Consider the following 56,217-nt stretch of genomic DNA (forward strand, 5'->3'; position numbering starts at 1 on the left):
AGCCGGCGGCCAGCGCCGGCGAGGCCTTGCGAGTGATCATCGCGATCGGGAAGTTCCAGGGCGTGATCCCGGCGGTGACGCCGATCGGCTCCTTCGTGACCACGATGCGGCTGTCGGCCTTGTGCTGCGGGATGACGTCGCCGTAGACGCGCTTGCCCTCCTCGCCGAACCACTCGACGAACGAGGCGCCGTAGGCGACCTCCCCCATCGATTCCTGCAAGGGCTTGCCCTGCTCCAGCGTCATGATCATGGCCAGATCGCGCTGGTTCTCCATGATCAGGTCGAAGAACTTGCGCATGATCTGCGCGCGCTCCTTGGCCGTCTTGGCGCGCCAGGCGGGCCAGGCCTCCGCGGCGGCGTCGATCGCGCGGCGCGTCTCGACCTGGCCGCAGCGCGCGACCTTGGCGATGGTCTCGCCGTTTGACGGGTTGACGACGGGGAAGGTCGCGCCGCTGTCGGCGCTCACCCATTCGCCCCCGATATAGGCCTGTTCGCGGAAAAGTTTCTGATTGCTGAGCTGCACGGGCTTCGCCTCCCTTGGCGTCGTTGCGGCGGCCGGCGGTTGGAACGGAAGTCGCCCGACGGACGAGCGGGCCGGCCTTGGATTCGGTCTTCGCGGTCGCCGCTGGTCAAGCGCGCCCGCCCCGCCTACATAAGCCGGGCCGGCCGGTTCCGCAATCGGGCCGCCGGGAAAGGGATCGGCGCCCGTCGATCACGAATGCCCCCGCCACCCTGTCCAGAATGAGGCTTGTCCATGGACCGAGACGCCGCAGAAACCGTCGCCCTGCAAGCGATGCGCTTCATCGCCGACGACGAGGATCGCATGGGCCGCTTTCTGGCCCTGACCGGCGTCGGCCCGGCCGAACTTCGCGACCGGCTGTCGGATCCGGCCTTCCAGATGGGGATCTTGGATTTCCTGCTGAACTACGAGCCGGACCTGCTGGCCTTCGCCGAGGCCGCCGAGATCGAGCCGACACAGCCGGCCTGGGCGCGCCGCGCCTTGGCCCGAGCCGCGGGTCTTAAGGACGAGGAAAGCTCGATCTGAAGCGTGAGAGGCGGGCTGGCGCCCCGTCGGTCAGATAAGCCGGCGAGAGAAGCCGACGAGAGAAGCCGGCTCGGAAGGCCGGTCAGCGAAGATCGACCGCGCGGGGCATCATGCGGCTGACCCGCAAATAAGCGTCGCCGGCCAGTTCGCCGAACCGCTCCGCTTTGGCCTGTTCGCACCGATCGGCGGCGTCGATGGCCTGGCGCTTGAAGCTTTCTGCGTAGAGCGCCTGCTGTTCGAGATACTGGGTGTAGTCGACCAGGATCATCGGGGTTCTCCCTAGGTCCGTCGCTTCATTGCGAACGAAGCCGACTGTACCGCACGGCCGAAGACAAGGCCGTGACGCGCATCACATGTTCGCCAAATTTTCATAAAAAACTCTTGAGCGGCATGGCCTATTCCCGCGTTCGGCGCAGGGTTGGCCCGGGCGCGCGCGGCTGGCAAGCTGTCCCGCCCACGCTAAAGGAGGCGTCTTGGTTTCTCGGGAGCGGATGCAAGGAATGGATGCAATGAAGCGGCTGAAGGCGGCGCTGTTGGCGGGCGCGGTGATTCTCGGGGCGGCCGGTTCGGCGGCCGACGCGTATGCGGCGACCTATGACGAGGCGTTGTCGCAGCTCGCCGCGGCGCACGAGCAGGTTCGCGCGGGCGCCGTGGCGGACGCGGCCGTCACCCTTGACCGCTTGATCGAGGAGACGCCCTCCGACCCGCAGATCGCCGAAGAGCTCAAGGCGGACGTGCTGGCCTCCGCGCTCACCGAGCGCGCCGGCGTCGCATGGCTGGCCGCCGACGGGGCGCAAGCGGCTTCGCTGCTGGAACAGGCGATCGCGACCTACGGCGAGGCGCGCCTCAAGCAGATGTCGGCCAGCTACGTGCTGCATCAATTTGCGCTGGCGGCGATGCACGCCCAGGCCGGGGCGTTGGACCAGGCCGATGCGGCCTATGACCGGGCGGTCGCGCATATCGACGTGCTGTTCGCCGAACAGGTGAACAACCAGACCGCGTTTCAGATCGTCTTCAAACGCGAGATGACCCGCGCCTTCATCGACCTCGCCGGGGCGCCGGGGCAGGAGGGCGTCGACAATGCGGCGGCCGCGACGCGGGTCGCGGAATCGCTCGGCACGCCGTATGCGGCCGTTCACCGCCTCACCGAGGCCTTCGCGCTGGCCGCCGCCGGTCGACTGGACGAGGCCGCCGACAAGGCGGACGGCGCGGCCGCGGACGGCTTGCCCTTCGGCCGGGATTACGTCAGCCGGGCGATGCTGTTCCGGGCGGGAGCGCTGGGCGCGCTGGATCGCCGGGACGAGGCCCTGAAGCTCGCGCGTGCGGCGGAAGGCTACGCCGAATCCAATGACGCGCAGGTCGCGGTGCTGCAACTCTTGAACGACCTCGACGCCCAGCCGGCGGCGGCGCCTTGGCCCACCCGCTTCGATCCGCGGTCGGATGAGTTCTTCATGGTCTTGGCGCCGCGCATGCGGTTGACGAGCGAAATCCGCGAGCGCGGCGAGACCCGTCTGCCGCGCCCGGTGGTGAATGTCGGCTACGCGTTCGATTTTCGCTACGGGGAGTAAGCGGTCCGCCAAACGGCGAGGGCGCGTCCGACCGCGGCCGAGAACGCGCCCCGCCAGACGCTCCGACGTCCTCTTGGGGCGTGAGCCCCAGATCTTCGCGTCGCGTCGCGACGGCCCGCCAACCGCCTTGCCCGTCCGCCGCCGCCTCGGCACTCTGCCTCGCGCATGACCGACGCACCCGCCGCCGGCCGCAGCTGGGACGCCCGCGTCTGGCGACTGGCCGGTCCGATCATCCTGTCGAACCTGACCGTTCCGCTGCTCGGCGCGGTGGATACGGCCGTCGTCGGCCATCTGCCGGACCCGGCCTATCTGGGGGCGGTCGCAATCGGGGCGACGCTGTTCTCCTTTCTCTATTGGGGCTTCGGCTTCCTGCGGATGAGCACCACGGGGCTTACGGCGCAGGCCTGGGGGGCGACGGACCCGCAAGGCGTGCGGTTGCAGTTCCTGCGCGCCGGCGCCGTCGCGCTTTGCATTGCGGGCGCGCTTATGGCCCTGCAGGCGCCGATCGGTTGGCTCGCCTTTCAGCTGTTCCAGGCGAGCGACCAGGTCGAGCGGCTCGCCCGCGGTTACTTCGAAATCCGCATTTGGGGCGCGCCGGCGGCGTTGATGAATTACGTGCTGTTGGGCTGGTTCCTCGGCCGGCAGGACGCGCGCACGCCGCTCTTTCTGCAGATCCTGATCAACGCTGTGAATATCGCTTTCGATCTGCTGTTCGTGGTCGGCTTCGGCTGGGACGTGCGCGGCGTGGCGGCGGCGACGGCGATCGCCGAATGGACGGGCGCGCTCGTCGGGCTATGGCTTGCATGGCGGGCGATGCGCGGGTTGGGACGGGTGAACCGCGGCGCGCTGATCGACCCGGAGGCGCTGAAGCGGCTGTTCTCGATCAACCGCGACATCTTCATCCGCACGCTCTGTCTCGTCTCCGCCTTCGCCTACTTCACGGCGCAGGCGGCGGACATGGGGGAGCTGACCCTGGCGGCCAATGCGGTGCTGCTCAATTTCCTCAACATCGCGAGCTTCGGTCTGGACGGATTCGCCCACGCCGCAGAGGCGTTGATAGGCGGCGCCGTCGGGCGCGGGCGGCGCTCAGATTTCCAGGCTGCGGTGCGCGCGGCCTTTCGCTGGGCGGCCGTCACCGCAGCCTTGATGGCGCTTTTCTTCTTGCTGGCCGGGCCGCAGCTGATCGCGCTCTTGACCGACCAAGCGGCGGTGCGCGAGACCGCGGCCCGCTACATGCTGTGGCCGGCGCTGTTGCCGCTGGTCTCGGTCTGGTGCTTCACCTATGACGGGATCTTCATCGGCGCGACCCGGGGGCGCGACCTGCGCAATGCGATGATCGCCTCGCTCGCGGTCTATCTGGCGCTGATCCACACCGTAGGGCCGGCTTTCGGCAATCATGGACTTTGGGCGGCGATGACCGGCTTCATGGCGGTGCGGGGGCTCTTCCTCGCCCTCTATTATCCGCGTCTGAAGGCGTCCGTCGGGTCGGGTTAAGCGCGGCTCAAGACCGCCACGGCCTCCAGATGACCCGACCAGGGGAATTGGTCGATCGGCGTCGCCGCCTGCAGCCGGTAGCCGCCGTCTTCCAACGTGCGCAAGTCTCGGGCCAGCGTCGACGGGTTGCAGCTGACCGCGACGACGCGGGCGACGGCGCTCGCGGCGATTTCGCGCGCCTGTTCGGCGGCGCCGGCGCGCGGCGGGTCGAACAGCACGGCGTCGAAGCGTTGCAGCTCGTCGGCCGTCAGCGGCGATCGGGCCAGATCGCGGACCTCCGCCGAGACGCGCAAGCCCAAGGCGCCGCCCGCCTTGCGGAAGGCGTCGACATGATCGGCCAGCCCTTCGACCGCATGCACGGCTTTGCCCGCCGCCGCCAGCGGCAGACCCAGCGATCCGCAGCCGGCGTACAGATCGGCGATCCGGTCGGCGTCCGCAAGGGCTGCGGCGACTGCGCCGGCGATCGCGCGCTCGCCCTCGCGGCTCGGCTGCAGGAAGGCGGCCGGCGGCGGTTCAATCGGCGCGCCGCCGAACGTGACGCGTGGCGCGCGGCGGGCCGTCACCGGCTCGGGCGGCGCGCCGGGCTCGGGCGCCCAGGCGATGCGCGCGACGTCGAAACGCTCGGCGAAGGCGGTCAGCGCCTCGCGCTCCGCCAGTCCCGGATCGGCCGCCTTCGCCGGCAGGAACAGGACGTCCGCGCCGGTCTCGCTGGCCAGCAGATGGACGTCGCCGCCTTCGCCAAGGCTTTTCAACCCGCCCGCGAGCTCGCGCAGCGCGGGCAGCATTTCGACCAGCGCCGGGACCAGGATCGGGCAATGCTGAAGGTCCACCACCTTCGGGCCGGCGCGCTCGTTGAAGCCCAGGATCGCGCGCCCCTTAATCCGCCGCACGGCGAGCCGCGCGCGCCGACGCGTCCCCGGCGGGATCGAGACCGTCTCTGAGACGACGCGCTCCTCCAGCGCGGCTTCGTCGAAGCCCTTGCGCGCGAGCGCTTCGATCAGCAGGTCGCGTTTCTCGCGGGCGATCGCCGTCGGCGCGACGTGCTGGAGCGCGCAGCCCCCGCAGATCCCGAAATGCCGACAGGGGGGCTCGGTTCGATCCGGGGAAGCCTCGAGGATCTCTTCGATCCGCGCGGTGCGCCCGTCGCCGCGTTTCGCGCCGGGCACGACCCGCAGTCGGTCGCCCGGCGCGGCCAGCGGCACGTAGAGCCGACCGTGCTCGCTTTCTTCGACCACCCCGTCGCCCTGCGCGCCGATATAGTCCGCCGCCACCTCGATCGGCGGAAGCTCGGTGGGCGACGCCGGACGGCGCGCCTTCTTTCGGCGGGGGACGGATTTCGGCATTGGGTCTCTCACTCAGGCGACAGCTGCGCAACGCCGCCGGTATGCGCCATCGCAGCCTGCGACGCCAGACTTTGCAGGCGGCGAATCAGGCCATACTGTGCTGCGGGGAATACCGTCTTCGCCGAGCGGGCGTGCGGCGGCCAGCGCCCGGCGTGCGGGCGAAGGAACGGGGATCGGGTCCGAAGCGCCATGTCGTGGAATTCCTTTTTCGGTTTCATCGCGGCCATCGGCCTGTTCATCGGCGCGATCGCGATCAGCACCGACAATTTCCTGATCTTCTTAAGTTTCGAAAGCCTGCTGATGGTGATCGGCGGGACGCTGGCGGCCACCTTTCTGGGGCAGGAGGCGCGCTACGTCGTGCTCGCTCTCAAAGGCGCGCTCTCGATCTTCAAGCCCTATAAAATGGGCCGCGGCATTCTGAACGAAGAGGTGAAACGCGTCATTTCCTGGGGCTATTTGGCCCAGCAGAAAGGCATCGTCGCGCTGGACGGCGAGGCCAAGAAGGTCGAGGGCGACGAGTTCCTCGCCTTCGCGGTGGAGCAGCTGTTGAGCGGCTACAGCGGGGACGAGATCCGCGAGAATCTCTCGCTCGTCGCCGAGACGACGTTCGAGCGCAACATGGTGCCGGCCAATATCCTGCGCTCTATGGGCGGCACGGCGCCGGCCTTCGGGATGATCGGCACGCTGGTCGGTCTGATCATCATGTTGGACGATATGGGCTCCGATCCGACGCAGTTGGGCAAGGGGTTGGCCGTCGCGCTCAACACCACGCTCTACGGCGTGATCTTCGCGCGGATGATGTTCATTCCGGCCGCGAACAAGCTCACTCAACGCAATCAGATCCTGCGCTTCCGGCACGAGTTGATCGCGGAGGGAATCTGCATGCTGGCCGACCGCAAGAACCCGCGCTACATCCAGGACCGGATGAACAGCTTCCTCGACCCGGCGATCCGCTTCGACATCGACCGGCAGATGAAGAGCTAGGGACGGAGGCCGCGCGCCCATGGCCCGACGCCGCAGACCGCCCGCCGCCAATGACGAGGACGGCGAGGACTGGCTCGCCACTTACGCCGACGCCATCACGCTGCTGATGGCCTTCTTCGTCATGCTGGTCTCCTTCTCGAAGGTCGAGCTGCCGCTGTTCGAGCAGGTGCAGGCCGGCATCAAGGAGGAGCTCGGCGGCCAGGTCGACAGCGACAAGCCGATCTTCTCGCTGCATTCGAAGGTCCAGCAGATCGTCGAGGACACCGACGACGTCCCGCCGGAAGCGGTCGACGTCGGCTTTGACGATGAAGGCGTGGTGATCGATTTCGCCAGCGGCAGCTTCTTCGAACCCGGTTCCGCGCAGCTCACCGAGCAGGCCAAGCTGATCCTGGGCAAGCTGAAGCGCGAATTGGAAGTCCCGCCCTACGATCTGTTCTTCGTCGACGCCGAGGGGCACACCGACGATGTGCCGATCTCGACCGAGAAGTTTCCCTCAAACTGGGAGCTGAGCGCCGCGCGCGCGGCCGCGGTCGTGCGTCACTTCATCGATCGGGGCATGGAGCCGAACCGCCTTAAGGCCGCCGGCTACGCCGACACCAAGCCCAAGGTCCCCAACAAAGACATTATGGAGGAGCCGATCCCCGAGAACCGCGCCATCAATCGGCGGGTGACGGTCCGGCTGCATCCCTGAGGCGTCGCGTCGCGGCTGTGACGAGCGTCACAGCGTCGACCGGGTCGACCGAAATAGGAAATATTTTAGAAAAATTCCTGACGATTGTTCAGGGGTGCACTATAACCCACGTGGTTGCATAGTGAGAATGGAGCGACGGCCTCGACGGGTGGGGCTTGAGACCGACGGTCTGCGGACCGGCAGCAGGCGAGAGGCGCCATGGCGTTCAAGGTCAAGTTCTGGGGGGTCCGCGGCTCGATCGCCTGCCCGTCGCCGCGGCATATCGGTTTCGGCGGCAACACCTCGTGCGTCGAGGTGTCGGCCGGCGGGGAGCGGATAATCTTCGACGCCGGCACCGGGATCCGGAATCTCGGACATTGGATGCTGAAAAAGGGCGCCAAGCGCGCGACCTTGATGCTCAGCCACACGCACTGGGATCACATCAACGGCTTCCCCTTCTTCACGCCCGCCTTCATGCCGGACAATGAGTTCAAGATCATGGCCGGTCACGTCCAGGAAGAAGGCGGCGTGCGCAAGGTGCTCTCGGGCCAGATGGCGCAGCCGTTTTTTCCGGTGCCGCTCGAAGCGATGCGCGGCGCCATGCATTTCGAGGATTTTTCGGCCGGCGACACTTTCAAGCTGGGCGAGAATGTGACGGTCCGGACCGCGCCGCTGAACCACCCTAACGGCGCCACCGGATACCGCATCGAGCATCGCGGCAAGGCGATGTGCTACATCACCGACACTGAACATGTGCCGGGCGCACCGGATCAGAACATCTTGGGCCTGATCGAGGGCGCGGATCTGGTCATCTACGACAGCACCTACACCGAGGAAGAATTCCCCGAGAAGGTCGGTTGGGGCCATTCCACATGGGAGGAGGGGGTGCGTCTGTGCCAAGCCGCCAATGTTCGCATGTTGGCGATCTTCCATCATGATCCGACCCATGAGGACGGCTTCATGGAGGAGTTGGAACTGACCGCCCGACGCAAATGGCCGGGAGCCATCGTCGCGCGGGAGAATATGCGCATCAATCTGCTTTAGCCTCCGTAAAAAACCACCAGATATAGCGGTCTCCTCAAGCTCTAGTGGCCCGTTTCCTGCATTGAGCTTTCCCTAGGAATCCGTCCGACGGGCGCGCGACTGGCGGCGCGCCGCGCGGCGGACTCGGGGAGAGCGATGCGGGGCGGACACCCTGTCGTACGGCGCAGCCGGCGTTTGAAGGGTCCGGGAGCCGCGCTGCGCCTTGGCGCGGCGGCGCGGCTTGCGGCGTTCGCGCTCCTGTTGCTGGCCGCGCCAGCGCCGGGCGCGGCGCAGAGCGACGATCCGGACGTCCGCGCGCGCGAAGAGGTCGAGCAGCTGCGCGGCGAGGCGGCGGCCGGCGCGGAAGCGCGCGACGTCCTGGCCGCCGACGACTGCCCGGCCGTCGCCTTCGCCGACGTCATGGCGGCGCCCGACGATCTGCGGCTCAACAGTTGTTACGCCATCCAACAGATCGGCGCCGGCGACCTGACCGGCGCGGCGGCGACGCTGGAGCGGCTGCTGCTCTTGCGCCCGACGCTCGCCGAGATCCGCCTGCTCTACGCCATCGTGCTCTATCGGTTGGAGAACTACGACGAGGCGCGCCGGGAGTTCGAGGCGGTGCGCGCCTTCGACCTGGCGCCGACGGACGACGCGCGCATCGCCCGCTATCTGGAGCGCATCGCGCAACAGACGCAGCGCACGGTGCAAACGCTTTCGGTCTCGCTGGGCGGGCATTACGACACCAACCGCAACGCCGCCCCGCGGAGCGAGCAATCTCTCGCGTCGGGCGCCGTCTTCGATCTGTCGCAGGAATCGGCGCGGACGAACGACGACACGGCCGTAATGGGCGTGATCAGCTACGACCTTGAGCACGACATGGGCCTGCAGCGCGAGCACAAGGCGATCGCCTCGGTCACGCTGCTGCAGGACGATCAGACGGAACAGGACAATCTCGACCTGCAGGCGGCGGTGGTCGAAGGCGGGTTCGCCTTTGATCTGCCGGACGGGTTCACGCTGACGCCCACGCTCGGCTACACGTCGATGACCCTGTCGCGCCAGAAGTTCTACACCGGCGTGAGCGGCGCCGTCCGGGTCGACAAGGTCGCGCGCACGGGCGAGCGGTCGCCGCCCGTCGATATATGGCTCGCGGTCGAGCGCACCCGCGAGAGGTTCCACAATATCAGCGAAAACACGACGCTCATCGAACAAGACGGCGCCTTCTGGCGCGGCGAGATCGGCGTGGGACGCTGGATCACGCCGAACCATCGCCTGCAGATCAGCGCCGCGACGCGTTCCAAAGACGCGGCCGTGCGCGCGGAAAGCTCCCGGGCGCTCAGCGTCGAGCTGGCGCATACTTGGCTTCTGGGCGAGGGCGCTTTCTTACAGTCGACCGGCAGCTGGGCCATGCGGCAGTATCGCGCCCCGGACGCCGACGTGGTCGGCACCCAGGCTCCGCAGCGCCGACGCGAGCAGCCAGGCCGCCTGCGCGTGACCTACGGCGCGCCGGTCGGTCTGCTGATGGATCGATTGGGCTACGAGGCGCAGGGTCCCGCCACTGAAGCGGTGCGGGCTTTCGCGGAGTCCGTCACGATGACCGCGAGCGTCGAGTATCTGAAGCAACAGTCCAACATCCGGAACTACGAGTACGAGAACATTCAGGGTCGGGTGCTGTTCACGCGGCTCTATGAGTTCTAAACTCTCATGCGGGAGGGGTCGGCAACGACCCCAGGAGGGTGACATGATCGCCAAGGCTCTGATGCGTGCGGCGCTGGCCGCGGGCCTCGTCGTCGCTGCGGCCGACGGCGCCGCGGCCCAGCAGGCGGATCAGGCCGGCGTCTCCGCGGCGGTAAGCGGCGAAGTGCTGGTCGCGCGCGCCGACGCCGTCGGTCGTCAGGTGACGAGCGGCGAAGCGATCTATTTGGGCGACGCGATAAACGCCGGGCCGGACGGATCCCTCCAGGTGCTGCTGATGGACGAAAGCGTCTTCACGCTCGGCCCGCAGAGCCGGATCACCATCGATCGCTTCATCTACGACCCCGCCGGCGGGTCCAACTCCATGACCCTCAGCATGACCCAGGGGGCGATGCGCTTTGTCGCCGGCAAGATCGCCGGCGGCGACCCCGACGACATGCGGATCGTCACGCCGGTCGGCCAGATCGGCATCCGCGGCACCATCGGGTTCATCGCTTTGTTGACGCCGGAGCAAGCCGCCCAGCAATTTCCGGACGTCGGCTTCGGGCCGCCCGGCGGCGCGGGCGCGCCCTTGCCGGGATCAGGCGGTCCGCCGGTCGTCTTTGCGGCGCTCGCCGGTCCCGGCGCCGGGGCCCCCGGCGCGGTCGCCGGCTCCTTCACCTTTTCAAGCCCTCAGGGAACGGTGGATCTGAACCGGCCGGGCGGCGCGGTGCTGGCGACGCCGGGCCAGCCCCCGGTCTTCTTCATCGCCCCGCCCGGCGCCATCTCCGCACTGGGTCAGCAAACCGGCGGGGGTCAGCAGGAGGACGGCGGCGGCCCGCAGCAGGGCGGCGGTCAACAGCAGGGTGGATCGGGCTCCGCAGGCGGCGGCCTCGGCGGCGGGGTGGGCGGCGGGGTGGGCGGCGTCGAATCGCTCGGCGGCGGCCAGCCGGTGCCGGTGACGCAGGTCATCACTGTTTTGGACCAGCAACAGCAGACGTCCGATGACAACAATGAGGTGACCGACGTCGCCAGCGTCGGCGAAAGCGCCGCCGCGGGCGTGACCTTGCAGGAGCTGATCGCCGCGAACGCCGCCTATATCAGCGGGTCGGCCCCCATCACCGGCGCGATCAGCGGGCTGTTCCTTTTCGACTTCGACTTTGCGGTGGACGAGTTCGACATGGAGGCGATCAATCTTTCCGGCGGCGGCCTCGGCGGAAGTGAGGCGGTAGGTCTCATTTCGCCTTTCCTGCCGCTGCCCAACGACACGCGCAGGTCGATCACCATCGGCAACAACGGCGAGGATTTTGCGGCGGCGACGACGCCCGGTTGCACCGGCTGCTCGTTGACCGCGACCTTCCCCACCACCGGCTCAATCCAGGCCGTCGTGACTAACGGCGGGGCGAGCGGCGCCACCGCCGAAACGCCGTTTTAGGGCGCGCGCGCCGAAAAATTTCGTCGCGCACCGGCGACCGACCCGGGAGCATGCGTGAAGAGTTCCGCATATCGCCGATCGGGAGCGGCGGGCCGCGGGGGAGAAGCTCATGCGGCGCGGCGGGGTGGGAGCGCGAAGGCGGCGCATGCCGACGTCTGCGCCGACGGCGCCGCCGCCGCCGCCGCGCCGTCCGAGAGCCGCCGCATGCTTGCGGTCGGCGACAACGGCGAGGGCTTCCCGGCGGACGTGACGACCTGCGCCGCCTGCTCCTTTTCCGCGAGAGTCCCGACCGCCGGTTCGACCACGGGCGCGGTCGCGCATCAGGGCCCTCCGGGACGAAAGACGAGAGGGCGCTCGATTTCACCGGCGGCATGGAGGGCGGCTGTCGCACGGGCGCGTGACGCCCGGATAGACAAGCCGGGCGCTTTTGTCAGACACTGTGTGCGGATGGGGGGCGCGCGACCGGGGTCGCGGCGCACGCAGACCTATTTGGTGGAATGGACGCAACATGGCTGTGGATCGTCGCTATAGCGAACGCGAATCGGAGTCCGACCGGCGCCGGGCCACAGTAGGCCGGCGCCGCGGCGAACAGATGTTCCACCGATTGGTGGATCTCGGCATCGCGCTGTCAGCGGAGCGCAACCATGAAAAGCTGATGGAGCTGATTCTCCTTGAGGCCAAGGAGATCTACGACGCCGACGGCGGCACGCTCTATCTGGTGACGGACGACGAGCAAGGCCTGTCGTTCCAGATCATGCGCAACGACACGCTCGACATCGCGATGGGCGGCACCACGGGCAAGGCGATCCCGTTCCCCCCTGTGCCGCTTTTCCGAGACGGCGCGCCGAACATGAACAACGTCGCCTCGGCGGTCTATCACAACCGCAAACCCAGCAACATCGCCGACGCTTACGAGGAGGAGGCCTACGACTTCTCCGGCACCAAGAAGTTCGACGAGAGCACGGGCTATCGCTCCAAGAGCTTCCTGACGGTGCCGATGATCAACACCGAAGACGAGGTGATCGGCGTCCTGCAGTTGATCAACGCGCGCGGCGAGGGCGGCGAGACAGTCCCCTTCCAGCCCGCTTTGCAGCCGATGATCGAGGCGCTGACCAGCCAGGCGGCGGTCGCGCTCGAAAATCAGTTGCTGATCCAGCAGCAACGCAAGCTGTGGGATTCGCTGATTGAGATGATCGCCGCCTCGATCGACGACAAATCGCCCTATACCGGCGGACACTGTCAGCGCGTGCCGGTCATCACCAAGCTGCTGACCAAGGCCGCGTGCGAGAGCCGGGAAGGGATTTTCGAAGCCTTCGACCTGACCGAGGACGAATGGTACGAACTGCACGTGGCGGCGTGGCTGCACGATTGCGGCAAGGTGACGACGCCGGAGTACGTGGTCGACAAGGCCTGCAAGCTCGAGACCATCTACAACCGCATCCACGAGGTGCGCACGCGCTTCGAGGTGCTGCGCCGCGACGCCGAGATCGCCTGCCTGAAGGCCAAGCTGGCGGGCGAGGATGCGGCGGCGGCCGACGCCGCCTTCGAGTCGGAAATCAGACGCCTCGACGAGGAGTTCGAGTTCGTCGCCACCGCGAATGTCGGCGGCGAGTTCATGGACGACGCCGACATCGAGCGTCTGGAGAAGATCGCCGCTCAGACCTGGACCCGCCACTACGACAAGACGCTGGGCCTCAGTCCGGTGGAGGCGATGCGCGCGAAGGCGAACCCGCCGCCGCCCGCGCCGGTCGAAGAGCCGCTGCTGGGCGATCTGCCGGAGCATCAGGTCGACGGCTACAATCGCGGCGAGCTTTACAATCTCGGCATCCGCCGCGGCACGCTGACGGCCGAGGAACGCGAGACCATCAACGATCACATCGTCGTCACGCTCAAGATGCTGGAGAGCCTGCCTTTCCCGCGCAAGATGCGCCGCGTTCCCGAATACGCAGGCGGTCACCATGAGAAGATGGACGGCACCGGCTATCCGCGCGGCCTGAAGAAAGACGACATGTCGATCCCCGCGCGCATCATGGCGATCGCCGACATCTTCGAGGCGCTGACCGCCGCCGACCGGCCCTACAAGAAGGCGAAGACGGTGAGCGAGTCGCTGAAGATCATGTCCTTCATGGTCAAGGACGCGCATATCGACGCCGACCTTTTCGCGCTGTTCCTGAAAAGCGGCGTGTGGAAGGACTACGCTGAGCAGTATCTGGAGCCCTTCCAGATAGACGAGGTGAGGATCGAGGATTTCCTGCCCGCGCCGGAGATGCTGACCAAACAGGCGAGTTGACGCCCGGCGTCCTTTCAATCCGTCATAGCGCACCAGGAGACCGCCGCCGATGCTTGACGCGCGCGCGCCGGATGAGATCGCGATCCTCCAGTATCTGACCCATATTCGCCTTGGGTTCGGCGCGCTCTGCGCCGTAGGCGAGGATCTGCAGGCGCTGGGCGCGTCGCGGCCTCTCATCGTCTCGGATCACGGTATCGCGGGCGCCGGCTTGCTGGCCCGGCTGACCGCCGCTTTGCCGGGCGAGGCCGGCGCGCTTTTTCTCGACACCCCGCCGAACCCGAGCGAGGCGGCGGTGCGGGCGGCGGCGCAGCTTTATCGTGACGCCTCGTGCGACGGCGTCGTCGCCTTCGGCGGCGGCTCCTCGATCGACCTCGCGAAAGCGGTCGCGGTGCTGGCCGGTCAGGGCGGCGCGTTGATCGACTATGCGCTAATCCGCGGCGGGGCCGGAAAGATAACGGATGCGATCGCCCCGCTGATCGCGATCCCGACGACGGCCGGGACCGGCAGCGAGGTCGGCCGCGCCGCCCTCATCACCTTCGAGGGCGGGCGCAAGATGGCGCTGGTCAGCCCGCATCTGATCCCGAGGCGCGCGATCTGCGATCCCGACCTCCTGTTGGGGGCGCCGGCCTCGCTGACCGCCGCGACCGGCATGGATGCGCTCGCCCACTGCGTAGAGACATTCTTTTCGCCCAAGATCAATCCGCCGGCCGACGCGATCGCACTGGACGGGGCGAGGCGGCTCGCCCGATGGTTGGAGGCCGCCGTCGCCGACGGATCGGATCGCCGCGCCCGCTGGGAGACGATGACCGCGTCGCTTCAAGGCGGGCTTACCTTCCAGAAGGGCTTAGGCGCGGTGCACGGGCTCTCCCACGCGCTCGGCGGCTACGGCGAGGCCAAGCTGCATCACGGCCTTTTGAACGCGCTGCTGTTGCCGCCGGTGCTGCGCCATAATGCGGGCGCGGCGCCGGAGAAGGAGGCCGCGCTGCGCCAGGCGATGGGGCTCGGCCCGCACGCCGATCTCGCCGACGCCTTCTCCGACCTCAACCGCCGGATCGGGATCGGGGAGCGTCTGGAGGAAGGGGCGGTCGCCGCGGCGGACTTTGAGACGATCGCAAGACATGCGATGGAGGATCATTCCACCGCCACGAATCCGCGGGCGATGACGGTTGAGGTCTACGCCGAGCTGCTGCGCGCCGTTCTCTGACGCTTTGACGCGCTCGGTTTGCGCCCCCATCTGTAAGGCAGCGTAACGACAAACCGCCCGCCGGCCGGCGGGCGCGACGCGGCTTCCGCCGGCGGCGGGCCCCGGGGTCCTCGACCCTAGCGCCCGAACCGTCGGAGGAACGCCATGACTGAAACCGCCCCCCAATCCGATCCCGCCCGCCCCGCGCCGACGCAGACCGCCGAGCGGACGATCCCCGTCAATCTGCGCCAAAGCGGGCAGAACGACGTCTCGCTTTTGATCGGCACGCGCGTGCGCAAATCGCCCTTTTGGCACAAGTCCGTCGAGCACGGCGTGCGCGCCGCCACCGTCTATAACCGCATGTATCATCCCCGCCTGTACTTCACCGAAGAAGAAGGCGGGTTGCTGGGCGAGTACGAGTACCTGACCCGCTACGTCACCTTGTGGAACGTCGCGGTCGAACGCCAGATCCGGGTGAAGGGTCCGGACGCCCTCGCCTTCGTCGACCGGGTCGTCACCCGGCGGATGACGGGCGACGACGAACTGGCTCCGGGCAAGGCGCGCTACGTCGTGCTGTGCGATCAGGACGGCGGGATCGTCAACGACCCCGTTCTGCTGCGGATCGCCGAGGACGAATTCTGGTTCTCGATTTCCGATTCCGACGTGCTGCTGTGGTTCAAGGGACTGAACCAGGGCTTCGGATTCGACGTGCGGCTGGAAGAGATCGACGCCAGCCCGGTGCAGGTGCAGGGGCCGCTGGCGCGCGACCTGATGCGCGATCTGGCGGGCGCGGCGATCGACGATCTCAAATTCTACAATCTGATGGAGACCGAGATCGCCGGCCGCCCCGTCGTCATAAGCCGCACCGGCTTCTCGGCCGAGATCGGCTACGAGATCTATCTGCGCGACGCGACGAACAACGCCGACGCGCTGTGGGACGCGATCGTGGCGGCCGGGCGTCCCTACAATCTGAAGGTCGTCGCGCCGGGCCACATCCGCCGTATCGAAGCCGGCATTCTTTCCTACGGCCAGGACATGGATCTGGAGACCAACCCCTTTGAGGTCGGGCTCGGCTGGCAGGTGCATCTGGATAAGGAAGACTTCATCGGCCGCGACGCGCTCGCCCGCATCCAGGAGAAAGGGCCGGCGCGCAAGCTCGCCGGGCTCACCTTCGCCGGCCGGCCGATCACCTGGTACAACGCCGATTTCTGGATCGTGCGCGACGCCGACGCGCAGGCCCCGATCGGCTACGTCACCAGCGCCTTCTGGTCGCCCAAGCTCGGCTGCAACATCGCCCTCGCCATGCTGCCGGCCGACCGGGCGGAGGAGGGTCAGGCCCTGACCCTCGACCGCCCGGGCGAACCGGAGCCGGTCGCCGCCCAGATCGCGCCCGTCCCGTTCTTCGATCCGGAACGCACGCTCTCCAAGGCGGCGTGACGCCCAGGGTCAGCCGATCCGGCCGCCGCCCTGTTTGGTGATCATCACCACCGACGGGCGCGGCGGCATGCCGTCCTGGAAATCGGGCCAGCGGGTGGCGGGGTCGTCGAAGCTCGACGCCCGGCCGAATTCGGCCCACTTCGAGACGCCGGCGTCCGCAGGGTGCTGGACCGCGACGAACAGCGTCTCCCCGTCGTCGGTGAAGAGCGGGCCGCAGAGCTCCGCGCCGACCGGGCAGCGGAAGAAGTGCCGCCCGCTGCCGCGCGCCGGCCCTTCGGTGTCCAGCGCCCACAAACCGTCGCAGCGGTCTGAATGGGAGCCCGGCCGGTTGCCGTCGGTCGAAATCCATAGCCGGCCAGACGGGTCGACGGCGGCGTTGTCGGGGTCGGTGAACCAGCCGTTCTCGGTCGTCTCCGGCCCCCATTTCGCGCCGACGTCGCCGGTCGGCTCGCCGCACATCACCAGCATGTCCCAGGTCATGGTCGCGGCCGCGTGGTCGCCGTAGGGCGCGCTGATCTCGATGATGTGGCCGTGGCCGTTCTCGGGGCGCGGGTTGGCGGCGTTAAGCTGATCGGCGGTCCGCTTGGAGTTGTTGGTCAGCATGACGTAGACCTTGCCCGTCGCCGGGTTCGGCTGCACGTCCTCCGGGCGGTCCATCGGCGTGGCGCCCAGCAGATCGGCGGCGAGGCGCGCGTCGATCAGCACGTCCGCCTGGCTTTCGAAGCCGTTCTCGGCGGTGAGCGGACCCTGGCCGTGGACCAGGGGCATCCATTCGACCGACCCGTCCGCGTCGAAGCGCGCGACCGACAACTCGCCCGAATCCAGCAGGTCGCGGTTGGCCGCGGGGTTGCTGGGATCGTAGGGCTTTTCGGTGACGAAGCGGTAGACGTAATCGAAGCGCTGATCGTCGCCCATATAGAGGACCACCCGGCCGTCCGCGTTGACGATCGTCTCCGCGCCCTCGTGCTTGAAGCGGCCGAGCGCGGTGCGCTTCACCGGCGTGGAGGTCGGATCTTTCGGATCGACCTCGACCACCCAACCGAAGCGGTTGGGCTCGTTCGGCTCGCGGGCGATGTCGAAGCGCTCGTCGAACTTGCCCCAGGCGTACCATTCGCCCGGCGCGCCGTAGCGCTTGAGCGAGGCGGCCTCAGGGTGCGCGTCCAGCGCCTCCCTGCCCCAGAAATAGCCGTGGAAATTCTCCTCGGCCATCAGATAGGTGCCCCACGGCGTCATGCCCCCGGCGCAGTTGTTGATGGTGCCCAAGACCGCGCGGCCCGTGGGATCGGCGTTGGTCTTCAGGCGCGCATGGCCGGCCGCGGGCCCCGCCAGGCGCATCGGCGTGTTGGCCGTGATGCGCCGGTTGTAGGGGCTGCCCTGGACGACGAACCACTTGCCGGCCGCGCCGCGCCGGATCTCGAGGACGGAGCCGCCGTGGGCCGCCTGTTCGATCGCGACCAGCTCGGCCGTCATCTCCGCGAAGCCGGCGTCTTCCTGGTCGCCGACGCCGGGGAACATCAGTTCTTCGTTGGTGTATTCGTGATTGACGCACAACAGCGCCCGGTCGTCGTCCAGCGGCGCCAGACCGATGTAATCGTTGTTGTAGCCGAACTGCTTGGCCTGCGCCGCCGCCGTCTGGTTTTGCGGATCGAAGGCGGGCGCGTCGGCTTCGACCGGATCGCCCCAGCGGATCAGCACGTCGGCGTCGTAGCCCGCGGCCACATGGTGCGTCGCGTCGACGCCCGCCTTGATCTCCTCGAAAGTAAAGCCGCTCGCCGAAGCCGCGCGGACGGTCGGCGCGAAGGCCGGCAGCGCGGCTGCGGCGACGCCGGTCGCGAGCAGGCCCTTCAGCGCCTGGCGGCGGGACAGGACGGCGTCGAAATGCGGCGCCCGGCTCGGGTTGGTCGGCCGATCGTCATGCGCCTCCAGTCGGCGGTCGCGCGACAGGCGGCGCTGATCTTCGGATAGGGTGGAACGACGCTCGTGCATGGCTGTGGGGTCCCTTCTTCAGAGGTTGAGGGGTTGAGAGCGCTCGTTCTATGCGCGTTGCCTTGCCGCTTGGTGACGTCCGGGTGACGGAGCTGTGACGGCGGCCCGTCCGGTCTGACCTTGTGATCCGGTCGGCGTGAATCCCCGTATAGCGCATGAGACAAATCAGACGGCCCGCGAGAGGCCCCTTGCTTCGTGGATGAGAGGACGGAACGCAATGACTTTGACGCGACGGGATTTCGCCGCCGCCGGCGCGGCTTTCGCCCTTACAGGCGCTGCGTTCGCCGGCGGGGCCGCGCCGGCCGTCGCAGCCGGCGATTCGTCCGACGCGCAGACGTTGGACTTCAAGGTGCTGCGCGACGGCTCTGAGATCGGTCGCCACCGTTTGCAGATCAGTCGGGACGGCGCGCGCACGATGGTCGATATCGACATTGATCTGGAGGTCGGCTTCGGGCCGCTGGTGCTCTATCGCTACGTCCATCGCAACCGCGAAGTTTGGGAGGGCGGGAAATTCGTGCGTTTCGAGTCGCGCACCGACGATGACGGCGAGACCTATGAAGTGACGGCTGAGCGGCGAAATCGCGACATCGTGGTCGACCGAAAGCCGGCTGACGACTATCGCATCGACCGGCCCGACGTGCTGCCGACCAGCTACTGGAACGAAGCGACCGTACGTCAGCAGGTGCTGCTCGACACCCAGAAGGGTCGGAAGATGGAGGTTCAGGTCGAGGATCTCGGCTGGGACGAAATCGAAGCCTCCGGCAGCCTCATTCGCGCGCGCAAATACGAGATGCGCGGCGACCTTCGCTTGACCCTCTGGTACGACGAAAGCGGGCGTTGGGTGAAGCTGCTGTTCCCCTTCAAGGGCGCCACCATCGAATATGTGATGAAGTGACGTGACCTCCGCCGACGCCCCGTCGGACGGTCCGGCCCTGCGTCTCGTCCTCGGCGATCAACTGAGCCGATCCGTCGCCGCGCTGCGCGATCTCGATCCCGCGAGGGACGTTGTGCTGATCGCCGAAGTGCAGGCGGAGGCGTCGTACGTTCCGCACCATCCCAAGAAAATCGCCTTCCTTTTCTCGGCCATGCGCCATTTCGCCGCCGAGCTCGAGAGCGAGGGCGTACGCGTACGCTATGTTCGCCTGGAAGATCCCGAGAACAGCGGCGATTTGGGCGGCGAGATCGCGCGCGCCTTCGCGGACGAGGCGGTCGCGCGGCTGGTCTGCACCGCCTGCGGCGAGCACCGCCTCGACGCCGAGATGCGCGGTTGGGCCGAGCGGCTGGACCGCCCGGTCGAGATCCGCGCGGACGACCGGTTCCTGTGCGATCTGGACTGGTTCTTCGGCTGGGCGGAGGGGCGCAAGATGCTGCGGATGGAGCATTTCTATCGCGAAATGCGCCGCGCCACGGGCTTGCTGATGACCGGCGACGGCGAGCCGGAAGGCGGGCGATGGAATTTCGATCACGACAACCGCAAGCCGCCGGACGCGAATACGGGCGAAGGCGGGCTGTTCCGCCCGCCGCACCCCCCGCGGTTCCGACCCGACGAGACGACCCAGGCCGTGTTGGCGCTGGTCGACGCGCGGTTCGGCGACCGCTTCGGCGATGTGCAGCCCTTCGACTACGCCGTGACGCGGGCCGACGCGGAAGCCGCGCTGGACGCCTTCATCGCGGAGCGTCTGGCGCTGTTCGGCGATTATCAGGACGCGATGACGCCGAGCGAGGACCACCTCTATCACGCGGTGCTCTCGCTCTATCTGAACGCCGGTCTGCTGGATCCGATGAGCGTCTGCCGCGCAGCCGAACGGGCCTATCACGAGGGCCGCGCGCCGTTGAACGCGGTCGAGGGCTTTATCCGCCAAATTCTGGGGTGGCGCGAATATGTGCGCGGGATCTATTGGCTGAAGGGTCCCGACTACGGCGAGAGCAATTTTTTCGAGGCCGAACGCGACCTGCCCGGCTTCTATTGGACGGGCGAGACGGAGATGGCCTGCTTGGCGCATGCGATCGAGGAGACCAAGCGTCTCGCCTACGCCCACCATATCCAGCGCCTGATGCTGACCGGAACCTTCGCGCTGTTGGCGGGGATCGCGCCGAAACAGGTTTGCGCATGGTATCTCGCCGTCTACGCCGACGCCTATGAATGGGTGGAGTTGCCGAACACTCACGGCATGGCGCTTTACGCCGACGGCGGGGTCATGGCCTCCAAGCCCTACGCCGCCAGCGGCAAGTACATCGACCGCATGTCGACCTACTGCAAAGGCTGCGCCTATGACGTCAAAAAACGCACGGGCCCTGGCGCCTGCCCCTTCAACTACCTTTATTGGGATTTCCTGATGCGCAATGAAGACAAGCTTAAAGGCAACCCGCGGATGGGCATGCCGTTGAAGACCTTGAACCGCATGACGCCTGCGACGCGCGAGGACGTTCGGCGCGACGCCGCCGCCTTCCTAGACGCTCTCGCCTGACACCCGGACCCAAGGAGGGCCCCATGACGACGCCCCGCTCCCCCCTCTGGATCGTCGGCGCCAGCCAGGGCATCGGCGAAGCGCTGGCGCTGCACGCCGCGCGCGCCGGCGCCCAGGTGGCGATCAGCGCGCGCTCCGAGGACAAGCTGAAGGCCGTCGCCGAGAAGGACAAGCACGGCCGCATCCAGGTCTTCCCGTGCGACGTGACCGACGCCTCCTCGGTCGCCGAGGCGGTCGCGGCGATCGAGAAGGCAATGGGTCCGATCGGAACCGCCGTCCTCAACGCCGGCACGCACAAGGAGACCCCGGTCGACGACTTTCACGCCGCCGACGTGGAGCGCATCTTCGGCCTGAACGTCTTCGGAACCGCGACGGTGCTGGAGGTTCTGATGCCCAAGATGGTCGCGCGCAAGCGCGGCCATCTGGCGCTCGTCTCCTCGGTCGCGGGCTATCGCGGTCTGCCGAAGGCGGCGGCCTATTGCGGCAGCAAGGCGGCCGTCATCGCAATGGCCGAATCGCTGAAGGCGGAGCTCGACGGGCGCGGCGTGAAGATGCAGGTGATCTGCCCCGGATTCGTGCGCACGCCGCTGACCGACCAGAACGACTTCGAGATGCCCTATCTGATGGAGCCGGAGGACGCGGCCGAGCGTATCTGGGACGGCCTCAAGTCCGATCGCTTCGAAATCGCCTTTCCGACGCGCTTCGTGATGCAGTTGAAGACGCTGCGCGCGCTGCCGCCCGGCGTCTATTTCCCGCTGATCCGCAAGGCGACGGGCGTGGGATGAGCGAAGATCCCAAGATCTTCGAGGCGACCGCGGCTTGGGCGCAGGCGTTCTCGAGCCTGGAGGCCGACGCGCTCGACCGCCTGCTCGCGCTGGCCGATCCGAAGATCCGTTTCACCGATCCGTTCAATGACGTCGTCGGGCGCGAGAAGCTCGCCGCCGTCTTCCGCGACATGTATGAGACCTGCGTCGATCCCCGCTTCGAGATCGTCGAGGTGGCAGGCGGGACGCGCGCCGGCTATATCCGCTGGATCTTCCGCTTCCGGCCCAAGGCGCTGAAACGCGGGCCGGAATGGCGCGTCGACGGCATGTCGGAAATCCACGTCGGCCCCGACGGCAAGATCACGGCCCATATCGACCATTGGGATTCGGGCGCGCAGCTGCTCGCCCGTCTGCCGCTGATCGGCGCGCTGGTGCGCCTCGTGCTGCGGCGATTGCGGGTGTCGTGAGCCAGGAAGCGGTCTAGAGAGGTCGGCCGCGCAAGCGGCCGGGTGCGGGGCTTATAACGCCAACCCTTCTAGCATCGCGCGCTGCGTCTCCACGCCCCGCTCCCAAACGGCGCGCTTCCACCAGTCTTCGTCGACGAAAAAGGCGTCGCGGATCTGCTGCTTGATCCGAAAGCCCTGGGGGCTGTCCAACGCGCCGTGATGATGCAGCCAATTGTCGGCGCGCACCGCCAGTTGGACATGGCGGTTGTCGATCGTCCCGAATTCCAGCGCCGCCGCGCTGACCGCCGCGTCGGCGTAGCGCCGCTCGATCCCGTCCAGGATCGTGCCGGACAGCGGGACGGTCACGGCCGTCCCGGCGTGGGTCGAGGTCACGTCGCCGCCGAACCAGGAATCGAGCCGCGCCATCGCCGCGGAGGCGGGATCGTGCATCGCGATTCGCTCCCCATAGCCCGGCGGTCCGAGGCCGGTGTGGTAGTCGAGAACGGCGAGGCGCTTCACGCCCGCGAGGTGCTGATCCAAGAGGCCGAACAAGGCTTGGCTCGACCAGCTGGGCCCGTCCCCGCCATAGAAGATCCCGACCGGGTCCTGATACTGCCCGCCGGAATGGGCCGCCCGCCAGGCGCGATCGCCCATCGCGGCGCGCGCGTCGTCCGCAGCGGCGAGGTTGGCGTCCGCGTCCCAATCGTCCGGCGCCGCAATCGCCCGGATCGCGTCATAGCCGGCGTTGCGCGGCGGCGCGCCGGCCTCTCGATCGATGAAGTTTCGATTGAGGTCGATATTGTCCTCGTTCACCCGCCGCAGCCAGGAGAAGCCATAGGGATTGACCGCATGCACCATCAAGAGCGCGGTGTCGGGCGGGAGCGGCGCGGCTTCCGCGCGCGCCTGCAGCGTTCCGATCTGCGCGCCTGCGCCGCAAAATCCCTCCACCCCGTGGGTCCCGGACAGGATGAGCAGCATCGCCTCCGCGGCGCCCGGCGGGGGGCCGAGGCGCGCGGCGTCCATCCACAAGGCCTCCCCCCGCGCGCCGCGGGCCGTCTCATGCACCCGGCCGTCGAGCGCCGCGCCGGCTTCGCCCGCCGCCGACAGGAAGCGGCGGCGGCTGTCGACATAGTCGGTCGGGAAGAAGCTTTCCGGGCTGGCGGGCATGGTCTCTCTTGGGCGGACGCCTTAGATTTCGATCTATCATGGCGCACACCGACCCCGCGAGACAAACCGAAGCCGTCGAACCGCTGCCAGAGCCCTTCGCCGGCTGGTTCGCCGGCCGCGGCTGGCGCCCGCATCCTCACCAACAGGCGATGCGCGCCGCCGCGCAGGCGGGCGAGCATGCGCTGCTGATCGCGCCGACCGGCGGCGGCAAGACGCTGGCCGGCTTCCTGCCGAGCCTGATCGACCTGGCCGACAGGCTGGCGGCGGGGGAGGAGCCGGGTCTGCACACGCTCTACGTCTCGCCCCTGAAGGCCCTGTCGGTCGATGTCGCGCGCAACCTGACGACGCCGGTGGACGAGATGGGTCTGGCCGTCTGGATCGAGACGCGGACCGGCGACACCCCCCAGAACCGCCGTCAGCGCCAGCGCGAGAACCCGCCGCACATCCTACTGACCACGCCCGAAAGTTTGGCGCTGCTGATAAGCTATCCGGAGGCCGCGGACTTCTTCGCCGGTCTCAAGACCATCGTGCTGGACGAGGCGCATGCGATGGCCGGGACCAAGCGCGGGGACCAGCTGGCGCTCTGCCTTGCGCGGCTCGCCCGGTTGGCGCCGGGCGCGCGGCGGGTCGGGCTGTCGGCCACCGTCGCCTGGCCCGACGCGCTCGCCGAATGGGTCGCGCCCGACGCGCAGACCGCAAGCGTCCGGCGCATAGAGGGCGGCGGCGCGGTCGAGCCCGAGATCGCGATTCTCGACACGAAGGAGCGGCTGCCCTGGTCCGGCCATTACGGCCTGCACGCAGCGCCGGAGATCTACCAGGCGATCAAGGGCGCCGGGACCGCCATCGTCTTCGTCAACACCCGCGCCCAGGCGGAAATTCTGTTCCAGGAGCTATGGCGCGCCAACGAAGACGGGCTTCCCATCGCGCTGCATCACGGCAGTCTGGCGCGCGAGCAGCGCCGCAAGGTGGAGGCCGCGATGGCGAGCGGCCGCTTGCGCGCGGTGGTCGCGACCTCTTCCCTTGATCTCGGGATCGACTGGGCGGCGGTCGATCTGGTGATCCAGGTAGGCCCGCCCAAGGGGGTGAGCCGCCTGATCCAGCGCATCGGCCGCGCCGGCCACCGGTTGGATGCGCCGAGCCGCGCGTTGCTGGTCCCCTGCAACCGCTTCGAGGTGCTGGAGTGCCGCTGCGCCATCGAGGGCTTGCACGCGCGCACGCTGGACGGCGATCCGCCGGGCGAGGGGGGCTTGGACGTGCTGGCGCAGCATCTCCTCGGCCTCGCCTGCGCGGCGCCCTTCACGGCCGACGAGGCGTTCGCCGAGGTGCGCCTGGCCGCGCCCTACAAGCATCTGCCGCGCGAGACCTTTGATCAGGTGCTGCGCTATGTGGAGGATGGCGGCTATGCGCTCAAGACCTACGAGCGCTGGCGCCGGCTGTTCCTGAAGGCCGACGGGCGGTACGAGGTCGCCTCGCCCCAGGTCGCGCGGCGCTGCCGCATGAATATCGGCACCATCGTGGAGAGCCCGACCCTGAAGGTGCGGATGAAGAAAGGCCCGGTGCTGGGCGAGATCGAGGAGTACTTCGCAAGCGGGCTCGAGCCCGGCGACAGCTTCGTCTTCGGCGGCCAGATGTTGAGGTTCGAGGGTCTGCGCGAGACCTGGGTGGAGGTGACGCGCGCGCCGGGCAAGGAGCCTAAGGTGCCGGCCTATATGGGCGGGCGCATGCCGTTCACAACCCACCTCTCGGAGCGCGTGCGCGCCGCCCTCGACGATCCGACCAGCTGGCGCGATCTGCCCGATCAGGTCTCGGAGTGGCTGCGCATCCAGCAATGGCGCTCCGTCTTGCCGACCCGCGACGGGCTGTTGGTGGAGACCTTCCCGCGGGCGGAGAAGGAATATCTCGTCGCCTACAGCTTCGCCGGGCGCAACGCGCACCAGACGCTGGGGATGCTGCTGACCCGGCGGATGGAGCGGATGGGCTTGCGCCCGCTCGGCTTCGTCGCCAGCGACTACGTCATCGCGGTCTGGTCGCTGCACCCTTGCGACGATATGGCCGCGCTGTTCGACGAGGACATGCTGGGCGACGATCTGGAGGCCTGGATGGAGGAAAGCTCGCTGATGCGGCGCACCTTCCGCAACGTCGCGATCGTCGCCGGCCTGATTGAACGCAAGCTGCCGGGGATGGAGAAGAGCGGAAGGCAGGTCACCTTCTCCGCCGATCTGATCTACGACGTGTTGCGCCGGCACGAGCCGGATCACATCCTGTTGCAGGCGACCCGGGCCGACGCCGCCGGCGGGCTCATCGACGTCGGCCGCCTGGCGGAATTCCTGGCGCGCACGGCCGAAGGAGGGATCACCCACCGGCGGCTCGACCGCGTCTCGCCGCTGGCCGTGCCGATCCTCCTCGAAGTCGGCAAGGAACAGGTCGCCGCCGACGCGGCGATCGAAGATTTGCTGGAGGAGGCGAGCGCCGACCTCGAAGCCGACCTCATCGCCGAGGCCATGGGCGGGCCGATGCATGCGGAATTGCCGTTGTAGGTGAGGGGGCGCAGGCGAGACCGCCCGCGCCCGACCGGGCGGACCCTAGAAGCGGTAGAGCAGGGACAGGTTCAGGTCGTGGGTGACGTAGCTGTCCGCGCTGACGCTCTCGCCGCCGGCCGTCGCGCCGGTGTCGACCTCGCCCATGTTGAGATAGCGATAGGCCAGTTCCAGCCCCCAGTGACGCGAGATCTCGTAACTGGAGCCCGCTTGCACGCCGAGCGCCAGATTGTCGACCGACTCGCTCGTGCTGGTTTTGGCGCCGGTGCTTATGTTCGTCCTTTCGACGTCGGAGGCGTTGCGCGCCCAGCCGACGCCGGCCCCGAGAAAGGGCGTGAACGGCCCGTCGAGACGCAACTCCCAGGCGGCCGAGACCAGCGCGACCGTGCTGCTCAAATTGTTTTCATAGCCGAAGCCGGGAGCGGCGTTGTCACGGACGTCGAGATCCATGCGAAAGCGATGGTGAAGCTCCCCCTCGACGCGCAACGGCAGCTCGTCGAACCGATAGCCGGCGAGGAAACCCGCGGCCGCCGTTGGATCTTCGACGTTGTTTTCGACAAGCGATCCGGTGAAGCCGGTCTGGCTCAAATCCTGGGCTTCGGACATGCCGCCGATCAGGCGAAGCCCCACATAGCCTCCTTCCCGGGCGGATTGCGCGTGCGCGGAGCCGGCCGTCAGCGCGGCGGCTAGATACAAACCCGTCGTCAGAGCCGTGAGGGCCTTCACCGCGATCATCATCGAAGTCCAAGTAATTTTTTACCCCACCTAACTTTGCGTTACCCTGCGGCGCGCGCGGCGTCAATGTCGGAGGTCTGCGCTTCGCACCCTTGCCGTGCAGGGATCACCCGCCGCCGGCTTGATCGGGTCTCGCCGGTCGCGGTCCCGATCCTGCTTGAAGTCGGCAAGGAAGAGGCGCCGCCGACTCCCTACTGGAGGAGGCGAGCGCCGACCTGGCAGTTGATCTCATCGCCGGGGCCATTGGCGGCCCGATGCACGCGGAGCGGCCGTTGCAGCTCGGGCGCGGTGGCGATCTGCCGCGCGCCGTCGTACAGTCAATCCCATGCTCGTCGACAGCTACATCCTCTGCACCGCTCCGCGCAGCGGCAGCACATTGTTGTGTCGAATGTTGGCGCAGACCGGCGTCGCCGGCCGTCCGGACTCCTATTTTCATGAGCCGTCGCTGGAGGGCTGGCTGGCGGATTGGGGGATGAGCGCCGATCCGGCGGAGACGGAGCAGGAGACGCTCGCACGGGTCTTCGCGCGAGCGGTGGAGGAAGGGCGCGGCGGGACAGGAATCTTCGGGCTGCGCCTGCAGCGTCGGAGCGCGGATTTCTTTTTCGAGAAGCTGGCGCTGCTCTACCCTGAGGCTACGGGGGACATGAGCCGGCTGGCGGCGGCTTTCGGTCGCGTAGGCTTTCTCTATCTGCGACGCGCGGACAAGGTCGCTCAAGCCGTCTCTTTCGTGAAAGCGGAGCAGTCGGGGCTGTGGCATCGCGCGGCCGACGGCTCAGAGCTGGAGCGGCTCGCTCCGCCGCAAGCTCCCGCCTATGACGCAGAACGGCTCAGCGCCGAGGTCGCGCGGCTCGCCGCCTACGACGCGGCCTGGGAGACGTGGTTTGCGCGCGCGGGGATCGCGCCGCTGCGCCTGACCTACGAGGCGCTGGCGGCGAACCCGAGGGAGACGCTGCGCGCGGCGCTCGAGCATCTCGGCCTCGACCCTGCGGCGGCCGAGGGCGCGACGCCCGATGTCGCCCGTCTGGCCGACGCAACGAGCGAGGCCTGGGCGGTGCGGTTTCGCCGGGAGGCAGGTCTCGCTTAAAGAGGCGGCCTTCCCTTTCGTCGTCTCGGCCGTTAGAGCCGGGACAGGCGGAGCATGGACGCCGCTCGAACACCGGCGGCCCCGGGTCAAGCCCGGACCGACGGAAATCTATGCGCCCTCTCGCCCCTAACCCACCCTCGCGTTTGCGGGGAAGGGGGCTGCGGCGAGGTCGGCGCCTATTCCTCGAACACGATCGAATCCGGCTTGGCGCCGAGGGACTGCAACGCCTTCGTCACATCCTCGACCATCTTGTCCGGGCCGCAGACGTAGAAGGGCCGCTCGAAGCTCTTTAGGTTCGCCTTCAGGAAGGCCTCGTCGATCCGCCCCTGAGCGAGGGAAGAGTTCTCTTCCTGCGTCACGGTGAAGAGCGTCTCGAGGCCGGGCGCGCCCTCCAGCTCTTCGCGCAGGATGATGTCGCGCTCGGTCTTGTTCGAGAACAGCAGCGTATTCCCGTCGAGCTCCCCGCGGGCCTGAAGATCGCGAATGATGGCGATGAACGGGGTGAGGCCGGCGCCGCCGGCGACGAAGCAGCCGGGACCCTTGTATTGGATCGCGCCCCAGGGCTCGTCGATAATCAGGCGGTCGCCTTTCTTCAAATCGCCGATCTGTTTCGTGACGCCGTCATGGTCGTCGTAGACCTTGATGACGAATTCCAACGTCGGCGCCGTCGTCAGCGAGGTGAAGGTGAAGGGCCGTCGCTCCTCGCGCCATCCCTCTCGGTCGAGCGCGACGTCCGTCGCCTGGCCGGGCGTGAACTCGTAGCCTTCGGGCTTCTGCACGGTGAGGCGGCGGACGTTGTGGGTGACGTCGGCGACCTCGAGAATTTCGACGGTATGGGGCATAACGCTCCTTTCCGGATCGCTCGGGTTACGCAACTTCGCCCGATTTGGGCGCTTCCCGGCATATCGGCCCCCGCACGCATTCTTCAACCGACCCGCCTCCGAGCCGATCGTCTCACTCTCGCGCCGGCGCGCAGCCGTCAGGCGGCGCGACTTTATGCGGCGCGAATCGCGCGCTATGTGTCGTCCGTCATGACCCGCGTCAGCCTGACCCAGGATCTCACGCTCAACGGCGCGTCCGTCATCGCGGAGCCGTCGGGCGCGCTTTACTGGCCCGCGCGCGAGACGCTGATCGTCGCCGACCTGCATCTGGAGAAGGGCTCCAGTTTCGCGCGGCGCGGCCAGCTGCTGCCGCCGTACGACAGCCGTACGACGTTAAGCCGGCTGGCCGACGCGCTCCGAGCGCGCCAACCCAAGCGGCTGATCTGTCTTGGCGACAGCTTCCATGACGCCGATGCGGCCGAACGCCTAGGGGCGGAGGAGCGTGAGACGATCCGCCGCCTCGCCGCGGCCGTGGGGTCCTGGATATGGATCGCCGGCAACCACGATCCGGCCCCGCCCGCCGATCTGGGCGGCGCGGTGGTGACGGATCATCTGATCGACGGGCCGCTGGTCTTCCGGCACGAGGCGCTGGCCGGGCCGGCGGCGGGCGAGATATCCGGCCACTTTCACCCCAAGGCCGCCGTCACCCAGCGCGGTCGGCGCATCGCCGCACGCTGTTTCGTGGAGGACGGGCGGCGCGCGATCCTGCCCTCCTTCGGGGCCTATACCGGCGGGCTCAACGTCCTCGACCCCGCCATATCGCGGCATTACGCCGACGGCTTTCGGGTGCATCTTCTGGGGCCGCGCAAGGTCTACAGCTTTCCGAGAAGCCGGTTGTTGCGGGCGGGATAGGAAGCGCAAAAAAAATCCCGGGCCGAGACGGTGTCGCCTCGGCCCGGGAGCACGCCTTTGGTAGATGTGGGGGGGAAGGGTCTACCATTGGCCAACCAGGTTTCCCTGATTTGCAAAGAACTACGGGAGGCTTTGGGCGGCGGATCACACAGGCGGCAAAAAACTTCTCCCTTTTTTTCTTAAGCCTTTAAGGTAATCCATCGGTCGCCTCTGACGCGTACCATGATCGTGACGACAAGCTCGCCCGACGACAGAGGTTCCATGTCCGACAGCCCTTCCGATTGCGCCCTCGTCTGGTTCCGCGACGATCTGCGGCTGGACGACCATCCGGCGCTGGCGGCCTCCGCCCGGCGCGGGGCGGTTCTGCCCCTGTTCATCCTGGAGGAAGAAGCGCCCGGAGAGAGCGCGCTGGGCGGGGCGAGCCGCTGGTGGCTCCACCGCAGCCTGAGCGCGCTGGCGGAGCGTCTGAATGAGCTCGGCGCGCCGCTGCTGTTCAAGCGCGGCCGGGCGGAAGAGATCGTGCCGACGCTCGCCCGGGAGATCGGCGTCGCGGCGGTTTATTGGAACCGTCGCTACCAGCCGTGGGGCGTCGCGGTCGACAAGCGAATCAAGAGCGCGCTCAAGGACGCCGGCGTGCACGCCGAAAGCTTCAACGGCGCGCTGTTGTACGAGCCCTGGGAGGTGAAGACCAAGCAGGGCGGCGCCTACGGCGTCTTCACGCCGTTCTGGAAGGCGGAATGCGCGCTGGGCGACCCGCCGCAACCGACGCCGGCCCCCAAGTCGCTGCCGTCGCTCGCCCCGGCGGCGCGGCCCGCGGGCGAGGCGTTGGAGGATCTCGGACTGTCGCCGAGCGGCCCGGATTGGGGCGCCAAGCTCTCCCGCTATTGGACGCCGGGCGAAGCGGGCGCGCAGGCGCGCCTGGACGCGTTCCTGGACGGGCCGGTCGCCGACTATCCAAGCCGGCGCGATCGCCCCGCGGCGGACGGCACGTCGCGCCTCTCCCCTCACATCCATTTCGGCGAGGCGAGCCCGCGGCGCATCTGGTGGAACGCGCTGGAGGCGGCGCGCGCCGACGGCGGCGCCAAGATGGAGGAGGGCGTCTGGGCCTTCCTGCGCGAGATCGGCTGGCGCGATTTCAATCACAATCTTCTGTTCCACAATCCGCAAATGCCCTACGCCAACTACCAGCGGAAGTTCGACGCGTTCCCTTGGCGCGAGGACGAGGCCGGCTATCGGGCCTGGACCCGCGGGCTCACCGGCTATCCCTTGGTCGACGCCGGGATGCGGGAATTGTGGGAGACCGGCTATATGCATAATCGGGTCAGGATGCTGGTCGCCTCGTTTCTGGTGAAGGATCTGCTGATCCCCTGGACCAAAGGAGAGGCGTGGTTTCGCGACACGCTGGTCGACGCAGATCTTGCGAACAATGTCGGCAATTGGCAGTGGGCGGCGGGTTGCGGCGCGGACGCCGCGCCCTACTTTCGAATATTCAATCCCGTGACCCAGGGGGAAAAGTTCGATCCGGACGGCGACTACGTCCGGCGGTGGGTTCCGGAATTGAAGGGTCTGCCGAAGAAAGTCATTCATGCGCCCTGGACCGCCGATGCGCGCACGCTGGCGGCCGCCGGGGTGGAGTTGGGGCGGACATACCCGCGCCCGATCGTCGACCACAAGCAGGCCCGTCAGGCCGCGCTTGCGGCGTATGAGGAAGTGAAGGGAGCCGCCTGATGTCGGAACGCGTGCGCAGCCGGAAGATCGCCGTCGTGGGCGGCGGGATCGCGGGCCTCGGCGCCGCCTGGCTTTTGAACCGCCGGCACGACGTAACGCTGTTCGAGCGCAACGCCTATATCGGCGGGCATTCGAACACGCTGGACGCCCCCGACGGACGCGGCGGAACCATCCCGGTCGACACCGGCTTCATCGTGTATAACGAGCGCACCTACCCCAACCTGATCGCGCTGTTCGATCATCTGGGGGTCGAGCGCATCAAGACCGACATGTCCTTCGGCGTGACGCTGGACCGCGGTCGGCTGGAATATGGCGGATCGACGCTGTGGAGCCTGTTCGCTCAGAAGCGCAACGTCTTCCGGCCGCGCTTCCACCGCATGGTGCGAGACATCCTGCGCTTCTACAAGCAGGCCCCGCAAGCCTTGGCGGGCGGCGCCGCAGGCGAGCAGAGCCTGGGCGCCTTCCTGCAGGCCGCCGGCTATTCGGAAGCGTTTGTCGACGACCATCTGTTGCCGATGGCCGCGGCGATCTGGTCTTGTCCCGTCTCCACCATGACGGAGTTTCCGGCCGACAGCTTCATCCGCTTCTTCGACAATCACGGGCTTCTGCAGGTCAACGACCGGCCGCAATGGTGGACGGTCAAGGACGGCAGCCGGGAATACGTCAAGCGGATCCTGGCCGATCTGCCGCGGGTCGAGGCGAACGCCAAGACGGTCCGCGTGACGCGGCTCAACGAAGGGGTCGAAATCCAATTGGCGGACGGCCGGGTGGAACGGTTCGACGACGCGGTGCTCGCCTGCCACGCCGACGAGGCGCTTGAGATGATCTCGGACCCCAGTGCGGCCGAGGCGGCGACGCTGTCGGCCTTCCGCTATCAGGAAAACCGCGCGGTCCTTCACACCGACGTCGCTCAGATGCCGAAACGACGGGGAGTGTGGTCGAGCTGGAACTATCTGGCCGGCCGCGACATGGACCGCGAGCGGCAGGTGGCCGTGAGCTATTGGATGAACAGTCTGCAGTCGCTGGATGCGCAGGATCTGTTCGTGACCTTGAACCCGTTCGACCCGATCCGCCCTGAGACGGTCATCGCTGAGATCGCGTACGATCATCCGGTCTTCGATCAGGGCGCGATCCAGGCGCAGCAGACGCTGCCCGGCTTGCAAGGGGCGAACCGACTGTGGTTCTGCGGCGCTTATTGCGGCTACGGGTTTCATGAGGACGGACTCGGCTCCGCCGTAGCGGTCGCCAAGCGTCTCGGCGCGCCCGCCCCTTGGGGCGACAAGCCGGTGCACGCCATGCACGCCGTCCTTGGCGCGCCCGCGGCCGCCCGCTCCGGCGCCGGCGACATGGAGGCGGCCGCTTGACGGACGCGACGACGGCTCCCGCCGACTTGAGGCCGGCCGGCGCGCTCTATTACGGGCGCGTGGCGCATAAGCGCGTGCGGCCGATGAGCCACCGGCTGGAGTATCGCGTTTTTTCGCTGTTTCTAGATATCGACCGGCTCTCGACCCTCGACGGCGCGATGAAGCTGTTCGGCTATAACCGCCGGGCGGTCGTCTCCTTCCGCGATTCGGACCACGGCCCGCGGGACGGAAACCCCCTTCGGCCGTGGGTCGAGAGGCTGCTGACCGAGCGGGGAATCGATCTCGCCGGCGGACCGATTCGGCTGCTGTGCTTCCCACGCCTGTGGGGCTATGTCTTCAACCCGCTCAGCATCTACTATTGCTACGGAGCGGACGAGCGGCTGCGCGCCGTGCTTTACGAGGTGTCGAACACGTTCGGCGAGCAGCACTGCTACTTGCTGCCGGTCGACGGGGGCGGCGACGAAATCGCGCACGCCGCCGACAAGGTCTTCCATGTCTCGCCCTTCAACCGGATGGGGGGGCGGTACCGTTTCCGGCTCAAGCCGCCGGGCGAGCGCCTCAACATTCTGATCCGCCAATCCGACCCGGACGGCGGCCCGTTGCTGGTCGCCTCGCATATCGGCGAACGCCGAGCGCTCGACGACCGGACCTTGGCGGGCGCGATCCTGCGCTTCCCGTTGATGACCCTGAAAATCACGGCGGCCATCCATTGGGAAGCCCTCAAGCTTTGGCTGAAGGGCGCGAAATACGTGCCCAAGCCGCCGCCGCCCGAACGCGAGGTCACAGGCTGATCCGCCACGGATTACGCCTCTGGCCTTGATTTTCGACTTGCTGTTAACTGACGGAGCAAGCCGCGCCATGACGATCGACACCGAGACGCGAGACGCCGCGCCCGTGATGACGACCGCCCAGCCGACCATTAACGAGCCGCCTCGCCGGCCGCTGTCTCTCGGCAGCCGTCTGGCGTTTGCGCTGGCCAAGCGCATCCATATCGGCAGCTTCGACGTGACCACGCCGGAAGGCGCGCGCCGACGCTACACCGGGCCGGTCCCCGGGCCGGTGGGCAAGATCACCATCAACCATCCGCGCATGGCGCGGCGCATGGTGCTCGGCGGCAATATCGGGCTTGGCGAAGCCTACATGGACGGCGATTACGACAGCGACGATCTGGCGAGCTTCCTGACCGTGGGCGCGCTCAACAGCGATGCGCTGGACGAGGTGTTGCGCGGGAAGGCGCTGTATCGCGTCCTCAACCGAGCCGTCCACAGCTTCAATCAGAACAGCAAACGCGGCAGCAAGCGCAACATCGCCTATCATTACGATTTGGGGAACGCCTTCTATCGCGAATGGCTGGATCCCTCGATGACCTACAGCGCGGCCGCCTTCCACGACGGCGCCGCGACGCTTGAGGAGGCGCAGTCGCGCAAATACGAGCTGCTGCTCGATCGCTTGGCGGCTAAGCCGGAGGATCATGTGCTGGAGATCGGCTGCGGTTGGGGCGGCTTCGCCGAGCATGCGGCCAAGACCCGCGGCTGCAAGGTGACCGGCATCACGATCTCGCAGGCCCAACATGATTTCGCCCGGGAGCGCATCCAGCGCGAAGGCTTGAACGAAAAGGTGGAGATCCGCCTGCAGGACTATCGCGACACCGGCGGCGAGTTCGACGGCGTCGCCTCCATCGAGATGTTCGAGGCGGTGGGCGAGAAATACTGGCCCGTCTTCTTCGACAACGTCCGCGAGCGGCTGCGCGAAGGCGGGCGGGCTGCGCTGCAGGTGATCACCATCGCGGACAAGCACTTCGACTACTACAAGAGCCGACCCGATTTCATTCAGCGCTACATCTTCCCCGGCGGCATGTTGCCGAGCCCGAGCGTGTTCCGCGCGCAGAGCGAGAAGGCGGGGTTGTCGGTCGACCGCATGGAAGGGTTCGGCTTCTGCTACGCCAAGACGCTGGCGGAGTGGAACCGCCGCTTCCAGGAGGCGTGGGGCGAGTTGAAGCCGATGGGCTACGACGACCGCTTCAAGCGCATGTGGGAGTACTATCTCGCCTATTGCGAAGCGGGCTTCCGCGCCGGCTCGATCGACGTGCAGCGCATCCAACTGGCCAAGCGCTGAGCGCGGTCGACTTGCAGACGCCCGATCCGATGACCGGCGCCGGCGATCAGACCGGCCGCAGCCTTAGCCGCTTGCAGCTGCTGGCCTACGGGCTGATGGGCCTGCCCCTGGCCGCCGCGACGTTGCCTGTCTACATCCTCGTGCCGAGCTACTATGCGGTGGAGTTGGGTCTCGGCCTGTCCGCCGTCGGCGCGGTGCTGTTCGCGATGCGGCTGTGGGACGTTGTCAGCGATCCGTTGATCGGCGCGCTGTCGGATCGCACGCGCTCGCGTTTCGGGCGCAGGCGGCCGTGGATCGCCGCCGGCGCGCCGCTGACGGCGGCGGGCGCGTGGCTGCTGTTCTCCCCGGGAGAGGATGCGGGTCTCGTCCACCTCGCGCTCAGCGCCTTCCTGCTCTATCTCGGTTGGACCATGGTGATGCTGCCCTACAGCGCCTGGGGCGCCGAGTTGAGCGGCGACTACTATGAGCGCAACCGCATCACCGCCGCGCGCGAAGGGTTCGTGGTGGCCGGGACGCTCGTCGCGGCGGCGGCGGCGGCGCTGTCCGGCGAGAGCGAACGGACGACGGGCCTGATGGCGGTGGGCCTCTTCGTCGTCGTCCTGCTGCCGGCGACCGCCCTCTTGATGTTCCGCAGCGTTCCCGATCCGCCGCCGGACAATCGCCAGCGCATCGACTGGCGCCAGGGGCTCGACGTCCTCAAGCAGAACCGGCCGTTTCGCCGCCTGATCATCGCCTGGCTGTTGAACGGCGTGGCGAACGGGCTGCCCGCCACGTTGTTTCTGTTGTACGTGGATCATCACCTCAAAGCGCCGGACAAATCCGGCGCGTTGCTTTTGACGTACTTCTTGTTAGCGATCGTCGGACTGCCTTTCTGGCTCTGGCTGGCGCGGCGGTACGGCAAGCACCGGGTCTGGTGCGCGGCGATGGTCTGGACCTGCTTCTGGTTCTCGGCCGCGCCGTTTCTCGGGCCCGGCGACGTTTGGTTGTTCGCGGCCGTTTGCGTGTCGACGGGGATTGCGCTCGGGGCCGATCTGGCGCTGCCGCCCTCGATGCAGGCGGACGCTGTCGATGTGGATACGGCCGCGACCGGCGGGGCGGCTCGCACGGGGCTCTACTTCGCTCTGTGGGGCATGGCGACGAAGCTTTCGCTGGCGCTCGCGGTCGGTCTGGCCTTCCCAGGATTGGAAGCCCTGGGATTCGATGCGGCGGCGGCGCAGGACGCGGCCGTCGGCGCGGTGTCGAATACGACGCCGCTTGCGTGGATGTACGGGTTCGCCCCGATCGTCTTCAAGCTGGGCGCAATCGCGCTCGTCTGGAGGCATCCGCTCGGTGCGGCCGATCAGGCCGACCTCCGGCGGCGGATCGAGGCGGAAGAGCAGACCGACGCGTCGCGCTGAAGCGCGGATCGCGGGACGGCTGAGGAAAGTCGAGGAGACGATGCGCAAACTGGCCGTGATGATGGCGGCGTTTCTAGCGCTCGCGGGATGCAGCGGAATGAAGGTCGAAGACTTCAAGAATGAGCAACCGAAGCTGACCCTCGAAGACTATTTCGAGGGGCGCTCTAAGGCGTGGGGCGTGTTCGAAGACCGCTTCGGCAACGTCCGACGCCAGTTCACCGTCGATATTGAGGGCTCGTGGGACGAGGCGGCGCAGGAGCTGACGCTGGTCGAGGATTTCGACTATTCCGACGGCGAGACCGAGCGCCGCGTGTGGGAGCTGACCAAGACCGGTCCCACCACTTACGAGGGAACCGCCGGCGGCGTCGTCGGTGTGGCGAAAGGCGAGATTTCCGGCAACGCCTTCAATTGGACGTACACCTTCGATCTGCCGGTCGGCGGCTCGACCTGGCGAGTCGATTTCGACGACTGGATGTTCCTGCAGCCGGGCGGCGTGATCGTCAATCGCGCGACCGTCAGCAAATGGGGGATCGACATCGGCCGCGCCATGATCTTCTTCCGGAAGGTCGACGCGGCCTCGGAGGAGGCGTCCGCCCCTGTCTCGGGCGCAAAGCTGGCGGCCGAGTAAAGGGCCGTTGGGCCGCGGTCGGCCGCCGCGCTGTGGACAGGCTCGGCGAATCGCGCTTAGTTTGATCCTTATAAAGGGGAATCCGCCCGACTCCGGCGCGATTCGCGCGTCGACACCCTGGCGGGCGGCGGATGACCCAGAGGGGCGGGAGGTCCGCATGGCCGACAAACCCACGCAAACCGTGGCCGGCCCGGCGTTGGAGCAGGACAGCTTCGTCGCCGAGCATAAGCGCAAGGCGATGGCGCTGTTTCTGGACGCCTGGGACGAGGCCTGCGCGCAAGGCATCCCAAGCGACCTCCTCTCCGAAGTCTGCCTCTATCTTGCGTTGACCGATCTGATCGAAGACCGCGGCGAAGAGGACGTCGCCGCCATCATCGAAGCCCTGCCCGAACGGGTGCGGGCCGGCGATTTCACGCTGCGCGAAGAGCCGCATTGAGGCGCGCGATCGTCTCCGCCAACGCCTGCTCGCCGTAGAACTCCGTCGATCCCGCGCCCCAGACCGGCCCCGGCCAGGCGGCGTCGCCCTCGAACCGGGCGATGACGTGGATATGCAACTGCGGGACCATGTTGCCGAGCGCCGCGACGTTCATCTTGTCCGCGCGCCAGTCCCGCTCGATCGCGGCGGAGACTTTCGTGATCTCAGCCAGCAATTGGCGCTGGTCCGCCTGGGTCATCTGATGGATCTCGCGGATGTCCGCTCGCCGGGGGATCAGGATCGCCCAGGGAAAGCGCGCGTCCTTCATCAGGCGCAGGCTGCACAGCGTCAACTCCGCGACCGGCGCCGTATCGGCCGCCAACCGTTCATGCAGGGAAAAACCGTCGCCCATCGCGCCCTCGCTTGCGTAATCAGACCGCCTCACGCTAACTGGCGGCGATGGACTTGCAAACCGATCCTGACGCCTTTCTGCGCCGCCTGTTCCAGGCGGCGCTCGACGCCGCAGACCCGTCTGTCTGCGTCCCCGAGCATCTGCCCGACCCGCCTAAAGGCCGCACTGTCCTAGTCGGCGCCGGCAAGGCGTCGGCCAAGATGGCGCAGGCGATCGAGCGGGCCTGGCCTGGCGATCTCTCGGGCCTCGCGGTCACGCGCTACGGCCACGCGGTCCCGTGCGAGCGGGTGGAGATCGTGGAAGCCGCCCATCCCGTGCCCGACGCCGCCGGGGAGGCGGCGGCGCGGCGCATCCTGGCGCTGGCGGAGGAGCTGGGGCCGGACGATCTGCTGCTGTGTGCGATCTCCGGCGGCGGCTCGGCGCTGTTGGCGGCGCCGGCCGAGGGACTGACGCTGGACGATAAGCAGACGGTCAACCGTCAACTGCTGCGCTGCGGCGCGCGGATCGGCGAGATCAACGTGGTGCGCAAGCATCTCTCAGCCGTCAAGGGCGGGCGCCTCGCCGCCGCCGCCGCGCCGGCGCGGGTCGTCAGCCTGTTGATCTCAGACGTGCCGGGCGACGACCCCTCGATCATCGCCTCCGGCCCGACCGTGCCGGATCCCAGCAGCTTTGCGGATGCGCGCAAGATTTTGGCCGCCTACGACGTCGATCCGCCCCATGCGGTCGCCCGTCATCTGGACGCGGCCCGGGACGAGACGCCGAAGCCTGGCGATCCGCTGTTCGAGCGAGTCGAAAATCGCCTTGTCGCCGCGCCGCTGCTCTCGCTGAAGGCCGCGGCGGAGGTCGCGCGCGCGTCGGGCGTCACGCCGCTGATTCTGGGCGACGCGCTGGAAGGGGAGAGCCAGGAGGTCGCGCGCGCGACGGCCGGGATCGCTCAGTCGGTCCGCGCGCACGGCCTGCCGGTCGCCGCGCCGGCCGTGCTGCTGTCCGGCGGCGAGACGACCGTCACCATGCGCGGCGAGGGGGTGGGCGGCCCGAACGCGGAATTCGCGCTGGCGCTGGCGCTGGCCTTGGACGGCGCGCCCGGCGTCTACGGCGTCGCTTGCGACACGGACGGCGTCGACGGCGCTGCGGAAGTCGCGGGCGCCGTGATCGGCCCGGCGACGCTGGCGCGGGCGCGCGCGGCGGGTCTGGATCCGGCCGAGGCGTTGGCGCGAAACGACGCGCACAGCTTCTTCAAGGCGTTGGGCGATCAGGTGACGCCCGGACCCACGCTGACCAACGTCAACGACTTCCGGGCGGTGTTGATCCTATAAGGACGGGGGAGGCGCGTCAGACCCAGGCGCGCATCTTCTCCGCCGCGATCAGCGAGACGACGCCCACGGCGCCGATCGTCAGCACCGCGAAGAGGCCCGCGAAGACGGAGCCGGTCTGCATCGTATCGAGCGCGATGTCGTAGGAGAGCCCGGCGCAGACGATCAGCCCGCCGGCGTAGGCCAGCCATTCCAGCTTCAAATACAGCCCCGCGCCGACCACGATCGCCGCGATGATAAGCACCGCGCTCGGCCCGAAGATCATATCCAAGATCGCGGCGGCGGCGAAGCCTATGATGAAGAGGCCGACCCCGAGGGCCGGCAACGGCGTCGAGGCGACGGGCGAATTGGACATGGCGGATGCTCCCCCTGGACCGCGGTCTCGCTGATTGGCGAAAGTATCGCGTCGGACGGGCGCGAGGGCAAGGGCGCGCTCAAACCGCCGCCTCGCCGTAATAAAGGCTCTGCACGTGTTTCGCCTCTGCGAAGAAGAGATAGCGTTCGGCGACGAGCCCGACGCTCGCGGTGACGAGAGACAGCGCGACCAGTCCGATTTCCGCCCAGCCTTGCGAGAAGGAGGACATCAGGATCGCCAGCATTGGGAAGACGAAGGTCCAGACGAGAGCGATCCGGCGCAGGCGGCCCGCATGCTTGCGTGCGATCTGGAAGCCCATCTCGCGCATCAGATAATTGGGCTCGCTGTGCGGCGGGTCGAGCGCCTGGACCCGCGCGCCCGCTTCGCCGAGGCCGGTCGCGTCGGCCGGCGTGGCCTTCTTCTTTCGCTTCTCCTCGCGCTTCCAGTAGCCGAGTTTGGCGACCAAACCGGCCAGCAGCAGCCAGGAGACGACCCCGCCCAACGTCTCGGTTCCGAATCCCAATGCGTGGGCGATCGCGTTGAGAAGCACGCCGCCCGTCGCGGGGCCCAGCAGCAGATAGCCGATCGGGGTCCACGGCGTCGCCCACATCGGCACGGCCTTGAGCGAGGCGTAGATCATGCCGGTGCAATACAGCACGACCAGCGCCGAAAGCGCCGCGAGGCCGGCGAGCGCCGCCTCAATCGACGACGGCGCGCTCGCGGAGGCGTCCAGATAGCGTAGCGCCCCCCAGCCCGCGATCGGCACGAAGGCGGCGACCGCCGCCACGCCTTCGCGGCTGAGCCAGGAACTGCGCCATTGGCTCAACGCGCGCCACGCCCGCTCCGGACGGCCCAAATGGAAGGTTGAGGCGCCGAGTCCCACGACTATCAGCGCGAGCGCGACGCCGACGATCGCCAGCGTCGCGACCGGATCGCGCGGCAGCAGCCCCATCGCCTCCGCCAACACGGCGACGACGATCAGGCCATAGCCGGCCCCGGAGGCCGTCGTGAACAGGATGACCGATTTGGCGGGATGCATGGGGACCTCACACTCGAACCGAAAGGCGCGTCACAGCTTGCGGAAGATCCAGTTGGCGGCGAAGCCTGCGAAGCCTGCGATCAGGATCGCCGCCAGCCCGTAATAGGCGGGGAACATGTTGGCGGCGCGGAAGACCTGGGCGCCAAAGCCCTCCTTATTCACGAAGAGCGGCGTCGTCTGCGCGCTGACCACTTCGCCGCCCTGCACCAGCAGCGTTTCGACGGTATAGGTGCCGACCGGCACGTTGGCCGGGATCAGCACCGTCGTGCGGAACAGCCGTCCGCCGCGCCATTCGACGCGGCCCGCCTCTTCGCTGTAATGGCCGACGCGGATCTTGTTGCGCACGATCGCCTCTGCAAAGGGCTGGCGCATGTCCGGATTCTCGCCCTCAGCGAGCCGCAGGCGGATGTTCTCGACCCCGATTTGATGGCGACGCAACGCCGTGTCCGGCAGGTTCAGCGCCTCTCGCGGGGCGGACGTCGCGACGTGATAGAAGGCCGGCACGCCCTTGAAGGTCATTTCGGCCCGGTTGACCCAGACGCCGGCGATCCTGTCCTTACGGCGGACGACCACGTCCTCCTTCGGGCCGTGCACGACGACGACCACTTCGCCCGTTCCCTCGATCGAGCCGAACAGGAGCAGTTCGGTCCCTGTGAAGCCGGCGGTGATGGCGACCAGGTGATCGTCGAGGTCCGCGACCAGTTGCTCGGCCGCCTGGGCGGGCCTGGGCGTCGGCGCGAGATGCAGCGCCGCCGCGCTCAAACCGAGGGTCGTCAGCGCGAGAAGGAGCAGCGCGCCAAGACGTCGACGGGTGAAGAGTGTGCGCGCGCGGGCCATCACTCACCTCCCGGCGCGGTCAGGCTATAGAGATCGGCCGGCTCCAGCACCAGATCGAAAAGCAGCTTGCCGCAGACGATCAGCACCATAGCCGCCAAGAGCCCGCGCAACTGCTCGCCCTTCATCTTGGCGCCGAGTTTCGTTCCGAACTGCGCGCCGATCACTCCGCCGATCAACAGGAGAAGGGCCAGCACCACGTCCACCGTCTGGTTCAGCGTCGCCTGAAGGAACGTCGCGTTGCCGGTCACGAACAGGATTTGGAACAGCGAGGTGCCGATGACGACGGTGGTCGGCATGCCCAGAAGATAGATCATCGCGGGCACCATCACGAACCCGCCGCCCACGCCCATAATGGCCGACAACACGCCGACGAAGGCGCCGACGCCGATCGGCAGCAGGGCCGAGATGTACAGCTTCGACTTCCGGAAGCGCATCTTGAAGGGCAGGCCGTGCAGCCAATTGTGCTCGTGAAGCTTGCCGCGCCCGCCCTTCACCGGGCGTCGCGCGCGCAACACCGCCCGCAGGCTCTCCGCCGCCATGAGCCCGCCGATGATCCCGAGGAAGATGACGTAGGAGAGCTTGATGACCAGATCGATCTGACCCAGCGTCTGCAGCCAACGGAAGACAAAGACGCCCCCGGTCGATCCGATGAAGCCGCCGACCAGCAGCATCAGCCCCATCTTCACGTCCACATTGCCGCGCCGCCAGTGCGCCATCGCCCCGCTGACGGAGGAGGCGACGATCTGATTCGCCCCGGTCGCGACTGCGACAGGCGAGGGCACGCCGATGAAGATCAACACCGGCGTCATGAGGAAGCCGCCGCCCACCCCGAAGATGCCGGAGAGCACCCCGATGCCCGCGCCGATCCCGAGGATGGCGAAAATGTTGACCGACATCTCGGCGATCGGCAGGTAGATGTGCATCGACGAAAGCCGCCCCCGCTTGCCCGTCGTCGCCGGTCGAAGGAATGCTGTGCGGCCTCATGGATGCGGACCGCACGCGGTGAAGTCTTGCAAGAAAGCGCCTTTTGCGCCCATACGTCAATGCGACGCTCCGTCTCAATTTTCAAGGTCCCGAATTTCGCGGACCCGTAGCAGGGAGACGCCGAATGGCCGACGAGCATCATCTGGACGCGACCGGCCTGAAATGCCCGCTGCCAGTCCTCAAGGCCCGCAAGCTTTGGAAACAGCTGGACGGCGGCGCCGTTCTGGCAGTGGAAGCGACCGATCCCGGCGCGCCCAAGGATTTCGAGGCCTTCTGCGAGGCGCAGGGCGCGGACCTGCTGGAAAGCGTCGAATCGAACGGCGTCTACACCATCCGGTTGCGCAAACCCTGAGCCGGCCGTCCGCCTGTTGCGGGGGCGCGCCGATGAAGGTTTGCGTCCCCGAAATAAGCCTGCTCCGCCTCAGTCGGCCTGACTGGAGCTCTTGTACATCTCGGTGATCGAGACGGCGAGATGGTCCTCGACCACCACCACCTCGCCGCGGCCGACGGGCATGCCGTTGCAGCGCACCTCCACCGTGTCCCCGACGCGGCGGTCGAGTTCGATCACCGCGCCGCGGCCGATCTTGAGCAAGTTCGAAACCTTCATATCCGCCGTGCCCAGCACCGCGGTCAGGTCGACCATGATGTTCTGCACCGCGCTGGAGCGGCCGTTGCGCGAGACCGCCTCGGCGGCCGCCTGCTGCACCGGCGTCGGACCTTCGTCGTCGCTCATCGCGTCCGCCCTTCGTCGATCCGGCGGACGCCGCTCGCCGCTTTTGCGTCGAGGGCGCGCGCCTTGTAGTCTTAATCGCAGAGCATACGCTGCGATTCGCGGAAACGTCGATGCAAGAAAGAGACCGCCGCCCTGATCCGCCGACCCGTCGCGCCGTACTGCGCGCGGGCCTTTCAGCCGGCGTCGGGCTTCTCGGGGTCGGCGCGGCCTCGCGGGCGGCGGCGCGCTCGGTCGATGAGTGGCGCGCGGCGGTAGGCGTGCTGCAAGGCCGGTTCCGCGGCGCCGGCTTCGAACAGCGCATCGCGATAGAGCCGGACGGCTTCGCGATTCATCAGATCGCCCCGCCCGACATCGTTGAGCAGAAGAGCTGGCCCTCCATGCGCTACAGTCGCGTGGGACGCGCGAACTTCTTCTCCGGCGTCCCGGCTGACAGGCTGATCGTTGATCACGAAGTATGGTTCGCCCGCATGCAGGCGGACGGCGCGCTGATCGTCGAGGCGCATTTCTTCGACCGCTTCGGCGCGCGCATGGACCTTGTGAGCCGCCGCCGACTCAGCCCCGATGGCCGCGCGCTGTTGTGGCGCGTGGATTTGAATCGCGCCGGGACGCCGATCCTGGCCGAGGAGCTCAGATTGGAGAAACGATGAGGGCCGCGCGCGCGATCCGTCCGGCGGAGTGGCTGCTGGCCGCAGCGCTTTGGCTCGCGCCGACGCTCGCCAATGCGGAGATTCCGGCGGATCTGCTTGGTCGCGCCGAAGCCGGCGACGCCGCCGCGCAGTATGAGATCGGCCGCCTCTACGAACGGGGCGCGCAGGTCCCGCGCGACGATTTCGAGGCGGTCCGCTGGTTCGCGCGCGCGGCGGAGAACGGCTCGCCCCGTGCTGCGCTCGACTACGGCTGGATGCTGGCGAACGGCTACGGCGTCACCCAGGACGAGGGGGCGGCCTATTACTGGTTCGCCCGCGCCGCCGCCGCCGGCATGCCCGGCGCGGCCGATCAGCGCGACGCGCTGGCCGAGCGGATCGAGCCCGCCGTAAAAGCGAGGGCCGACGCGCGGATCGCGGAGCTGACCGCGCCCGCCCCTGACGCGCCGGGCGGACCCCCGGCGCCCGAGGAGAGTGGGGCGGCGCCGCTTCCCGCGGCGGATCTGCGCGACGTCTTCGCCTTGCGCCGCGCCTATAACAGCCCCGGGCGCGGCGACGACGCCGAGCTGCGCCCGGCCGTCCGCCGTCAGGCGGAATTGGGCGACGCGCTGGCGCAGAACCTGCTGGGCGTGATGCTGATGCGCGCCACCGCGCGGGCCGACAAGCTGGAGGCGCTGGAGTGGTTTCGCAACGCCGCCTGGCAGGGTCTGCCGGCGGCGCAGTTCAATCTGGCCGATGCGCTGGCTTTGGGCGTCGGCGGCGAGCGGGACCTGCGTCGCGCGCTCGCGCTGTTGGAGGAGGCGAAGGCCGGTCTGCCCTCGGCCGTGCCGAGCGACTATGAAAGCGCCTCGCGCCTGTTCGCCGAACGCGCCGAGTTCGTCGACCCCTATCTCGCCGCCATGCAGGGCTATCGCAGCGCCGGGACCGAACTGGGCCAACTGATCGAAATGCGTCGGGCGGAAGTCCTCGCGCAGCTCGAAATGGCGCGCCGCCTGGGGCAGTGAGGACGGACCCGTGGACTGGTACGCGCTCGCCAAGGACGCCTTTCAACTGGTCGCGCCGAATGCGCCCTATTGGCTGTTGCTGGGCCTTGCGATCGCCGTCTGGCTGCGCGAGCGCCGACGGCGTCGGGTCGCCGCCCCGGGCGCGCGGCGGGCGGGGATGAGCCTGATCGGCCTCTTGGGCGGGACGGCGGTCGCGCTCACGCTCCTCTCGGCGCCGGCGGGGCCGAAACTGGCCGCGCTGGCCCTGACGCCCAAGGGCCCGTCGGCCGACGCGGACGCCCCGGCGCCCGACGGGCGGACCTTCATCGCGCTTTTTTCCGGCGGGATCTGGCGCGGACCCGACGACCGCTGGCGACCCAGTTCGGCGAGCGTGGCGCGCAGTCTGCGCGCGATCGACTTGGCGTCGCGCACCGGCCTGCCGCTGGTCTTGAGCGGCGGACGCGTGCCTGCCGACGCGCCGCCTGAGGCTGACGTCATTCGTGAGCGGTTGCGGTTTCCCGCCGACCTGCATGTCGACCGCACCGCCCGCAACACGTTCGAAAACGCGCAGGCGTTCTCCGAGATTGCGGCCCGGCTAAGCTGGACCCGGGCCGTGGTCGCGACGGACGCCGCCCATCTGCGCCGGGCGGCCGCCTGTCTGCGCGCGGCCGGAGTCGACGTCGTCGCTTATCTGCCGACGCGTCCTTTCCCGAAGCTCACGCCGGCCGATGCGATCCCGAGCGTCTTCGGCCTCGCCGCTTGGCGTGCGCCGCTGCGGGAGGCGGCGGGTCTCGCCTATTATCTGGCGGTCGGCCGCATCGGCTGGTCGGACTTATGAGGGCCGGCCGCCCGCGTTCTTCACGACGAGCCACAGGGCGTGGATCATGCCCGGCACGAAGAAAAACAACGTCAAAATCAGATTGAGCCAGAAGTGGAGCCCGATCCCCACCGTCAGAAACGCCGCCACCGGCGGCAGAAAGATCGCGAGCACGATGCGGATGATGTCCATGTGTCTCCCCCGTCAGCGCTTGAGGACCGGAGGAGCGGCGCTCCGGCGCAGCTCGACCAAGTCCGAATCCGCACGCCGCTGCGGCGCGCGTGCAGCATTGAAGGGTAGCCTCCGACGCAACGGCGCGCCAGAGGAGAGGCGCGGTTCGAGCCGCGAGTCTTAGCCCTTAGCCTACGGAGAATCCGACAACCGCCATAGCGATGACGGCCAGCGTCAGCGAGACGACGAGGATCCAACGGACGCGCCCGCGGGATTCGCCCTGACGCGCGTTCTCGGGTTTCTTTTCGACGGCCATTCGTGAGACCTCCTTCCCATGCGGTGTTTCGGTCTTGGCGTTCGGCCCGGTCGGCCTTGACGGTCGATGTCGCAAAGGCGGGCGCGACAGTCGGTCGCGCCGCCGACCCTTCCCCATGTAGGGCGTCGATCGGCGCTGTCGACCGCAGATGTTTCGGGAGGCTCAGGAAAATGCGGCGGGCGGCTGGTGCCGGATGCAGGGATCGAACCCGCGACCTTCGGTTTACAAAACCGCTGCTCTACCAGCTGAGCTAATCCGGCCCGGGGCGCCCGGACGGGCGCGCCGCCGCGGCGTTTCTAGCACCATGCGCGCCCCTTCGCCAGCCTTCGCGCACGCCTTTCGACGGTTGTTTTTGACGGGATATGCGCGCAAAAATATCGGGCGCAGCGCCGCTGCAACTTTCCCCCCGCATAGGAGACCGCCCCATGCTGCAAGGACTGGCCCGCCTGCCCAACGGCCTCAGCGTCCGCCCCGCCCGGCCGTCGGACAAGCAATTCCTGCGCAAGCTGGTCGACGACAAATATTCGGACCTCAAGACGACCACGGATCTCCCGCGCGATCAGCTGGAGCATCTGATGGAGATCCAGCTTCAGGGCCAGACGCAGGGCTACGGCGCGATGTTCCCGAACGCCGTCTATTTCGTGATCGAAAAGACGGGCGAGCGGATCGGCAAGCTCAGCCTCGATTGGGACGGCGAGGCGGCGCGGGTCGTGGATCTGGGGTTCATCGCCAAGGCGCAAGGCAAGGGCTACGGCCAGACGGTCGTGCTGGCCCTTCTGCAGGCCTGCGGCCAGTCGAAATGCCCGCTGACGGTGGTCTGCCTGGCGCACAATGTGGCGCTGCTGCATTTCCTGCAAAGCCATGGCTTCGAGGCTGAGCCGCCGGAGGCCGGCGCCGCGCACATCCTGTTGACCTGGACGCCGACGGCCGACGCCATGCGTCAGTGAGCGCCGCCGGCGCGCCGGGCGAAAGAAAACCCCGCCGAAATCGGCGGGGTAGTTTTAAATGGGCCTCATACCGCGACGGCCCGTCAGTTGCGCTGCGGATACAGGCCGAACAGGCAGATCGACCAGTTGATGGCCAGGATCGGCTGGACGACGCTGAAGCTCTGGCCCCCGCCCGTGTCTTGCACAGCGACGACGCCGTCGCCGCCCGTGCCGCTCACGCCGCCGAGGGCTACGGTCGTGCCGGCTTGGTTCGCCGGCACATAAAGCGGCTGCGGCGCGGTCAGCCCGCCGCCGCCGAGATAGTCGCCGGCCTGCGGCGTCGCATTGCTGCCCTGCGTGGTCGAGACTTCAACCGTGGCGGAGCCCCCGCCGGCCGGCGTGAAGGCCGCGGTGTGGGTGTGAGCCGGCATCTCGCTGACCGAAAGCGTTTGCGTCTCCCACCCTAAGCGCTGTCCGATGGGATAATGGCTGGTTCCCGCGCTTTGACCGAACCCGATCGCCGCCCGCCCGCGAAGATCGGGCAGCGCGAAGACCGTTCGCCCGTCTCCGCCATAGAGCGTGCCGATCAGCGAGAACAAGGACTGGTTCTGCGCGATTGAGATAAGGGCGCCCGCGCACAGGCCCCAATTGCGCGGCGCGAAGCTGAAGCCGAAGCTGGCGAGCATGCCGATAAAAGGACTGTCCATCTTTCTTCTCTCCCCCTTGCGCCTTTCGGGATGGGACCGGAAGGCGAATGTTGGTGCAACGAAGCGCCCTCAGGCGGTGTTTCTAGGTGAAGACGATTTGCAAAATCCGCATGTCGTGCGACAGCGTCTCGTCCGCTGGGCCGTTCGGGTTCGGATGGCTCGTGATCTGTGCGATCGCGACCCCCTCGACCCGAGACCCGTCGGGCATGATCAGGTCGTGACAGGCGCACTCCGAAAGGCCGAGCGGTTGGTCGCAGCGAAGCAGAACGGAGAAGGGCGTGCGCGCCCCCTTCGGAGCGTCCGGCATCGCGCATTCCTTGTGTTCGCTGACCTCAAGAAATTCGACCTGAGCATCGGGCCCGTCGACAAATACGATGGAGCCGTGTTTGCCGACCGCTTTTTTGAAGTCGCCGGCCTTCAGTTTGTCCAACATCGTTCGAACGTCCTCCTTGCTGCGGAAAGCCGGGCGTCAGTTGCGGCTGGGGTAGAGACCCTGCAGGGCGATGCACCAGCTGATCGCCAGGACCGGCTGCACCACATTGATCGGCACATTGGCCCCAGTCGGCGATAAGGTCACAGCCCCGTCCGTTTGGGCTGGCGTTACGCCGCCCAGCGGCACTGTCGTTCCCGCGGAGGCGGGCGGCACGTAATTCGGCTGCGCGGCCGTCAGGCCGCCGCCGCCGGCGTAAACGCCCTCGCTCGGAGTGGAGACGGCGCCCGCCGTGGTGCTGACCGCGACCGAAGCGGACCCGCCTGTGGGTTGAAAATGCGCCGAATGGTTGTGCGGAGGGAGGTTTAAGATCGTCAACGACGCCGTTTCCGCGCCGGCGCTGGCGCCTATCGGGTAGCTGGGGGCGCCGGGGCGCCCCCCTTGGCCCGCTGCGGCCCGGCCCATGAGATTGGGCAGACCGAACGAGGTCGTCCCATTGCCCCCGTAGATCGTCCCCAGAAGGGAGAAGAGCGCGGTATGCTGCGTGATGTCGAGGAGTTGCCCTTGGCAGAACGCGTAGTTTAACGGGGCGAAATTGAAGCCGAAGGCCTGCAACATGCCATAAAAAGGATTATCCATTCGCTTTCTCCCCCGAACTGCGATGGTTCGCGTTCCGTCCCGTGCCCGTGTGAAACGCGTATTAGGAGCAAATAGTTTAGGAAAAAGGTTAAGGTGGCAAGCAGATTGAGCGTAAAACCGTTAGAATAATCGCTTGAGGTGAAGCCTGCACCGAAAGCCGGGCGGCGAGGCGCGCGGCGACCTAGCTGAGGCACACTTGGTAGACGGTCTTGCCGCCGCTCTCTCCCGGCGAAACGATCGGGGTGATCAGAATGTTCTCCATTCTCCCGAAACCTTCTCGTTGCAGCGTGTATCCGCCGTCGCCGTTGAGCAGCACGCTCGCCGTTTCATTATGAAAAATTAGGCTGAAAGGCGTTCGAGCGGAATTCGGGTGAGCGCCGGCGGGATTTTCATGCACCGCCACCAGGCGCAGGGCGACCGTCCTATCCGTGAAGGGCGCCTCGAAAATCTGATTGAGATGCGGCTCGAAATCGGAGGCGCTGACGGTCCCCAAATCGCGCCGCGTGTCGATGGAATTAGCCTTGGTCGCTCTCTTTGCGACCGCGGGCTTTTTCGCAGCGGCCTTTCTCGACGAGGTCTTCTTACCCGCCGCTTTCTTACCAGTCGTCTTCTTGGCGGCAGCCTTCTTGGCGGCGGCCTTTTTCGTCGACGTGCGCTTTTCAGCCATAACGGCGATCCCTGTGCTTAACCGGTCCTTGAGTGTGACCATAAGTTACAGTTACAGCCACGCGCAACTTTTAAGAAAATCAGCAAACGGTAAACATTGTTGATTTAATTCGTGTCATTGTTGTAATGCGCGCTGAATGGTCGTACTCTGTAGAAGTGCGCATTACCGCTGAGGCGGTTCTGTGCAGGAATTGAGGGACGGGGCGTCAGGGGCGCGGCCTTCGCCGGGGACGGCGGCAGGCCGCCGCCCCCCGTATGGCGAGAGGGTGACGGGACAATGTCTTTCCGCGACGCGCTGCTGTCGGGCGCTTTCTTCGGCAAAAATCGCGATCTGCAGGCCGGGCGTTCGCTGCGCGGGGGCGCGCCCTTGCGCGGGCTCACCCATGTCGCACCCTTGGCTCTGGAGCCGCGGTTCATGTTCGACGCGGCCGGCGTCGCCACCGGCGCGGAGGCGGCGCAGGACGCCGCGGCGGAGGCCGAGGCTGCGGCCGGCGCCGACGGCGCGGGCGACCCAGCGGACGATGACGGCGTCGAGGCGGCCGTCGCCGCCCATACGCCGCCCGAGAACCGCAAAGAGGTGGTGATCGTCGATCCGACCGTGGCGGACTATCAGACCTTGCTGGACGGCATGGACCCGGACGTCGAGGTGATCATGCTCGACAGCACCGGCACGGTTAGTGAGATTGCAGACGCCCTGGTCGGGCGCACCGATCTGAGCGCGATCCATATTCTTAGCCACGGCGGCGCCGGGTCTCTCGTCCTCGGAGGCGAGACGTTGACGCTCTCCACGCTGGAGGCGAACGCCGACGCGCTGGCGCGAATCGGCTCGACGCTGAACGCCGACGGCGATTTGCTGCTCTACGGCTGCAACGTCGGCGCCGACGGCGCCGGGCGGGGCTTCATCGCCGGCATGGCGGAGTTGACCGGCGCAGACGTCGCCGCCTCCACCGACGAGACCGGCGCGGCTGCCCTGGGCGGGGACTGGGATCTGGAGGCGACGGTCGGCGAGATCGAGACCGCGATTGCGGTTTCTGACGCAGCCCAGGCCGAGTACGGCTTTACGCTGGCGACCTTTGATTTCACAAGCGCCAGCGGCGGCGGCACCGCCACCGTCACTCAAACGGTCAGCGGCGTGACGATGACGATCACGAACGCCGGAAGCCAATCTATGGCCGTCTCGACCGCTGCGAACGGGCTCGGGACGATTTCCGGCAATTCGGTGATCGGCAATTCAGCGCTCAGCGGAACGTGGACCGTTTCCTTCAGCAGCAGCGTGAACGTCACGCAGTTCGAGTTCCTTACCCAGACGAGCGCCAGCTTCAACTGGATCTTCACGCCTTCCGGCGGGACCGGCACGACGCGCACGGTCAGCAATACGGGCGACTTGACGCTGAACCAGGGCGTGTCGATCACCGCGTCCGGCGGCGGCAATCTGGATTGGAGCGGCATCACCAGTTTCACGATCGCGCGGTCCGACGGCAGCAACGACACCCGTCCGGCGCTCGACGGGATCCAGTTCACCGCCGCCAACTCCGCCCCCGCGCTCGGCGGGACGCCGGCGGACGACACGGTGACGGAGGATGTGGCGACGGCGATAGATCTGTCGGCCTACAACATCTCCGACGCCGACGGCGACACGGTGACGCTGACGCTGGCGGTCGATCGCGGCTCGATCGCGGGCGCGGCCGGGACGGGGATCACGATCAACAATTCGGGCACCGCGTCGATGACGCTGCAGGGCTCGGTCGCGAACCTCAACACCTACCTCAACGACACCTCCAAGATCACCTACACGACCGGGACCAACGACACGACCGCGGCGACGCTGACGGTCACGCCGAACGACGGCACGGTGAACGGGACGGCCGATACGGTGACGCTCAACGTCACCGCGCAGAACGACGATCCCACGATGGCGAGCCTGCCGGCCTCGGTCAGCTTCACCGAGGATACGCAGGGCAATTTCGACCTCTCGGCCGCGACCTTCGCGGATGTGGATTCCGGCGGTTCGAACGTGACGCTGACGCTGGCGGCGGGGGCCGGGACGTTTGCGGCGAGCAGCGGCGGGTCGGTGACCATCGGCGGGTCGGGGACGAGCACGCTGACCTTGACCGGCACGGCGTCGAACATCGACACCTACCTCAACACCGCCAGCAACATTCAGTACACGCCGGCCGCGAACGCCAACGGCAGCCCGGCGACCACGGTGACGGTCACCGCGAACGACGGCGGCAATACCGGCGCCGGCGGCGGGACCAACGTCAATCTCGGGACGGTCAACGTCAATGTCAGCGCGGTGAACGACGCGCCGACGGCGACGGGCGCGCCGGCGGACGTCTCGGTGACGGAGGATACGGCGTCGAACTTCGACCTGTCGGCCGTGACCTTCGCGGACGTCGACGGGAACAGCCTGACGGTGACGCTGGCGGCCTCGGCCGGCACCTTCACGGCGTCCAGCGGCGGAGGGGTGACGATCGGCGGGTCAGGCACCGGCTCGCTGACGCTGGCGGGCACGGCGGCGGCGATCAACAGCTATCTCGATACGACGACGAACATCCAATACACCGGCGCCTCCAACGCGGCCGGCGACAATGCGGCGACCTATACGCTCAACGCCAATGACGGGACGGTCAATCCGCAGGTCGGCTCGGGCAATATCGACATCACCGGCGTGCAGGACGCGCCGACGGCGAGCGGCGTGCCCTCCGACGTGACGGTGACGGAGGACCAGGCCTCCAACTTCGACCTGTCGGCGGTGACCTTCGCCGACGTCGACGGCGACAGCCTGACGGTGACGCTGGCGGCCTCGGCCGGGACCTTTACGGCGTCGAGCGGCGGCTCGGTCACGGTGGGCGGCAGCGGCACGGGCTCGCTGACGCTTCAGGGTACGGCGGCCAACATCAACACGTTCCTCGATACGGCCAGCAACATCCAATATACCGGCGCCTCGAACGTGAACGGCGACAACGCCGCCACCTTCACGATCAACGCCAACGACGGGACGGTGAACCCGCAGGTCGGCTCCGGCAATATCGACATTACGGCCGCGAACGACGCGCCGACGGCGACCGGCGTGCCGACGGACGTCTCGGTGACGGAGGATCAGGCGTCGAATTTCGATCTGTCGGCGGTGAGCTTCGCGGACGTGGACGGCGACAGCCTGACCGTGACGCTGGCGGCTTCGGCCGGGACCTTCACGGCGTCGAGCGGCGGCGGTGTGACGGTCGGCGGCAGCGGCACGGGCTCGCTGACGCTCGCCGGCACGGTCGCGAACATCAACACCTATCTCGATACGGCCAGCAACATCCAATACACCGGCGCCTCCAACGCGGCCGGCGACAATGCGGCCACCTTCACCATCAATGCGAACGACGGCACGGTGAATCCCCAGGTCGGCTCCGGCAATATCGACATCACGGGGACGAACGACCCGGCGGTGCTGGGGACGACCTCGACGCCGAGTTATACGGAAGGCGGGTCTTCGGCGCTGCTGGCCGGGACCTCGACCTTCAGCGACCCGGACACGACGACGGCCTTCAACGGCGCGACGATGACCTTCTCGCTCGACACCTACCGCACCGGCGACCAACTGAGCTTCCCCGCCAGCTTCAGCCCGTCCGGCGGCGGCACGGTGACCTACAACTCCGGGACCGGCGCGGTCTCCTATAACAGTACGCAGATCGGCACGGTCAGCGGCGGGAACGCGCAGGCGTTGACGGTCACCTTCAACGCCAGCGCGACGACGGCGGGCGTTCAGGCCGTGATGCGCTCGGCCGTCTATTTCTCCACCAGCGACACGCCGGCGCAGGTGAACACCGACACCGATCGGACGATCAGCGTCGTCTTCAACGACACGACGGTGGATTCGAACACGCTCAACAACACGCTCTCGGTGGCGGGCGTGAACGACGCGCCCAGCTTCACCGGCCTCGACGGAACGCCCGCCTTCACCGAGGGCGGCTCGGCCGTCGTGCTGGATTCCAACGTGACGGTGGCGGACGCGGAGCTCGACTTCATCAACAGCGGCAACGGCTCCTACGCCGGCGCGACGCTGACCATCGCGCGCAACGGCGGAGCGAACGCCTCCGACATCTTCTCGATCCAGTCGGGCGGCAATCTGACGGTCGCGGGCTCCAACATCTCGTCGGGCGGCAACGTGATCGCCAGCTTTGACACGTCGTCCGCGGGCCAAGTGACGATCACCTTCCAGAACAACGGCACGCAGCCGACGACCGCGCTGGTCAACGAGGTGATGCAGGCTGTCCGCTATCAGAACAATTCGAACGACCCGGCGAATTCGGTGCAGTTGAACTGGACCTTCTCAGACGGAGGCTCGGCCGCCCAGGGCTCGGGCGGAGCGCAGACGGCGACGGGCTCGACCACCGTCTCGGTCACCAACGTCAACGACGCGCCGACGCTGAGCGCCACCGGCGGCGACCCGACCTATGTCGAGGGAGCGGGCGCCGCGGATCTGTTCAACACCGTCTCCGCCGACACGGTGGAGACGACGAACACGACCGACCGCTTCGCCTCAATGACCGTGACGGTGACGAACGTCTCCGACGGGTCCAGCGAGATCCTGCGCTTCGACGGCTCCGACGTGGCGCTCACCAACGGCAACAGCGTCAACACGGCGACGAACGGGCTCAGCGTGTCGGTCTCGGTGACGGGATCGACCGCGACGGTCAGCTTCACGGGCGCCAGCCTGACCAACGCGCAGATGCAGACGCTGGTCGACGCCATGGCCTATCGCAACAGCAGCGACAACCCGACGACGGCGAGCAACCGCGTCGTCACCATCACCGGGATCACCGACAATGGCGGCACGGCCAACAGCGGGGCGGACTCCGCCGCGCCGAACCTGACCTCCACCGTCTCGCTGACGGGCGTCAACGACCCGCCGGTCATCGGCGCTCTGGGCGGCGACAACACGGCGCTGCAGCCGGGAAGCGCGGCGAACATCGACAATGGCGGCAACGCGACCGTGACGAATGCGGATTCGGCCGATTATAACGGCGGCTCGCTGACCATCACCGACAATGGCGGGAACAACACGGCCAACGGGAATTTCGCGGTCGACGGGACGAACGTGACCTCGGGCGGCGACGGGACGATCGCCGCGGGCGAGACCATCCAGGTCGGCGGGGTGTCGATCGGCACGGTGCACGCCACCAATGACGGGCAGGGCGGCAACAGCCTGCAGATCGACTTCGCGGCGGACTCAACCAACGCCCGCGTCCAGACGCTGTTGCGCAACATCACCTGGTCGGCCGCGGCCGGCACCGGCGCGCAGACCTTCACCGCGACGCTGAACGATGCGGACGGCACAGCCAACAGCGGCGACCAGGACGGAACCGCCAACTTCACCATGACCCTCGGGAACGCGCCGACCTTGGGCGGAACCCCGGCGGACGCGACCATCACCGAAGATACGGCGACGGCGATCGACCTCTCCGCCTACAATGTGGGCGATGCGGACGGCGACACCGTCACGCTGACGCTCGCGGTGACGGCGGGGACCATTGCGACCACCGATGGGAACGGCACGACCGCCGGCGTGACGATCGCCAACTCCGGCTCCGCGTCGATGACGCTGCAGGGCTCGGTCGCGGACCTGAACACCTATCTGAATGACGCGACCAAGGTGGTCTACACGCCCGTCGCCGACAGCACGACGGCGGCGACGCTGACGGTGACGCCGAACGACGGCACGATCGGCGGCGACGCCGACACGGTGACGATCAACATCACGGCCGTGAACGACGCGCCGACCGCGACGGGCGTGCCGAGCGACGTCAGCGTGACGGAGGACGTCGCCTCCAATTTCGATCTCTCGGCGGTGACCTTCGCGGATGTCGACGGCGACAGCTTGACGGTGACGCTGGCCGCCTCGGCCGGGACGTTCAGCGCCAGCTCTTCGGGGGGGGTGACGATCGGCGGCTCGGGCACGGGCTCGCTGACGCTTGCGGGGACGGCGGCGAACATCAACACCTATTTGGACACCGTCTCCAACATCCAATACACCAGCGCTTCTAACGCCAACGGCAACGATGCGGCGACCTTCACGGTCAACGTCAACGACGGGACGGTCAATCCGCAGCTCGGGACCGGCAACATCGACATCACGGCCGTCAACGACGCGCCGACGCTGGGCGGAAGCCCGCCCGACGTCACGACGCTGACGGCGGGTCAGGCGACGGCCGTGGATCTCTCGGCCTACGATGTCGCGGACGTCGAGGGGGGGACGATCACCCTCACCCTGGCGGTCGACAGCGGGACGATCGCGAGCACGGACGGTACGGGCGGGCCTTTCTCGGGCGTCACGGTAGGCGGCTCCGGGACGACGTCGATGACCCTGCAAGGCACGGCGGCGAATCTGAACGCCTACCTGAATGATGCGACCAAGATCGAATTCACGCCCACCGGCTCCACCAACGCCACGCTGACCGTCACGCCGAACGACGGAACCGTGAACGGGACGGCGGATACGGTCGCGTTGAACTTCCCGGCGCCCGATGACGACGGCGATACGTTCGTCCCGCCGCCGCCAGCGCCGACGCCCTCGGCGGGCGCGCCTCCGCCGGCGCCGCCGCCTGCGCCGCCGCCGGATAGCGGTACGCCGGTCGGACAAAGCGCCGGCGGCCTCGGGTTGGGCGTTGGCGCGGCGAACAATCCTGGGGCTAACAGCGCAGTCACCGGCAATCTCGGCTCTGTGAGCCCGCTCGACAACAGCGGCGCGCCGGTTCAGACGGGTCTGCAAGGCGGCGCGGGCGGCGGCGGCTTCGGGCAGGGCCAGGGCGGCGGCCAAAACGTCGGCGCCGGCTTCGGCCAGGGCGGCGGATTTGGCGGCGGCTTCGGCGGCGGTCTGGCGGGCGGCGGCCTTGGGGGCGGCGGCCTGGGCGGCGGCGGCCTGGACGGTGAGCTTGGGGGCGGCGGTCCTGGCGCTGGCGGCGGTCCGGCTGGCGGCGGTCCGGCGGGCGAGGGTCCGGCGGGCGACGACGCGGCGGCGGCCTCGCCGGCCGCGCAGCCTGACGCGCCGGCGCCGGTCGAGACGGCCCGGGACGACGGCGAGAGGGAGCCGCGCGCCTCCGAGGCGGCCTCCGTCCAGGGGCGCGCAGCGCTTGCGGCCGCGCTCGATGCGGCGCCGCAGGTCGCGACCCTCGACTTCAGCGAACAGCTGGCGGCGATCGACGCGGACAGCCGCTTGGAGGCGGACGCGCTTGCGCGGGCTCTCGCCCTGCACGCGCCCCCGCCGGCGGCCTAGTCGCTGTGGCAAAGGTGCAACGCGCGGCGCCGCTTCGCGCCGGCGGGGTGGGAAGAGCCCCCGAGACGGTGGCGCTGACGCGCCAATTCGGATATCACATGCAACGCTCGTATGGAGACGTATAACATATAGACAAATTACTCATACGAGTGCATATATGTTGAGTTTTGCCGGAGAAGTGTATACTCCGGGTTGCAGTGCAAGGGTGGTGCGACGGTGCGGAGCCGTTCAGCCGAGAGAGGGGCCTGATGGGTATCGGTAGGTTTTCCCG

At 67.8% G+C, this 56,217-nt stretch carries 52 protein-coding genes and 1 tRNA gene (2 of these 53 only partly in view); 33 read left to right on the forward strand and 20 right to left on the reverse strand.

Translation table 11 applies throughout. The annotated features are described in order from the left end of the window. Positions 1–523: the 5' end (the start) of an NAD-dependent succinate-semialdehyde dehydrogenase gene (locus RIB45_RS11115; protein ID WP_350050340.1), read on the reverse strand. Its footprint begins 938 nt before the window's first position; the window shows 523 of its 1,461 coding nt (coding positions 1–523); it begins with the start codon at positions 521–523; the stop codon falls past the left edge of the window. Positions 524–754: 231 nt separating this feature from the next. Between RIB45_RS11115 and RIB45_RS11120 the strand changes: the two genes are divergently transcribed. After that, the gene (locus RIB45_RS11120) at positions 755–1,045 is read left to right on the forward strand and encodes a DUF3572 domain-containing protein (protein WP_350050341.1); all 291 of its coding nucleotides are present in this window, start codon (positions 755–757) and stop codon (positions 1,043–1,045) included. Positions 1,046–1,127: 82 nt separating this feature from the next. Here the strand turns inward: RIB45_RS11120 and RIB45_RS11125 are convergent, their stop codons facing one another. Then, positions 1,128–1,313 carry a hypothetical protein gene (locus tag RIB45_RS11125; RefSeq protein WP_350050342.1) on the reverse strand — a complete coding sequence of 62 codons (186 nt, stop codon included), beginning with the start codon at positions 1,311–1,313 and terminating at the stop codon, positions 1,128–1,130. Between the two features lie 232 nt (positions 1,314–1,545). On the opposite strand from RIB45_RS11125, the gene RIB45_RS11130 reads away from it, so the two are divergent. Together RIB45_RS11130 and RIB45_RS11135 are read left to right on the forward strand one after the other, a co-directional pair. Continuing rightward, on the forward strand, positions 1,546–2,613 hold the full coding sequence (locus RIB45_RS11130) for a hypothetical protein (RefSeq protein WP_350050343.1): 1,068 nt from the start codon (positions 1,546–1,548) through the stop codon (positions 2,611–2,613). A 165-nt stretch (positions 2,614–2,778) separates the two neighbouring features. Beyond that, complete coding sequence (locus tag RIB45_RS11135; protein ID WP_350050344.1) at positions 2,779–4,107, forward strand: MATE family efflux transporter; 1,329 nt, start codon at positions 2,779–2,781, stop codon at positions 4,105–4,107. Here the strand turns inward: RIB45_RS11135 and RIB45_RS11140 are convergent. Next, on the reverse strand, positions 4,104–5,450 hold the full coding sequence (locus tag RIB45_RS11140; protein WP_350050345.1) for a class I SAM-dependent RNA methyltransferase: 1,347 nt from the start codon (positions 5,448–5,450) through the stop codon (positions 4,104–4,106). The genes RIB45_RS11135 and RIB45_RS11140 overlap by 4 nt on opposite strands. Before the next feature lie 189 nt (positions 5,451–5,639). Here RIB45_RS11140 and RIB45_RS11145 point away from each other — a divergent pair, with 189 nt between their 5' ends. From RIB45_RS11145 to RIB45_RS11180, 8 genes are all read left to right on the forward strand, one after another. Next, positions 5,640–6,434, forward strand: coding sequence for a motility protein A (locus RIB45_RS11145; RefSeq protein ID WP_350050346.1), 795 nt, complete (start codon positions 5,640–5,642; stop codon positions 6,432–6,434). A 19-nt stretch (positions 6,435–6,453) separates the two neighbouring features. After that, on the forward strand, positions 6,454–7,125 hold the full coding sequence (locus RIB45_RS11150) for an OmpA/MotB family protein (RefSeq protein WP_350050347.1): 672 nt from the start codon (positions 6,454–6,456) through the stop codon (positions 7,123–7,125). A 198-nt stretch (positions 7,126–7,323) separates the two neighbouring features. Beyond that, positions 7,324–8,148, forward strand: a complete 825-nt coding sequence (locus RIB45_RS11155; protein ID WP_350050348.1) for an MBL fold metallo-hydrolase — start codon at positions 7,324–7,326, stop codon at positions 8,146–8,148. Positions 8,149–8,322: 174 nt separating this feature from the next. Beyond that, the gene (locus RIB45_RS11160) at positions 8,323–9,822 is read left to right on the forward strand and encodes a tetratricopeptide repeat protein (RefSeq protein WP_350050349.1); all 1,500 of its coding nucleotides are present in this window, start codon (positions 8,323–8,325) and stop codon (positions 9,820–9,822) included. Between the two features lie 43 nt (positions 9,823–9,865). After that, positions 9,866–11,233: a FecR family protein gene (locus RIB45_RS11165; RefSeq protein WP_350050350.1), complete on the forward strand. Its 1,368-nt coding sequence runs from the start codon at positions 9,866–9,868 to the stop codon at positions 11,231–11,233. A gap of 508 nt (positions 11,234–11,741) precedes the next feature. Continuing rightward, positions 11,742–13,523: an HD domain-containing phosphohydrolase gene (locus RIB45_RS11170; RefSeq protein WP_350050351.1), complete on the forward strand. Its 1,782-nt coding sequence runs from the start codon at positions 11,742–11,744 to the stop codon at positions 13,521–13,523. 49 nt (positions 13,524–13,572) lie between these two features. Beyond that, positions 13,573–14,727: an iron-containing alcohol dehydrogenase gene (locus RIB45_RS11175; protein WP_350050352.1), complete on the forward strand. Its 1,155-nt coding sequence runs from the start codon at positions 13,573–13,575 to the stop codon at positions 14,725–14,727. A 144-nt stretch (positions 14,728–14,871) separates the two neighbouring features. Next, positions 14,872–16,143 carry a glycine cleavage T C-terminal barrel domain-containing protein gene (locus RIB45_RS11180; RefSeq protein WP_350050353.1) on the forward strand — a complete coding sequence of 424 codons (1,272 nt, stop codon included), beginning with the start codon at positions 14,872–14,874 and terminating at the stop codon, positions 16,141–16,143. Positions 16,144–16,152: 9 nt separating this feature from the next. Here RIB45_RS11180 and RIB45_RS11185 read toward each other — a convergent pair whose 3' ends face one another. After that, a complete protein-coding gene (locus RIB45_RS11185; protein ID WP_350050354.1) occupies positions 16,153–18,129 on the reverse strand; it encodes a PhoX family protein in 1,977 nt (658 codons plus the stop codon). 217 nt (positions 18,130–18,346) lie between these two features. Here RIB45_RS11185 and RIB45_RS11190 point away from each other — a divergent pair, with 217 nt between their 5' ends. From RIB45_RS11190 to RIB45_RS11205, 4 genes are read left to right on the forward strand one after another with little or no spacing between them, the layout of a single operon-like run. After that, entirely contained in the window at positions 18,347–19,024 is a 678-nt protein-coding gene (locus RIB45_RS11190; RefSeq protein ID WP_350050355.1) for a DUF6134 family protein, read from the forward strand. Between the two features lies 1 nt (position 19,025). Further along, positions 19,026–20,597 carry a cryptochrome/photolyase family protein gene (locus tag RIB45_RS11195; RefSeq protein WP_350050356.1) on the forward strand — a complete coding sequence of 524 codons (1,572 nt, stop codon included), beginning with the start codon at positions 19,026–19,028 and terminating at the stop codon, positions 20,595–20,597. Positions 20,598–20,620: 23 nt separating this feature from the next. Next, a complete protein-coding gene (locus tag RIB45_RS11200; RefSeq protein ID WP_350050357.1) occupies positions 20,621–21,382 on the forward strand; it encodes an SDR family NAD(P)-dependent oxidoreductase in 762 nt (253 codons plus the stop codon). Further along, entirely contained in the window at positions 21,379–21,828 is a 450-nt protein-coding gene (locus RIB45_RS11205; RefSeq protein WP_350050358.1) for a nuclear transport factor 2 family protein, read from the forward strand. The genes RIB45_RS11200 and RIB45_RS11205 overlap by 4 nt, the downstream gene beginning before the upstream one ends. Positions 21,829–21,879: 51 nt before the next feature. Here RIB45_RS11205 and RIB45_RS11210 read toward each other — a convergent pair whose 3' ends face one another. Further along, positions 21,880–22,974, reverse strand: coding sequence for a DUF2817 domain-containing protein (locus RIB45_RS11210; RefSeq protein ID WP_350050359.1), 1,095 nt, complete (start codon positions 22,972–22,974; stop codon positions 21,880–21,882). A 38-nt stretch (positions 22,975–23,012) separates the two neighbouring features. On the opposite strand from RIB45_RS11210, the gene RIB45_RS11215 reads away from it, so the two are divergent. Next, positions 23,013–25,511, forward strand: coding sequence for a ligase-associated DNA damage response DEXH box helicase (locus RIB45_RS11215; RefSeq protein WP_350050360.1), 2,499 nt, complete (start codon positions 23,013–23,015; stop codon positions 25,509–25,511). Positions 25,512–25,556: 45 nt separating this feature from the next. Here RIB45_RS11215 and RIB45_RS11220 read toward each other — a convergent pair whose 3' ends face one another. Beyond that, positions 25,557–26,249 (reverse strand): outer membrane protein, encoded by a 693-nt coding sequence (locus RIB45_RS11220; RefSeq protein ID WP_350050361.1) that lies wholly within the window; start codon positions 26,247–26,249, stop codon positions 25,557–25,559. A 322-nt stretch (positions 26,250–26,571) separates the two neighbouring features. Between RIB45_RS11220 and RIB45_RS11225 the strand changes: the two genes are divergently transcribed. Further along, positions 26,572–27,330 carry a Stf0 family sulfotransferase gene (locus tag RIB45_RS11225; protein ID WP_350050362.1) on the forward strand — a complete coding sequence of 253 codons (759 nt, stop codon included), beginning with the start codon at positions 26,572–26,574 and terminating at the stop codon, positions 27,328–27,330. A 176-nt stretch (positions 27,331–27,506) separates the two neighbouring features. Here RIB45_RS11225 and RIB45_RS11230 read toward each other — a convergent pair whose 3' ends face one another. Continuing rightward, on the reverse strand, positions 27,507–28,172 hold the full coding sequence (locus tag RIB45_RS11230; protein WP_350050363.1) for an FAD-binding oxidoreductase: 666 nt from the start codon (positions 28,170–28,172) through the stop codon (positions 27,507–27,509). A 189-nt stretch (positions 28,173–28,361) separates the two neighbouring features. Here RIB45_RS11230 and pdeM point away from each other — a divergent pair, with 189 nt between their 5' ends. From pdeM to RIB45_RS11270, 8 genes are all read left to right on the forward strand, one after another. Beyond that, entirely contained in the window at positions 28,362–29,063 is a 702-nt protein-coding gene (pdeM, locus tag RIB45_RS11235; RefSeq protein ID WP_350050364.1) for a ligase-associated DNA damage response endonuclease PdeM, read from the forward strand. A gap of 261 nt (positions 29,064–29,324) precedes the next feature. Further along, entirely contained in the window at positions 29,325–30,791 is a 1,467-nt protein-coding gene (locus RIB45_RS11240) for a cryptochrome/photolyase family protein (RefSeq protein ID WP_350050365.1), read from the forward strand. Next, positions 30,791–32,155: an NAD(P)/FAD-dependent oxidoreductase gene (locus RIB45_RS11245; protein WP_350050366.1), complete on the forward strand. Its 1,365-nt coding sequence runs from the start codon at positions 30,791–30,793 to the stop codon at positions 32,153–32,155. The genes RIB45_RS11240 and RIB45_RS11245 overlap by 1 nt, the downstream gene beginning before the upstream one ends. Beyond that, on the forward strand, positions 32,152–32,946 hold the full coding sequence (locus tag RIB45_RS11250) for a DUF1365 domain-containing protein (RefSeq protein WP_350050367.1): 795 nt from the start codon (positions 32,152–32,154) through the stop codon (positions 32,944–32,946). The genes RIB45_RS11245 and RIB45_RS11250 overlap by 4 nt, the downstream gene beginning before the upstream one ends. Before the next feature lie 67 nt (positions 32,947–33,013). Further along, the gene (locus tag RIB45_RS11255) at positions 33,014–34,270 is read left to right on the forward strand and encodes a class I SAM-dependent methyltransferase (protein ID WP_350050368.1); all 1,257 of its coding nucleotides are present in this window, start codon (positions 33,014–33,016) and stop codon (positions 34,268–34,270) included. A gap of 11 nt (positions 34,271–34,281) precedes the next feature. Then, entirely contained in the window at positions 34,282–35,667 is a 1,386-nt protein-coding gene (locus RIB45_RS11260; protein WP_350050369.1) for an MFS transporter, read from the forward strand. Positions 35,668–35,707: 40 nt separating this feature from the next. Then, the gene (locus RIB45_RS11265; protein WP_350050370.1) at positions 35,708–36,295 is read left to right on the forward strand and encodes a DUF3833 domain-containing protein; all 588 of its coding nucleotides are present in this window, start codon (positions 35,708–35,710) and stop codon (positions 36,293–36,295) included. 157 nt (positions 36,296–36,452) lie between these two features. Continuing rightward, positions 36,453–36,731: a hypothetical protein gene (locus tag RIB45_RS11270; RefSeq protein WP_350050371.1), complete on the forward strand. Its 279-nt coding sequence runs from the start codon at positions 36,453–36,455 to the stop codon at positions 36,729–36,731. Here the strand turns inward: RIB45_RS11270 and RIB45_RS11275 are convergent. After that, positions 36,706–37,122, reverse strand: coding sequence for an HIT domain-containing protein (locus RIB45_RS11275; RefSeq protein WP_350050372.1), 417 nt, complete (start codon positions 37,120–37,122; stop codon positions 36,706–36,708). The genes RIB45_RS11270 and RIB45_RS11275 overlap by 26 nt on opposite strands. A gap of 47 nt (positions 37,123–37,169) precedes the next feature. On the opposite strand from RIB45_RS11275, the gene RIB45_RS11280 reads away from it, so the two are divergent. After that, positions 37,170–38,438, forward strand: a complete 1,269-nt coding sequence (locus RIB45_RS11280) for a glycerate kinase type-2 family protein (protein ID WP_350050373.1) — start codon at positions 37,170–37,172, stop codon at positions 38,436–38,438. A 16-nt stretch (positions 38,439–38,454) separates the two neighbouring features. Here RIB45_RS11280 and RIB45_RS11285 read toward each other — a convergent pair whose 3' ends face one another. From RIB45_RS11285 to RIB45_RS11300, 4 genes are all read right to left on the reverse strand, one after another. Continuing rightward, complete coding sequence (locus RIB45_RS11285) at positions 38,455–38,790, reverse strand: hypothetical protein (RefSeq protein ID WP_350050374.1); 336 nt, start codon at positions 38,788–38,790, stop codon at positions 38,455–38,457. A 79-nt stretch (positions 38,791–38,869) separates the two neighbouring features. Then, a complete protein-coding gene (locus RIB45_RS11290; protein ID WP_350050375.1) occupies positions 38,870–39,829 on the reverse strand; it encodes a dimethyl sulfoxide reductase anchor subunit family protein in 960 nt (319 codons plus the stop codon). A 30-nt stretch (positions 39,830–39,859) separates the two neighbouring features. Further along, on the reverse strand, positions 39,860–40,666 hold the full coding sequence (locus RIB45_RS11295) for a TIGR02186 family protein (protein ID WP_350050376.1): 807 nt from the start codon (positions 40,664–40,666) through the stop codon (positions 39,860–39,862). Next, entirely contained in the window at positions 40,666–41,589 is a 924-nt protein-coding gene (locus tag RIB45_RS11300) for a sulfite exporter TauE/SafE family protein (RefSeq protein WP_350050377.1), read from the reverse strand. The genes RIB45_RS11295 and RIB45_RS11300 overlap by 1 nt, the downstream gene beginning before the upstream one ends. A gap of 185 nt (positions 41,590–41,774) precedes the next feature. On the opposite strand from RIB45_RS11300, the gene RIB45_RS11305 reads away from it, so the two are divergent. Then, a complete protein-coding gene (locus RIB45_RS11305) occupies positions 41,775–42,002 on the forward strand; it encodes a sulfurtransferase TusA family protein (RefSeq protein ID WP_350050378.1) in 228 nt (75 codons plus the stop codon). A 69-nt stretch (positions 42,003–42,071) separates the two neighbouring features. Here RIB45_RS11305 and fliN read toward each other — a convergent pair whose 3' ends face one another. Next, positions 42,072–42,383, reverse strand: coding sequence for a flagellar motor switch protein FliN (fliN, locus tag RIB45_RS11310; protein WP_350050379.1), 312 nt, complete (start codon positions 42,381–42,383; stop codon positions 42,072–42,074). A gap of 110 nt (positions 42,384–42,493) precedes the next feature. On the opposite strand from fliN, the gene RIB45_RS11315 reads away from it, so the two are divergent. Genes RIB45_RS11315 through RIB45_RS11325 form a run of 3 tightly spaced genes read left to right on the forward strand, consistent with a single transcriptional unit; the run spans position 42,494 to position 44,848 of the window. Further along, complete coding sequence (locus RIB45_RS11315; protein ID WP_350050380.1) at positions 42,494–43,030, forward strand: hypothetical protein; 537 nt, start codon at positions 42,494–42,496, stop codon at positions 43,028–43,030. After that, positions 43,027–44,031: a tetratricopeptide repeat protein gene (locus tag RIB45_RS11320; protein ID WP_350050381.1), complete on the forward strand. Its 1,005-nt coding sequence runs from the start codon at positions 43,027–43,029 to the stop codon at positions 44,029–44,031. Before RIB45_RS11315 ends, RIB45_RS11320 begins: the two co-directional genes overlap by 4 nt. Positions 44,032–44,041: 10 nt before the next feature. Next, complete coding sequence (locus RIB45_RS11325; protein ID WP_350050382.1) at positions 44,042–44,848, forward strand: YdcF family protein; 807 nt, start codon at positions 44,042–44,044, stop codon at positions 44,846–44,848. Here the strand turns inward: RIB45_RS11325 and RIB45_RS11330 are convergent. The 3 genes from RIB45_RS11330 to RIB45_RS11340 form a co-directional block, all read right to left on the reverse strand. Then, the gene (locus tag RIB45_RS11330; protein ID WP_350050383.1) at positions 44,843–45,019 is read right to left on the reverse strand and encodes a YqaE/Pmp3 family membrane protein; all 177 of its coding nucleotides are present in this window, start codon (positions 45,017–45,019) and stop codon (positions 44,843–44,845) included. The genes RIB45_RS11325 and RIB45_RS11330 overlap by 6 nt on opposite strands. Positions 45,020–45,185: 166 nt before the next feature. Continuing rightward, positions 45,186–45,314: a hypothetical protein gene (locus RIB45_RS11335; protein WP_350050384.1), complete on the reverse strand. Its 129-nt coding sequence runs from the start codon at positions 45,312–45,314 to the stop codon at positions 45,186–45,188. Between the two features lie 184 nt (positions 45,315–45,498). Next, a tRNA-Thr gene (locus tag RIB45_RS11340) sits at positions 45,499–45,574 on the reverse strand. A gap of 165 nt (positions 45,575–45,739) precedes the next feature. On the opposite strand from RIB45_RS11340, the gene RIB45_RS11345 reads away from it, so the two are divergent. After that, on the forward strand, positions 45,740–46,261 hold the full coding sequence (locus RIB45_RS11345; protein WP_350050385.1) for a GNAT family N-acetyltransferase: 522 nt from the start codon (positions 45,740–45,742) through the stop codon (positions 46,259–46,261). A gap of 83 nt (positions 46,262–46,344) precedes the next feature. Here the strand turns inward: RIB45_RS11345 and RIB45_RS11350 are convergent, their stop codons facing one another. The 4 genes from RIB45_RS11350 to RIB45_RS11365 all read right to left on the reverse strand — a co-directional run bounded on the left by RIB45_RS11350 (position 46,345) and on the right by RIB45_RS11365 (position 48,683). Continuing rightward, entirely contained in the window at positions 46,345–46,947 is a 603-nt protein-coding gene (locus tag RIB45_RS11350; protein ID WP_350050386.1) for a phage tail protein, read from the reverse strand. An 82-nt stretch (positions 46,948–47,029) separates the two neighbouring features. Then, positions 47,030–47,380 carry a hypothetical protein gene (locus RIB45_RS11355; protein ID WP_350050387.1) on the reverse strand — a complete coding sequence of 117 codons (351 nt, stop codon included), beginning with the start codon at positions 47,378–47,380 and terminating at the stop codon, positions 47,030–47,032. 36 nt (positions 47,381–47,416) lie between these two features. Continuing rightward, complete coding sequence (locus tag RIB45_RS11360; protein WP_350050388.1) at positions 47,417–48,016, reverse strand: phage tail protein; 600 nt, start codon at positions 48,014–48,016, stop codon at positions 47,417–47,419. A gap of 181 nt (positions 48,017–48,197) precedes the next feature. Then, on the reverse strand, positions 48,198–48,683 hold the full coding sequence (locus RIB45_RS11365; RefSeq protein WP_350050389.1) for a DUF6916 family protein: 486 nt from the start codon (positions 48,681–48,683) through the stop codon (positions 48,198–48,200). Between the two features lie 276 nt (positions 48,684–48,959). On the opposite strand from RIB45_RS11365, the gene RIB45_RS11370 reads away from it, so the two are divergent. Continuing rightward, the gene (locus RIB45_RS11370; protein ID WP_350050390.1) at positions 48,960–55,946 is read left to right on the forward strand and encodes a DUF4347 domain-containing protein; all 6,987 of its coding nucleotides are present in this window, start codon (positions 48,960–48,962) and stop codon (positions 55,944–55,946) included. A 248-nt stretch (positions 55,947–56,194) separates the two neighbouring features. Further along, positions 56,195–56,217 carry the 5' portion of a TolC family protein gene (locus tag RIB45_RS11375; protein ID WP_350050391.1) on the forward strand. 1,798 nt of this gene lie beyond the right edge of the window, so 23 of the gene's 1,821 nt are visible here — the first part of the coding sequence; its start codon is at positions 56,195–56,197; the stop codon falls past the right edge of the window.

Source organism: Marivibrio sp. (assembly GCF_040218065.1).
Classification (GTDB): domain Bacteria; phylum Pseudomonadota; class Alphaproteobacteria; order UBA8366; family Aestuariispiraceae; genus Marivibrio.

What these genes read in the sequence shown, in the direction of transcription:
- RIB45_RS11335 (WP_350050384.1), bottom strand. Translation starts at nt 45,314, where the DNA reads ATGGCCGTCGAAAAGAAACCCGAGAACGCGCGTCAGGGCGAATCCCGC.
- RIB45_RS11150 (WP_350050347.1), top strand. Translation starts at nt 6,454, where the DNA reads ATGGCCCGACGCCGCAGACCGCCCGCCGCCAATGACGAGGACGGCGAG.
- RIB45_RS11205 (WP_350050358.1), top strand. Translation starts at nt 21,379, where the DNA reads ATGAGCGAAGATCCCAAGATCTTCGAGGCGACCGCGGCTTGGGCGCAG.
- RIB45_RS11170 (WP_350050351.1), top strand. Translation starts at nt 11,742, where the DNA reads ATGGCTGTGGATCGTCGCTATAGCGAACGCGAATCGGAGTCCGACCGG.
- RIB45_RS11350 (WP_350050386.1), bottom strand. Translation starts at nt 46,947, where the DNA reads ATGGACAGTCCTTTTATCGGCATGCTCGCCAGCTTCGGCTTCAGCTTC.
- RIB45_RS11370 (WP_350050390.1), top strand. Translation starts at nt 48,960, where the DNA reads ATGTCTTTCCGCGACGCGCTGCTGTCGGGCGCTTTCTTCGGCAAAAAT.
- RIB45_RS11290 (WP_350050375.1), bottom strand. Translation starts at nt 39,829, where the DNA reads ATGCATCCCGCCAAATCGGTCATCCTGTTCACGACGGCCTCCGGGGCC.
- RIB45_RS11135 (WP_350050344.1), top strand. Translation starts at nt 2,779, where the DNA reads ATGACCGACGCACCCGCCGCCGGCCGCAGCTGGGACGCCCGCGTCTGG.
- RIB45_RS11280 (WP_350050373.1), top strand. Translation starts at nt 37,170, where the DNA reads ATGGACTTGCAAACCGATCCTGACGCCTTTCTGCGCCGCCTGTTCCAG.
- RIB45_RS11330 (WP_350050383.1), bottom strand. Translation starts at nt 45,019, where the DNA reads ATGGACATCATCCGCATCGTGCTCGCGATCTTTCTGCCGCCGGTGGCG.
- RIB45_RS11315 (WP_350050380.1), top strand. Translation starts at nt 42,494, where the DNA reads ATGCAAGAAAGAGACCGCCGCCCTGATCCGCCGACCCGTCGCGCCGTA.
- RIB45_RS11365 (WP_350050389.1), bottom strand. Translation starts at nt 48,683, where the DNA reads ATGGCTGAAAAGCGCACGTCGACGAAAAAGGCCGCCGCCAAGAAGGCT.
- RIB45_RS11295 (WP_350050376.1), bottom strand. Translation starts at nt 40,666, where the DNA reads ATGGCCCGCGCGCGCACACTCTTCACCCGTCGACGTCTTGGCGCGCTG.
- RIB45_RS11345 (WP_350050385.1), top strand. Translation starts at nt 45,740, where the DNA reads ATGCTGCAAGGACTGGCCCGCCTGCCCAACGGCCTCAGCGTCCGCCCC.
- RIB45_RS11275 (WP_350050372.1), bottom strand. Translation starts at nt 37,122, where the DNA reads ATGGGCGACGGTTTTTCCCTGCATGAACGGTTGGCGGCCGATACGGCG.
- RIB45_RS11190 (WP_350050355.1), top strand. Translation starts at nt 18,347, where the DNA reads ATGACTTTGACGCGACGGGATTTCGCCGCCGCCGGCGCGGCTTTCGCC.
- RIB45_RS11305 (WP_350050378.1), top strand. Translation starts at nt 41,775, where the DNA reads ATGGCCGACGAGCATCATCTGGACGCGACCGGCCTGAAATGCCCGCTG.
- RIB45_RS11225 (WP_350050362.1), top strand. Translation starts at nt 26,572, where the DNA reads ATGCTCGTCGACAGCTACATCCTCTGCACCGCTCCGCGCAGCGGCAGC.
- RIB45_RS11175 (WP_350050352.1), top strand. Translation starts at nt 13,573, where the DNA reads ATGCTTGACGCGCGCGCGCCGGATGAGATCGCGATCCTCCAGTATCTG.
- RIB45_RS11145 (WP_350050346.1), top strand. Translation starts at nt 5,640, where the DNA reads ATGTCGTGGAATTCCTTTTTCGGTTTCATCGCGGCCATCGGCCTGTTC.
- RIB45_RS11355 (WP_350050387.1), bottom strand. Translation starts at nt 47,380, where the DNA reads ATGTTGGACAAACTGAAGGCCGGCGACTTCAAAAAAGCGGTCGGCAAA.
- RIB45_RS11180 (WP_350050353.1), top strand. Translation starts at nt 14,872, where the DNA reads ATGACTGAAACCGCCCCCCAATCCGATCCCGCCCGCCCCGCGCCGACG.
- RIB45_RS11130 (WP_350050343.1), top strand. Translation starts at nt 1,546, where the DNA reads ATGGATGCAATGAAGCGGCTGAAGGCGGCGCTGTTGGCGGGCGCGGTG.
- RIB45_RS11270 (WP_350050371.1), top strand. Translation starts at nt 36,453, where the DNA reads ATGGCCGACAAACCCACGCAAACCGTGGCCGGCCCGGCGTTGGAGCAG.
- RIB45_RS11220 (WP_350050361.1), bottom strand. Translation starts at nt 26,249, where the DNA reads ATGATGATCGCGGTGAAGGCCCTCACGGCTCTGACGACGGGTTTGTAT.
- RIB45_RS11185 (WP_350050354.1), bottom strand. Translation starts at nt 18,129, where the DNA reads ATGCACGAGCGTCGTTCCACCCTATCCGAAGATCAGCGCCGCCTGTCG.
- RIB45_RS11200 (WP_350050357.1), top strand. Translation starts at nt 20,621, where the DNA reads ATGACGACGCCCCGCTCCCCCCTCTGGATCGTCGGCGCCAGCCAGGGC.
- RIB45_RS11320 (WP_350050381.1), top strand. Translation starts at nt 43,027, where the DNA reads ATGAGGGCCGCGCGCGCGATCCGTCCGGCGGAGTGGCTGCTGGCCGCA.
- RIB45_RS11265 (WP_350050370.1), top strand. Translation starts at nt 35,708, where the DNA reads ATGCGCAAACTGGCCGTGATGATGGCGGCGTTTCTAGCGCTCGCGGGA.
- RIB45_RS11285 (WP_350050374.1), bottom strand. Translation starts at nt 38,790, where the DNA reads ATGTCCAATTCGCCCGTCGCCTCGACGCCGTTGCCGGCCCTCGGGGTC.
- RIB45_RS11125 (WP_350050342.1), bottom strand. Translation starts at nt 1,313, where the DNA reads ATGATCCTGGTCGACTACACCCAGTATCTCGAACAGCAGGCGCTCTAC.
- RIB45_RS11245 (WP_350050366.1), top strand. Translation starts at nt 30,791, where the DNA reads ATGTCGGAACGCGTGCGCAGCCGGAAGATCGCCGTCGTGGGCGGCGGG.
- RIB45_RS11300 (WP_350050377.1), bottom strand. Translation starts at nt 41,589, where the DNA reads ATGCACATCTACCTGCCGATCGCCGAGATGTCGGTCAACATTTTCGCC.
- fliN (WP_350050379.1), bottom strand. Translation starts at nt 42,383, where the DNA reads ATGAGCGACGACGAAGGTCCGACGCCGGTGCAGCAGGCGGCCGCCGAG.
- RIB45_RS11165 (WP_350050350.1), top strand. Translation starts at nt 9,866, where the DNA reads ATGATCGCCAAGGCTCTGATGCGTGCGGCGCTGGCCGCGGGCCTCGTC.
- pdeM (WP_350050364.1), top strand. Translation starts at nt 28,362, where the DNA reads ATGACCCGCGTCAGCCTGACCCAGGATCTCACGCTCAACGGCGCGTCC.
- RIB45_RS11360 (WP_350050388.1), bottom strand. Translation starts at nt 48,016, where the DNA reads ATGGATAATCCTTTTTATGGCATGTTGCAGGCCTTCGGCTTCAATTTC.
- RIB45_RS11120 (WP_350050341.1), top strand. Translation starts at nt 755, where the DNA reads ATGGACCGAGACGCCGCAGAAACCGTCGCCCTGCAAGCGATGCGCTTC.
- RIB45_RS11255 (WP_350050368.1), top strand. Translation starts at nt 33,014, where the DNA reads ATGACGATCGACACCGAGACGCGAGACGCCGCGCCCGTGATGACGACC.
- RIB45_RS11155 (WP_350050348.1), top strand. Translation starts at nt 7,324, where the DNA reads ATGGCGTTCAAGGTCAAGTTCTGGGGGGTCCGCGGCTCGATCGCCTGC.
- RIB45_RS11210 (WP_350050359.1), bottom strand. Translation starts at nt 22,974, where the DNA reads ATGCCCGCCAGCCCGGAAAGCTTCTTCCCGACCGACTATGTCGACAGC.
- RIB45_RS11140 (WP_350050345.1), bottom strand. Translation starts at nt 5,450, where the DNA reads ATGCCGAAATCCGTCCCCCGCCGAAAGAAGGCGCGCCGTCCGGCGTCG.
- RIB45_RS11230 (WP_350050363.1), bottom strand. Translation starts at nt 28,172, where the DNA reads ATGCCCCATACCGTCGAAATTCTCGAGGTCGCCGACGTCACCCACAAC.
- RIB45_RS11215 (WP_350050360.1), top strand. Translation starts at nt 23,013, where the DNA reads ATGGCGCACACCGACCCCGCGAGACAAACCGAAGCCGTCGAACCGCTG.
- RIB45_RS11240 (WP_350050365.1), top strand. Translation starts at nt 29,325, where the DNA reads ATGTCCGACAGCCCTTCCGATTGCGCCCTCGTCTGGTTCCGCGACGAT.